The sequence below is a fragment of the Ihuprevotella massiliensis genome, from assembly GCA_900095835.1.
Classification (GTDB): domain Bacteria; phylum Bacteroidota; class Bacteroidia; order Bacteroidales; family Bacteroidaceae; genus Alloprevotella; species Alloprevotella massiliensis.
The window spans coordinates 230,686-288,356 of sequence record LT608321.1 but is presented as its reverse complement, the minus strand read 5'-3'; the positions used below and the strand labels follow the sequence as shown (position 1 = coordinate 288,356).

The window sequence follows — 57,671 nt, the reverse complement described above, 5'->3', positions numbered from 1 at the left end:
CGTCATCATACCATTGTGGAAGAAATCGCTCTGATCAAGCAGAGGTATCTTATGACCTAGAATGGATGCCGAACCAAGAACTTCGCGAACAAATCCTACCACAACAAGGATCCATGCGTAGCCCAAGCCGTTACCAATACCATCGAGGAAAGAAGGCCAGGGACTATTCATCATAGCAAAGGCTTCGAGACGTCCCATCAAGATGCAGTTGGTAATGATCAAACCGACATACACGGAGAGTTGCACACTTACATCATAGGCGAAAGCCTTGAGCACTTGGCTCACAATAGTAACAAGCGCAGCAACTACTACGAGTTGCACGATGATACGAATGCGTGATGGAATAGTATTACGGATCAGTGAGATAATCACATTGGAGAAAGCCGTAATAACAGTCACCGACAAACCCATAACAATGGCTGGTTCTAGCTGAGAAGTCACAGCCAACGCGGAACAAATACCCAGTACTTGCGACACGATTGGGTTGTCGAGATTAAGAGGAGCTTTGAGAACCTCTTGATTGCGCTTTGAAAAAAGACTCATAATGGTTTGTCCTCTAAATTATTTGTGATTAGCACTAAAAAACTTCTGATAGGGGAGTAGACTTGTTTGGAACATTTCGCTAACTCCATTACTTGTCAAAGTAGCTCCAGTGATTGCATCAACCTCATGTTCGGGATTTTCAATCTTTTTGCTGAGAACCAAAGCTACCTTTTGGAAGGTACTATCAGAGAAAGCCTTTTTGCCAACAAACTTCTCTTGGAATTCTTCTTCTACAATACGAGCTCCGAGACCTGCAGTCTCACTTTCGTGAGTGAAGTATGAGCCAAACACTGTATCAAAGTCTTTCTTAAGAGCAAGATAACCTGAAATACCGCCCCAAAGTCCACGGCCATAGAGTGGAACAACGTAGATGGTGTCGTTGTTAACCTTGGCTACATAGAGAGGAAGCTTTTTATCAGCAGGATTCTTAGCGGTGATATCTTTGCTTTCTACATCAAAACCGCCATCTTCTTTGATCACTTGACCGTTTGCGTCCAAGATAAGATCATGAAGAATCACTTTGTTATATTCGCCAGTCACATCATCTACATTACGGATGTTGAGCGACGAGAGAATTTGTCCGCGTTTGTCATTGGCAACATTTGCTTCTTGTGGAGCTTTGAGCACAGAGGCAACAAAAGCCAACAAGAAAGCTGCAATGATTACCATAACTGACGCATAGACAATCGTATAGACGTTGCTATTGGTATTGAATTTCATAATCGTGATGTCGAGAGATTACTTTTTCACGCGTGCAAGGCGCTTATTAATATTGCGTTGTACCACGAAGTAGTCAATGAGAGGAGCAAACATATTCATGAAAAGAATTGCAAGCATCATACCTTCGGGATAACCAGGATTCAAGACACGGATGGTAATCGCCAAAGCACCGATGATGAAACCATAGATATATTTACCAGTCTCTGTGCGAGCACTAGTCACAGGGTCCGTTGCCATGAAAACAGCACCGAAAGCGAAACCACCCAAGCACAAGTGTTGAGCCACACCCAAATGAGCAACTGCATTGTCTGCTGCACCAAATGCATTGAACAATGCTGCTACAAGGGCTCCACCAACAAAGACGCTAAGTATAATGCGCCAAGAAGCGATACGAGTCCAAAGCAGAATTGCAGCACCAATCATGATAGCGATGAAAGAAGTCTCACCAATAGAACCTGGCATCATGCCAGTGAGCATATCACTGAAGGTAGAAGTAATCTGATGTCCAGCTCCAGCTTGTCCAAGTGGAGTAGCAGCTGTGAAACCATCTGCGAGTTTATTACCTAGACCTAGCACTTGTTCGGTGCTAACCCAGACAGCATCACCACTCATCTTTGTGGGCCATGCAAAAAAGAGGAATGCACGAGCTACAAGTGCGGGGTTAAAGATGTTCATACCGGTGCCTCCGAAGATCTCTTTTGCAAAGATAACGGAGAATGCAACGGCTACTGCAAGCATCCAGAGTGGAGTTCCCACAGGCACAACAAGAGGAATGAGCATACCAGAAACCAGATAACCTTCTTGAATTTCCTCGTTCTTCCATTGAGCAACAACGAACTCGATACCAAGGCCCACAGCATAGCTCACTACAATTTTGGGAAGCATCACAGCAAGTCCATAGAGGAACATCGTAAAGCAAGAAGCCTCTACGCCAGCATGAGTGTAGTTCTGGTAACCAATATTGAACATACCCACTAAAAGTGCGGGAATCAGCGCGATTACCACGAAACTCATGATGCGCTTTGAGTCAATGGAGTCGTGAACACTCACACCGCTCTTTGAAGTTGCGTTAGGGACCAACGCAAACGTTTCCATTCCGTCGTAAACACTACGAAGTGCCTGGAGTTTACCTCCTGGTTCGAAGAGTGGACGAATGGTGTCGAAAAACTTTTTAATCATAAAAGTAATACTATATACTAAGCATTTTCTTTGCGAAGTATCTCGAGACCTTCGCGAACGATGCGTTGGAGTTCTTGTTTAGAGGAGCAAACAAACTCTGCTGGTGCAAAGTCCTCAGGTGCAACCTCGTAGATACCAAGTGCTTCTTGTTGGTCAATGTCACCGGTAATGATAGCTTTCACCAAATAGGAAGGATAAATATCCATAGGGAACACACTTTCATATTCTCCCGACATGATCATGTGTCGATGACCTCCTTTAATACGGCTATCAAGGTTGTATTCCTTCTTACCCAGCAACCAAGAGAAGTAGCTACGATTAACAGAGAACTGATTAAAACGTGGGCAAATCCAGCCCAAAACTTCGTTGATGTCGTCCCCTTCAGGGATTGCAGTAACTTCTGTCACGTGAGCTCCCAAGAAGTCCTCAAGTGAAGTTTTTTCGCCTACAAGAGGATTACCATTGATAATGCGTATATTGTGATTGGAAGGCTTGAGATTATCTGCTAAAACATCAGAGAGCTTGGCGCCTATTTTCACTTTCACATATTGTGGAGTAGCCACTTCGCTACCTGCAACTGCAATAGTGCGGGTAAAATCAACCTGTCCCGTACGCAATAAACGACCAATTACAATTACAAGTTCAGGAGATAGGGTCCAAACAACCTCACCTTTGTTTACAGGGGCTATTTTGTTGATTTGAACACCGACATTACCTGCTGGATTCAAGCCTTTGAAGCATGCTACATCTACGTTATTTGCCTCAATAGGGAGGAGCTTCGTGTTAAGCTGTTCAGGATTTACACCTACATGTACTTTGGCAATATGAGCTAATGCCGCGATACCTGCTTTGAAATCTTCTTCTTGACCAGCAGCAACAAAGGAAAAGTCGGCAGCCAAGGGCATTGACGAAAATGCACTTACAAAGATGTCGCGGGGAGCAACATCTGGTGAAGGCACAACGTCATAGGGACGTTGACGAAGGTATGCGAAAAGTCCACTCTCCAACAAGAGAGCTGTTATATTTTCAGCATTTCGTTGGTTAGAAGCTGGGATTTCAAAAGTTTTTGCAGCTTGTACACTATCGGGTTGTATGCGAATGCTGAGCAACTTGCGACGATCACCGCGCTCCACATTCGTCACTATACCACTGACGGGTGCAACAAACTTAACTTTCTCCGTTGCTTTGTCCACAAATAAGGGAGTTCCAGCGAGCACTGCAACTCCTTCTTTCACAAGAACTTTAGGAGTCACTCCTAAAAAGTCAAGTGGACGCAACGCATACTCCGACGAGGGCTTAGCCTCTACTACTGAATGCTGGGCTTCGCCAGTCAGCCGGAGGTCGAGTCCTCTTTTAATCTTATAAATATCCATAGATGCGATTGAAATTTTAGCGCAAAATTAAGTAGAAACCCAGAAACTACCAAGCATTTCAATGCATTTCTGTGCTTTTAGAAGTCATTTATTGTCATTGTAGAGTCAACCAACAAGTGCAAAATTACAATATTCTTTTGTAGAACTCTTTTTCAGGTGTTTCAAAATTAAGTTTCTGGCTGGGTCTGGAATTGATTTTCTTCTGTATCATTGCAATCTTTTTGTCGGTGTAGTCATCAAAGTTTGCCTGCTTAGATATATATTGTCTAACGAGTTCGGTCGTATTCTCAATAGCCCCTTTTTGCCATGAAGAATAGGGATCGGCAAAATAGACCACTGCATCTAGGTACTTTGTGATGAGTTTATGTGCTGCAAATTCAGGTCCATTGTCGGTGGTTATGGTTTTTATATGTTCTTTGTAGGGTAGGAGCAATCTTCGCACCTGCATTGCAAGGGGCTCCGACTTCTTACCATGTGGTAACTTTATCATAAACAGCATGTTCGTGGAACGTTCCACGATGGTGAGGATGGCATGCCCAAATCGGTCCACGATTAAGTCCTTCTCGTAACCGCCAAATCTCTTTCCATCAGCTTATGCTGGACGTTGGTGTATGCTGATTCTATCGGCTATAGGGAAATGTTTGTGCTTAGGTCTACGTCTGTATTTTAGCTTATGACGCGTATGTTGTGCCAAGGTTCCAGTAGCATCAGCATATATGATGTTGTAGATACTTTGGTGCGACACACTGATTCCTTCTTTCTTCAAAACGCCTGATATTTGTCGTGGAGACCATTGTTCTTCTATGATGAGTTGTTTGATTCTCCACACCAATTCGGGTGCAAGAGTAGCATTGTGAACCGAACGCTTGCGACGTTCCATTGCCTTTGCATGCGCCTTGCACCAAATGTATTTGCCCGACTGAGTGCTGTTGCGTTTCAATTCACGAGAAAGTGTGGATTGACTAGTTCCCACGATACGTGCAATCTCTTTTCTTGGACATTTTCTTTGCAGTAAGGCAAATATTTGCGATCTTTGCTCTGAGGTTAGTTGTTTATACATATGCAATACAAAGATAATTAATCTCCCAGAGTCCTCAAAAGAGGACTCTTTTTTTGTATTGCTGGTATCGCTCTTCGAGGCTACGCCCCCGACCGCGAGGCAAACCCGCGGTGTTTTTCATAGATTAGAACCTATAAAAAAACGAATGCATTGTTGCACTTCGTTTTTGAAAGTACGTCCCGAATTGGGGTAATTATCAATTATACGAGCAAAGAATAGGAAGTATAAAGTACTTGGGTATTATGTCTCTCGTCATTTTGCAGAAAAAGTTCGTCAAAAGGCTCTGAAAATCATTTTTCATTGAGTTTGTACACGACATTTTACAGAGTTTATAGACGCTCTTCGGGCGAAAAGTGCTAACTTCGCAAGATAAAATCAAGAAATCAAGCTTACCTATGGTAGAAAATGTAGATATTCGCGCCCTAAACTCGCGCATTGAAGCGCAATCGGGCTTCATCACTTTGCTCAAAGATGGCATGTCTAAGGTTATCGTTGGGCAATCACATCTCACTGAAGCCCTATTGATTGGCCTGTTGTCTGATGGGCACATTCTTCTTGAAGGTGTTCCCGGCTTGGCTAAGACATTAGCCATTCGAACTTTATCCTCCCTTATTGATGCGTCGTTTGGACGCATTCAATTCACTCCCGACCTTTTACCAGCGGACGTTATTGGCACACTTATTTATAGTCGAAAAGATGATGAGTTCTCAGTACGCCGAGGTCCAGTCTTTGCAAATTTTGTACTTGCAGACGAAATTAACCGCGCTCCTGCAAAGGTGCAAAGTGCTTTGCTCCAAGCCATGCAGGAACGCTTAGTTACTATTGGTGATGATACCATGAATTTGCCAGATCCTTTTTTGGTGATGGCAACTCAAAACCCCATAGAACAAGAAGGAACATACACTCTTCCTGAAGCGCAAGTGGATCGTTTTATGCTCAAAGTGGTTGTAGATTATCCTAGCATTGAAGAAGAAAAGCGTATTGTACGCGCATCCATGCGCGGCAATCTAGCGGACGAAAAGATTGTTCCAATTGTGGATTTGGGAACTATCCGAAAAGCGCGTCAACTAGTCAAAGAGGTTTACATTGACGAGCGTATTGAGCAGTATGTTGCTGACTTAGTCTTTGCTACGCGATTCCCTGAAACATACAAGCTGGAGCATCTTCGCCCCTATATCTCCTATGGTGGTTCTCCACGCGCAACTATTAGTTTAGCACTTGCCGCAAGAAGTTTGGCTTTTATCCGTCAACGTGGATATGTGGTTCCGGATGATGTGCGCAGTGTAGCTTATGATGTACTACGCCATCGCATTGGCTTGACATACGAGGCCGAAGCAGCTGATGTAACCACAGAAAAAATAATTGGAGAAATTCTAGCAAAGGTCGAAGTACCTTGATAAAGTAGCCTATGAATGAGAATGTTCTGCAATTAATGCAGCGTGTTCGACGTATAGAAATAAAAACACGAGCGCTTTCCAATAACATTTTTGCTGGCGAGTATCACTCAGCCTTCAAAGGACGCGGTATGTCATTTGCTGAAGTGCGAGAATACCAGCCCGGAGACGATGTTCGTGACATCGACTGGAATGTTTCTGCCCGTTTTGACCGCACTTATGTCAAGGTCTATGAAGAAGAGCGCGAACTTACGGTGATGCTTCTCATCGACATTTCTGCTTCGCTTGAGTTCGGTTCAAGCGAATTGTCTCAGCGAGAGCAGCTGACTGAGATAGCTGCGACACTTGCCTTTTCGGCAATGCGGAACAATGACAAAATCGGTGCGCTGTTTTTCTCTGATAATGTAGAGCTGTATATTCCACCTGCTAAAGGAAAAGGACATATCCTTCGCATTATTCGTGAGTTACTAACTATTTCCCCAAAAGGTAGAGGTACCAATATCGGTGCCGGTCTCGAATATTTTCTACGGGTGATGCGTAAGAAAAGCGTAGCCTTTTTAATGTCCGATTTCTTGGATCAGGAAGACTATACGACTTTACTCAAACGCGCAAACCAAAAACATGACTTGGTAGCAGTACAAGTCTATGATGAGCGAATGACCCATTTGCCCAACGTTGGGTGGATGAAGCTGGAAGATGCCGAAACAGGACATCAACAGTACGTCAACACCTCCTCAAAACATGTGAGACTGTCGTTTCAAAATTGGTGGGGCAAGTACGAAGAGCAGTTGCGTAGTCGTTTTAGTCAAGCGCGCGTTGACTATACTTCCATCGCCACTGGTACTGATTTCGTCAAAGGTCTGAAACAATTGTTTGCCAAACGGCAATAATTGCCCCTTTCATCCATTTGCATATTGTCTATGATTTCCTTTTTCCAGCGGATTTCATCCATTTTCTTCTTGTTTTGTGGTCTGCTACCTCTTGCAGCTCAGCACGTGACTGTAGAGTCTTCTTTAGATTCTACAGCCATCCGCGTAGGCGAGCAAGTGCAACTACATATTTCTGTAAATTGCAAAGCGAATAGTCGCGTGCAGTTCCCTGCATACGCTTCTGGCTACGTAACACCAGGTGTAGAAGTCCTCGAAGCATTGCCCATTGATACGATATCTTTAGAGGATGGGCGCAAGTGGCAGCTAAAGCGTTCGTATACACTAACATCATTTGACAGTGCTGTGTATAAGATTCCTCAGCAAGAGATATACGTAAATGGAGCAATCTACAAGAGTCGCCATGAAATTGCGTTGAAAGTCAATACTATTGACGTAGATCTCAAGCATCCCGACGATATCAAACCAGCCAAAGCCCCTATTGAAGGAGTGTTCACTTGGGTGTTTCTAATTTTAGCATGTTGCGTCCTTCTTTGGTTGCTAACAATAGGATGGGTAATTATACTTCGCCAAAGTTTTATCCCACAACCTACACAAAAAACAGTAAAAGTCAAAGCTCCGTTTCCACCTCACCGAACAGCAATGGATGCAATGGAGCAATTACGCCAGCACAATGACCATGGAGGAGAAGCTCAGAAGGCTTATTTTGTGCAATTGACTGATATTTTGCGTACATATCTCTATGAACGATTTGGCTTTAATGCCAAAGAAATGACAAGTCAAGAGATTATAGATAAACTTGCACAAATCAATGACGCAACAGCTTTACGTGAGTTAAGAGAGATACTTCAGACAGCCGACCTCATTAAGTTCGCTCGTTATCAAGTTTCCATGGCTGAAAGTGACCGTGCTCTCCTACAAGCCGTAGATTACGTGAAAACCACACAGAGTCAAGAGGTATATCCTGAATATGAAGAGAGAGTAGTAGCCATAGAAGAACGTACTATTTTGAGAAAAAGACGTTTGTATGTTAGTTCTCTCCTTACACTTCTTATTCTAGCATTAGGACTATTCGCTTATATCTGCTATCTCATCTGGTGTATTCTTCCCTAATTTTGTAGTTATCGCTCAATATGACATTCCTATACCCAGCTTTTTTCTTCCTCTTACTGCTTTGCATCCCACTGATATTGTGGTACATGCTTAGCCGTAGACGCGACGAATCTGCTCTGCGCGTGGCTACAATCGACGCATTACGCGGCTCATCATCGAATGTTGGTGCAATGTTGGTGCATATTCCCTTTTTGCTTCGCCTTTTTGTCTTCGTACTTGTCGTGATTGTGCTAGCTCGTCCGCAAACGAAGACCCCTCTAAGTGAACGCGAAGTGGAAGGCATTGACATCATGATTACGTTGGATATCTCGCAAAGTATGCTCACAGAAGACCTATCCCCCAACAGAATTGAGGCAGCTAAACAAGTGGCATACGAGTTTATTCAAGGACGTCCGAACGACAACATCGGTTTGACCCTTTTTGGTGGTGAAGCATTTACACAATGTCCCATGACAACGGATCACACAGCTTTACTCTCTACTTTTCGTGGGGTTAGTTGTGAGTTACAAACGAATGGCATCATAGCCCCAGGGACAGCGATTGGAATGGGATTGACAAATGCGGTTAGCCGTCTTGCCAACAGTAAAGCTCCCTCAAAAGTAGTTATTCTACTCACTGATGGCGCCAATAATGCAGGGGACATCTCTCCGCTAACAGCAGCAGAAATAGCCCAAAAAAAGAAAGTTCGTGTCTATACAATTGCAGTAGGACGACAAGGTATGGTTCGCCAACCTGTAGGTCTCTTACCTGACGGCAGTTATTACTATGCTAACGTTAAGAGTGACATGGATCCTAACACACTTCGCGATATAGCGAAAGCCACTGGTGGCTTATATTATGCTGCAGCTTCAAAAAGTGAACTCAGAAATATCTATCGTGATATCGATAAACTTGAGCGCACAAAGCTAAAACAGCACCATTATAACAAGTATTACGAGGCCTTTACTCCGTTTGCTTGGGCTGCGTTGGCACTTTTACTGTTAGAAGTTGTACTTCGTCTTACTTGGCTTCGCCGCATCCCATAATATTATGTTTCAATTTGCACATCCTGATTATCTATATGCGCTGTTGCTCCTTCCCCTATTAGGAGTTCTCTTTGCATTCTCCCAATGGCGCAAAAATAAGCGACAAGCGCAGTGGGGGAATCGCACTATGTTTTTGAGGCTTGTACAAGGACAATCTACGTTTCGCGTAGTTATTAAGTTTGTGCTTCAATTATCTGCACTAGCCCTCCTTATTGTTTTGCTTGCCCAGCCGCAATATGGACTAACTTCAGGGAAACCTATTAAGAAACAAGGTATTGAAGTTATCTTCGCATTAGATGTTTCACAGTCTATGTTAGCACGCGACGTTCAACCCTCAAGGTTGGATCGAAGCAAACTCTTGATTTCGACACTAACAGAAAGGATGCAAAACGATAAGGTAGGTCTTAACATCTTTGCAGGTGAGGCTTATCCTATTTTGCCTCTTACCAATGACTTAGTAAGTGCCAACCTCTTCTTAGACCAAGTCTCTACAGATATGGTTTCTCTCCAAGGAACAAATATAGGGGCTGCCATAGAACTAGCAGACAAAGGTTTTAGCAACAACAAGAAGGTTGGTAAAGCCATAGTAGTAATCACTGATGGTGAAAACCATGAAGGAGGAGCTATTGAGGCAGCCAAGGCTAGCGCTAGTACGGGCAAGCATGTGTACGTTCTGGGTGTTGGTAGCACTTCCGGAGCAGAAATCCCTACTACGAATGGACCACTCACAGATAATAGTGGCAATGTTGTGAAAACTGCACTCAACGAACAGGCTTGCATCGAACTAGCCCAAGCAGGAAAAGGACAATTTATCCACGTTGATGGCACTAATTCTGCACAAGAACAATTGCAACAGGCACTTTCTCAGTTACAACAAGATGAGTCCTCATTTGTGAATGACAGCACTCCCAATGAACTTTTCCCTTGGATAGCTTGTTTACTCGTACTTGCATTATTAACTGAACTACTATTTGCAGAACGCCAACAGGATTGGTGGCGTAAACTATCATTTCTGCAAAGATAAATCAGACTTTTCCACTTTACCTATCATAGGAGGTTTTACGATGTATAAATATATCCTTCTTTTCTTCCTTATGCTCATGCCCTTTAGAGTCCCTGCACAAACTGCAGAGTGGCGACATTTGCACCAAGGAAATCGCGCTTTCATGAAGGGAGACTACAAGACAGCTGAATTAGAGTATCGATCTGCGCAGAGAATCAACCCACGAAGTGCACGCGCAGCCTTTAATCTCGGTGATGTCTATCTCGCACAAAAGAATCCACAAGCGGCATTAGAACAATATCAGGTCGCAGCCAAAGGGGAAACAAACAAATATCTTAAAGCTTTATCCTATCATAATGTGGGAGTTGTCTATCATTTAAACAAGCAATACGACAAGGCCATTGACTTTTATAAGGAAGCCCTCAGAAATAACCCACATGATGAAGACACACGATACAACTTAGTATTGTGCCAAAAGCAGAAAAAGGATAGCCAAGAGCAGCAACAGCAGCAGAATAAAAAGGAAGAGAAACAAGAACAAAACAATCAAAAGAAACAGAAGAATCAACAACAAAAGTCGCAACAGGAGGAGAAAAAAGGCGGAATGAGTAAGGAAAGTGCAGAACGCCTACTTAATCTATCGCAACAAGCCGAACAACAGACTCGTGATAAACTGCATCGCGCCGAACAACCTCGACAAAAACAACTAATAAAGAATTGGTAAACGGAAGACTGTTCTGGAACTCTCTAACATAACGATGATCGCATGATGCATAGATTTATAAGTATCCTCTTTTGTTTCTATATTGCATTATATGGAATTGCCCAAATAACCTTTAATGTAAAAGCCCCGAGTAAGGCTGATATTAACGGACAAATCCGCTTGCAATTCGAGTTGAACGGTGCGCAAGGGGGTAATTTTCAGCCACCATCGCTCAAAGACTTTGATATATTGGCAGGTCCTAACGTATCAAGCTCTAACAGTGTGACCGTTATTAATGGTCGCTCTCAATCTTTTTCCTCTACGACCTACACTTATATTCTTGCTCCTAAGCATAACGGTGCTCTTCAGATAGGAGGAGCATCAGTAAACGTACAAGGTAAGACTTACCATACGCGCCCTGTAACGATTCAAGTTTCAGGTAAGTCTAATCCTAACGCGGCAGCATCCTCTTCAGCTTCTCAAGCATCGGTCAACATACAACCAGCAGGTAGCCATATTGGAGCCAATGATATCTACTTTACCGCAGAGGTTTCTAAACAACAAATCTACGAGCAAGAGCCAATCATGCTCACTTACCGCTACCACATTCGCGAGGGGGTAGCAGTCGTCAACATTATGCCTACTGGAAAGCCCGAGATGAAAGGATTCTGGACCCAAGAAGTAGAACTTCCCCGCAATCTAAGTCCAGAAGCGGCTCGCATAGGTGGCAAGCTATACCGCGTGGGTAAGAATCTCCAATATTTGATCTTTCCTCAGCAGTCAGGTAAACTAAACATTCCTGCCTTATCATTCCGCACTGATGTTGTGCAACGCTACTCCGGCATCGATGAAATCGATGCATTCTTCAATGGAGGCAATAACACCCACCTAACCATTGAGCGCTCAGCTCCTAGTGTAGCAGTCGAAGTACTCCCATTACCTCAACCTCAACCGACTAATTTCTCGGGTGGAGTAGGGCAACTATCCATAAAGGCGTCCTTAGTAACTCCGATGCCTAAGACTAATGATGTCGCAACTTTGCGCATTGTTGTCACTGGTACAGGGAATCTCAAACTTGTAAAAGCTCCTATTGTCAACTTCCCCAAGGGATTCGACACTTACTCACCAAAGACTAATGATAAGGTTAGGATTACTCCTTCTGGAATCGAAGGAACAATGGAATTTGACTACACGTTTGTACCGCGCAACATCGGAAAATTCACTATTCCACCAGTAACTTTAGTTTATTTTGACCCACAGCGCAAATCATACGTCACAACGTCAACTCAAGCCATACAGCTCAACATTGCCAAGGGCACAAAGGCCTATACACCTATCGGTGCAGGAAGTGCAGAGGATATCAAGGATATTGACCAAAAGCTTGATAGTCATTTCACCCCAAGTGGTGCATTGTGGATTGGCAGTTGGAGCTACTGGGGATTATTAGCTGTAATCCTTGCATTATGTGTGCTTGGCAACCATTTTGTTCAAAGAATATGGGAACAACACTCAGACAAACAAGGAAGAATCACCAAAAAAGCTGGCAAGAGAGCCCATAAACGTCTTCTGCAAGCTCAACAGCTTATAAATGCTGATCAATCTTCATCTTTTTATGATGCACTCTCCGCAGCAATAACAAGTTATTTTGCAGAGAAGTTCAAACTTGATAAAGCAGCACTAACTCAACAGAAGATACAGGAACAATTGGAGGCTCACGATGCTCCTTCTGAACTGATAGGCGCTACAAAGTCTATTCTTTCTGACATTGATTTCGGACGATTTGCACCTTCTTCAGAAAATACTCGACAAGAATTGTATCAACGTGCCAGCAACCTCCTTACTTCACTCAATGATTCACTTAGATAATTAGTTCATGAATATGAAGTATATCTTTTGTACCTCAACTATTTGGTGCATCTTTAGCCTATTTTCATTGGCATCGTCACCGGGGCATGAAGGGGCGAAAGCCTATAACCACCAAAACTACGTTGAATCTGTAGAATTCTTCTCAAAAGCGATAAAGGAAAGCCCTTCGGCCGAGAATTATTACAACCTTGGCAACGCCAATTATCGTCTAAAACAGTACCCTCAGGCAGTAATATCGTATCTGCGTGCCCTCCACATCAATCCCTCTTACGAGCAAGCACAATACAACCTACGTCTTACTCAACAAAAAATTGCACCTGGCACTCCAACTATCGAGACAATGCCATGGGAAACCCCACTTACGTTGTTACTTAATTGGGGAAGCGTAAAAAATTGGACGACACTTTCCTTTATTTGTTTGATTTTAGCCTTTGTTGGATGGACTTTATTTCGAATATTTTCTCGCAACACCTTGCAAAAAGTCTCACTGTTTTTTACACTTGTCTTTTCATTAGGATTTTGCTTCAGTAGTATTTGCGCAGTTGTCCAACGTTATCGTTACAATCACAATAAGTTAGCTGTAGTGATGTCCGAGCAAGCGCAGGGTTATACCTCTCCAACGCCCAGTGCAAAGAAGGAGAAAATCCTCTCTTCAGGAAGCATTGTGTATATTCAAGATGCAGGAACCAAAGGCTGGGCACGAGTTCAAACTGCCGATGGCTCTGAAACTTGGATTCAAACGACATTCATTGAGCCTATTGCAGAAAAAGATTGAATGACAATGCCATTTTTTTAATGAAAAGTACCTCATATTTTCGGAACATGGCGTATCTTTGCCTTAGAAATGAAATCTTTTCAACTCAATCAATAGTTCTTTTTCTATGGATTCTCTGTATTTAGTAGTACTCGGCTTCCTCTTAATCTTGGCAATCTTTGACTTAAGTGTTGGAGTTGCTAACGATGCCGTGAACTTTCTAGCCCCCGCAGCTGGAGCTCGTGCGGCAAAGTTTAAGGTTATATTGGCCGTAGCTGCTGTCGGCATCTTTATTGGTGCTTCCACTTCTAGTGGAATGATGGACATTGCTCGACATGGAATTTTGCAACCTCAGCACTATTCCTTCGCCGATGTCATGTGTGTCTTTTTAGCAGTCAGTGCTACGGACGTAATTCTATTAGATATTTTCAATACGTTAGGACTCCCCACTTCGACAACCGTATCATTGGTGTTCGGACTTTTGGGAGGTTCCACCGCACTCGCGTTGAAATATATCATCAATGATGGATATTCTTATTCAGAGTTGATTAACACAGACAAGGCGCTCACTGTTATCTTTGGTATTTTCCTATCAGTTGCCATAGCATTTGTGGTAGGTCTGATTGTGATGTGGTTTACGCGCCTTATTTTCACATTCAACTACAAGAAACATCAACGCTGGAGTATCGCACTCTATGGAGGTTTTTCTATAACACTGATATTCTACTTCCTCGTTGCTGTAAGCCTCAAAAACGCACCTATTGTACAAAACAGCCCATTTGGAGCATTTGTGCGTGAACAACCTGATATGCTTGTGCTCTATAGCCTTGCTATCTCCACAGTCCTCGTTCAGATACTTCATTGGCTAGGAGTGAACATATTCCGCATCATTGTGTTGCTTGGAACATTCTCTTTGGCTATGGCTTTTGCAGGGAATGACTTGGTAAACTTCATTGGTGTTCCTTTGGCAGGTCTTGAAAGTTACCTTGATTTTAGCCACGCAGGCGCAGGAGTAACGGCAAGCACACACAAAATGAACGTCCTTTTGGGTGACTCAAGTTTGCCTTACGTACAGTTGTTCTTGATTGGTGCTGGTGTAATCATGACTGTAGCCATTTGGACCTCTAAAAAAGCACAGCAAGTAGTACAACGTACCATTGACCTTTCTAGTCAAAGCGAAAATGAAGAGGTCTTCTCTTCTTCTAAAGTCGCAAGAAGAACAGTACGAAATGTACTCACCTTCAATTCTTATGTGGCTAAACACGTTCCTGTTTCAGTAGCAAACTGGGTCAACGAACGCTTTAGCAAGGAAGAAGTTACAGAAGAAAATGCTGCATTTGATCTCGTTCGAGCCAGTGTAAACCTCGTGTTAGCAGGTTTGCTCGTTATTATAGGTACAACATTCAAGCTTCCGCTGTCTACCACCTATGTTGCTTTCATGATTGCCATGGGGTCTTCACTTGCTGACCGAGCTTGGGGCCGTGAAACAGCAGTTTATCGCATCACAGGTGTGATGACTGTAATTGGTGGTTGGTTTATTACCGCTGGAGCTGCCTTTATGATGGCATTCCTTATCGCAACACTCAATAACGTCGGTGGCTTCTTTGCTATGGTTGGTGTGATTGGGCTGATTATTTTCACCATGATTACCAACAACCGTCGTTTCAAGAAGAAGCAAGAACAAGCAGAAAATGTTGACACCTTGTTCCGCCAGATGATGAGTACACGCGACAAACAAGAAACGTGGTCACTCCTGCTTCAACATTGCCAATTAACCGAGGTTCATTTAATAAAGTCCTCTCGCGAAATCTTTGAAGGAGCAGCCCAAGGCTTAATGAACGACAATATCCGCACGCTTCGCTCTGCAGAATCTCTCCTTAAAGACGAGCGTGAGATGTGGAAACGTTATCGCCGTAAAGAGATTATCGGCATGCGCAAGATAGATCGTCTACAAGCTATCGAGAAAGATACTTGGTTCTATCTTGGCATCAACAGCATTTCCCAGATTCTTTATGGGCTAAAGCGTATGCTCGAACCTATCCTCGAGCACGTTGATAACAATTTCAGTCCATTGCCTGATGACTTCATCAACGAATATGCACCAGTAGTAGAACGCACCTCTAAATTCCTGGTAGATATTCAAACGGCAATCGAGAATAACGACTTTTCTACTAGTGACGAAGTATTAGTAAATGGTAGTATTCTGAAAAATGAAGTTTCTGCTATTCGCCATTCTCTCCAAGATCGCATCCAACGAGACGAAAGCAATCTCACAGTAGCTTTGCTTTATCTCAGCACACTACAAGAGACACAAGAAATTATCTCTAATGCTCGCCACCTACTGCGTGCGGCAAAACGCTTTAGTAGCTAATTCTTTGTCTATTCTTAAGCACTTATAATAAAGAAACCACCTTTGCTTAGAGCTTAGGTGGTTTCTTTGCTATTCTAGCTACTGATTTTTACTGTAAGCAGAGCGAAAATAAATAGTCGCCTTGTATAGACCATAGATTATTCTTACCTTTGCAGCTAGGAAAAAATTAGACATTACATCTCCACAATGAACACAAAAAGATTTCTTATTTGGGTTATATTTTTCGGTCTACTAGGATCAGGAAACATGTTAGCTCAAACAGTAACAAAAAACGTAGAATTTTCTATTGTTGAAACATCTGACGTACATGGCAATTACTTCCCTTACGACTTCATCAATGCCAAACCAGGTGAAGGAAGTCTCAGCCGCATTTCCACTTTTGTCAAGCAGTTGAGACAAAAGAAAGGTAACCACCGTGTTCTTTTAGTAGACAATGGGGATATCCTTCAAGGACAGCCCTCCGCCTACTATTATAACTATGTTGACACCACAGGGTCACACCTCTGTGCACGTATGCTGAACGACATGGGCTATCTTTGTGCTACACTAGGTAACCACGATGTTGAAACCGGTCATGCAGTCTATGACAAATGGATGGACGAATGCGGTTTCGCTGTGCTAGGTGCAAACGTATATAAACGCTCAGAGCAAAGACCATATCTAACTTCTTATATACAGGAAGAGGTTGATGGGGTACGTATCGCAGTACTAGGACTTATTACGCCGACTATCCCACAATGGCTCCCAGAGTATCTTTGGGCAAACTTGGACTTCAAAGATGCAACAGAAACAGCCAAACGGATTGTCCCTATAATGCGTAGAGCAGCAAAAGCAGACGTAGTAGTCGTACTTATTCATAGTGGGGTAGGTCCCGAGCACAGCCAATCTCGCATGCTCGATCACTGTGCTTATCAGATAGCAGAACAAGTTCCAGATGTTGATGTCGTATTTTGTGGTCACGATCACAGAGTTGCCAATCGTGAAATTCTTAACGATAGCACACAACAAAAGGTTCTCGTTCTCAATCCTGGGGCTAATGCCATGAGAGTGGCGCAAGCTGACTTTACACTTGGATTAGATGCAAAGGGAAAAGTCGTAAAAAAACAGATTAAGGGTAAAGTTGTAGACATCAAAGAACAGACTCCTGATCAAGAGTTTCTCAATAAATTCCAGAAAGACTTTGAAGCCGTGAAACAATACACTTCTCAAGTCATCGGTTATAACAAAACAAACCTAGACACTCGCGAGTCTTTCTTCGGACCCTCTCCTTTTGTAGATTATATCCATAGTATTCAGCTAGCAGCTACTGGGGCTGATATTAGCTTTGCAGCCCCACTTTCGTTCGATGCTGCCATACCTGCTGGCCCCATCAAGATGGCAGACTTGTTTAATCTCTACAAATATGAGAACCAGCTTCTTGTATTGCAACTTTCAGGTCAAGAGATAAAGCGCTATCTTGAGGAGAGTTATAGCCTTTGGACCAATCAGATGCAAAGTCCAGCAGACCATATTCTTCTTTTCCGTCCCGATTTCGAAAAAGCGCTTGAACCTTGGCAACGTTTGCAACATTCTTCCTATAATTTTGATTCTGCCGCTGGTCTCAATTACACTGTTGATGTTCGTAAACCCAAGGGAGAAAAGGTGACCATCCTCGGCATGGCTGACGGTACTGCCTTCGATTTACAAAAACAATATCGTGTGGCTGTCAATTCCTATCGTGCGAACGGTGGTGGTGGGCTGCTAACCAAAGGCGCTGGAATTCCACTAGAGAAATTAAAATCCAGAGTATTGTGGACCAGCGATTGTGAAATGCGTGAGTACTTACGCCGCGATATCGCTCGTCAGTCCGAGATCAACCCCCATTCTATCAATAACTGGAAATTTATTCCTGAAGATTGGGTGCAACAAGCTGCTACCCGAGACGCAAATATACTGTTCCAATAATATTAAAACGACTTTCTAAGTGTTTTTATCGCACTTAGAGAGTCGTTTTTTTGCTATGCTATCTAACAATCTTCGCGATAATCCTCAGATTTCTCCACTTTTTCCACTTATATCTTGTGCGATTCAAAAAGAAATGCTAACTTTGCCATCGACAAGACAAGTAATTAGTCTTAGAATATCCAACATAACAAACTTAAATATTACTACGATTATGTCACTTACTCATATTGCCCTCAGTCTTTATGCAGCAGGAGCATTGGCTCAAACTCAACCAGTTGATGGTAAGTTTCAACTTATTGCGCTTCCATACGCTACATCTGCTCTTGAACCAGTGATTGGTACGCAAACTGTTGAGATTCATCATGGCAAGCACCTCAACACTTATGTTACCAACCTCAACAATCTCCTCCCTGGAAGTGGTTTTGAAGGAAAGACATTAGAAGAAATTGTAGAAAAGGCTGAAGGTGGCATTTTCAACAATGCAGGACAACTCCTCAACCACAATCTTTATTTCACTCAGTTTGCAGCACCACAAGCAGACCGCAAACCAGTAGGTTCTCTTGCTGAAGCTATTGATACTCAATTTGGTTCTTTCGATGCTTTCAAACAAGAATTCCAACAAAAGGGTGCAACTCTCTTTGGTTCTGGTTGGGTATGGCTTTCTACCGACAAAGAAGGTAAGTTGGTCATCTCTCAAGAAGTCAATGGTGCTAATCCTGTTTGCCATGGTTTGAAACCTCTCATGGGTATCGACGTTTGGGAGCACGCTTACTACCTTGATTATCAAAACAGACGTCCCGATCACTTGGCTGCAATCTGGCAGATTATCGACTGGAATGTTGTAGAAACTCGCTATACTTCAAAGTAAGTTGTTGCAATGACACACTCCATATCTACTTAAAGATTTGGCGTATAGCATAGAGAGCTAGCTCATTTCTAGCCAAGGCAAAAATATGAGGCCGCATTAAACCTTTAGTTTGATGTGGTCTTTTTGCTACGAGTTCGTCATGCTCCCTCTAAATCACGTAGTCGTGCTTCTCGATATTATAAAGATTGCGTCCTGTCATCTTTCATTTTCTTGTTGGCACCTTATTTGTCGTTCGTTCTCCACGCAGCTCGCTATGTCACCAAACCCAACGGCAAACTAAATACCCAACAAATTAATTAGAACTCTTCAGAATTTAATGACCAATTGGGGGCGTAACGCAAGCGCAAAGAAACAAAGAAAACTATACACTTTTACGGACTGTTTTTAACACAAAAATAGAGCAGTCAAACTTAGTCTCAGCAGCTAGAGCAATCTTCATAGCTTAAATTGCGCAGTTTGTAGGAGATAATTTCGAAAAAGTCCATCGTTTTTGGAAAAACGTCGGACATTTTCAAAAGAACAAACCGAGTCCTCGTAAATTTTCAGACGTTTTATCTAGATTATCAGAAAAAACAGACACTTTTAAAGAGTAAAATCTACATTTTACCCAAAGTATCTGCTTATATGACAAAAGCTCATGGGCAAAAGACACATAATTGCCACATCACATTTCCTAGAATGAAGAAAACTCTACGTTATTGAGGCTATTGAAATTAACATATAAAAGAGCACACTTTCCACTTCAACTCCGTCCAAGTACTTGCAAGTCCTACGAACGGGAATCTTCTTGCTCTATTTGTTTATGGTAAAAGCTGAAAAAAACTTGGTCCTCTCAGCTTTTCTCAGTAATTTTGCTCTGATTATATCGTTTCTCCTTCTGACTACTCATTATTCATGCGCATACTCTCCATTGATTACGGAAAAAAGCGAACTGGCATAGCTGTGACAGACCCATTGCAACTCATTGCCAACGGGCTGACCACTGTGGATACAAAGGAACTACTTAAATTCCTTCAGGAATACGTATCACGAGAACCTGTGGAGCGCATTGTTATTGGACTTCCTGTACAGCCCAACGGTCAGCCCTCAGAAAATCAAGCACGTGTAAGGAGTTTTACCGGTACATTAGCAAAGGCTTTACCAGAAATTCCAATAGAATTCTACGACGAGCGATTTACTTCCGTATTAGCTCAACGTGCGATACTAGACAGCGGCATCGGAAAAATGAAACGTCGCGACAAGGGATTAGTAGACGAAATCTCTGCCACCATTATTTTACAAAACTATATGGAGCAACGACGTAATGGGTTCTAATATTCTTTGCGAAGTACTCCTAATATACTCAATACAACTATGACATTACCTATTTATCTTTACGGTCAACCCGTATTGCGCGAGGTAGCGCAAGATATTACTCCAGAATATCCTAACCTCTCAGAACTCATTGACAACATGTTTGAAACAATGGAAGAGAGTGATGGGGTGGGACTGGCTGCACCTCAGATTGGTCTCCCCATTCGTCTTCTTGTTGTAGGACTTGATAGTTTAGCAGAAGACTTCCCTGAGTATAAAGATTACAACCGCGCTTTTATCAATGCTCATATTGTAGAAGCAGACGAAGAAAACCTTGGAAGCTACGAAGAAGGTTGTCTTTCAATTCCTGGCATTCATGAATCTGTAAAACGCCCAAAGCGTGTACGTGTTAAGTGGATGGATGCAGAGTTTAATGAGCACGATGAATGGGTAGATGGCTTCTTGGCACGCGTCCTACAACATGAGATTGATCATTTGGATGGAAAGCTCTTCATTGACTACATTTCTCCTATGCGTAAACAACTTATCAAAAAGAAGCTCAATAATCTACTTCAAGGTAAAGTTCGTTGCCACTACAAAACTAAGGCAAAGTAAGCTCTCCCTTTTGAAATAAGGGAAACATTTGCTGCAATGACCAAGGGATTTTCCCTAAAATGCAATTCTGTATTCTCAAAGCTAATGAGGTATTTGCGAAGCATGGTTTCTTTATATACTAGACTCGTAGTAAAAACAAGTCTAGTATTGATTTGCGCTCTGTTTGCATTGGCAAGCAGAGCGCAAACTGATGTAGAAAATGTGCTGACAATGGGTCGGGTAGCCCTTACTTATGACGACTATATCACTGCCATACACTATTTCAATCGAGTCATAGAAGCGCGTCCTTCCATGGCAGATGCTTATTTCTGCCGAGCGGATGCCAAAGCGCGGTTAGAAGACTATGTAAGCGCCATCAAAGATCTAGACAGAGCGATTGAATTGAATCCTTTTCGTTTGGAGTTTTACGAACTTCGTGGGATTTGTTATGGTCAGAGTCGAAAGTTTCAAGAAGCAATCGCAGACTATGACCATGTATTAAAACAAAATCCGTGGCAGCAGAACGTGCGCTTCAACAAAATCGTCAGTCAATTACAGCTAAAGGACTACAACAACGCAGCATCAGAAACAGACTCTTTCATAACACATTGGCCTAACTACAACAAAATCTACTTAGCAAAAGTAGAAATCGCATTAGCGCAAAAAGACACACTTCAAGCTCTCTCTTGGGCAGACACCTTGTTACGTCTCTCTCCTAGGGATGCCAATATGTGGAACTTCAAAGGACAATATGCACTACGACATAAACAACACGTAGCTGCAGATAGTTTTCTTACAAAAGCCATATCGTTCGCACCTAACGATGCAGATTCTTATTTGATGCGAGCTGCTGTGCGTCATGCTCTTCGCAGGTATGACGATGCACTTCGAGACTACGATGAGGTTATACGTCTAGTACCTCAGCACTTTGTAGCCCATTACAACAGAGCACTATTGCGCTCTTTTGTAGGAGACGATAATCGAGCCATAAAAGACTTTGATTTTGTTTTAGACAAAGACCCGAACAACACACTTGCCGCTTATAATCGCGCACTTCTCAGCGAAAGAGTAGGGAATTTCTCACAAGCTATCAAGGATTATACCCGTTTAATTCGCGTTTATCCCCGTTTCTGGGCAGGGTATGCAGCTCGAGCCCAAAACTATCGAAAGATAGGAAATACTAAAGCTGCCCTTGCAGACGAAACTCGTGTGCAACGCGCACAACTTGACTTTTTCTTCTCTCAACAAAAGCGTTCTCCTATCAAAAAAGTCAAAACTCGATCAGAGCATGAGTTAGAACAATATCAACAGTTAGTGGAAGAACCAGAAGACAGTTTGAGAGTTCGTCTGACAGCTACCGCAGGACGTATTCAAAATAAGAAAGTTGAGCGTGTTTTTCTGCCAATGTTTCGTGTCACTTCTGCCCCACAATCTTCTGTAGGCTACTATAGCATCCTCTTTCTCCCTGTTTCTTCTACACTCAAATTATACAATGCAGTGATAAGTGCGGAAGACTCTACCACCATTGTCCCCTTAGCACAATTAAATGAATGGCTTTCTTCACAAAATCCTGAACACATGGCCATTCTTCTGGCTCAGGAGGCTTCCACATTAGTCGAGACAAATCCTGAACTAGCGCTAGCGTTACTACATCGTACTGAGACTTTGCAGCCTCAATCTGCAATGACCTACTACAACATCGGATGCGTCTTTGCTGCACAAGGCAAACTTTCAGACGCAGAGTCTGCTTTTTCACAAGCCATTTCTCTAGATGATCGTATGGGAGAGGCATATTTTAATAGAGCTGTAGCAGCACTTCTTCAAAACAACAACATAAAAGCTATAGCCGATCTTAGCAAAGCTGGGGAACTAGGCTTATACCGCGCCTACAACCTCATCAAACAAGCACAGAAACAACAAACTAAATGAGAACTATCGAACTATTGTGCCCCGCTAAAAATGCAGATATTGGCATAGAAGCCATACGACATGGAGCAGATGCCGTTTATATTGGCGGACCTTCTTTTGGCGCGCGCGCGGCGGCTGGCAACTCGATCGAAGACATACAACGTTTATGCGACTATGCCCATATATTTGGAGCTCGCGTCTATGTTACACTCAATGTCATTCTCTATGATGATGAGTTGGAAGAAGTAGAAAAGATGGTTCATGCCCTGTATGCTGCAGGAGTTGACGCCTTAATTACACAAGATTTAGCCTTGCTTAAGATGAACATTCCTCCCATTGCTTTGCATGCCTCAACACAAATGGACACCATCACAGCGGACAAAGCAAAATTCTTGGAGCAATGTGGCTATTCTCAGATTGTTGTGGGAAGAGAACTCTCGATAGACCAACTAAACGCCATAACACAAGCTGTAAAAGTTCCTATTGAAGCCTTTGTTCATGGAGCGTTGTGTGTTAGTTACAGTGGACGTTGCTATGTGTCACAACACATTTGTGGTCGCTCAGCCAATAGAGGAGCTTGTTCTCAGTTTTGTCGCCTCAAATTTGATTTGATAGATGCTGACGGTCACGTAATTTCTACACAGCATCACCTTTCACTGCGAGACATGAACCGAACAAACAGTATCGAGCAAATGCTTGACGCTGGTGTAAGTAGCTTTAAAGTTGAAGGACGTTTGAAAGACGTTGGCTACGTCCGAAATATTTCAGCTCACTACCGCGAAAAGATAGACGCTGTACTATCGCGTCATCCCGAACTTCAACGTGCTTCTTTCGGTAAGTCTCGCTATGCCTTCAAACCTCAAGTAGAAAAGTCTTTCAATCGTGGTTTTACGGAATTTTTCCTTCATGGCCGCCGTCCTGATGTTTGGTCAAAACACACACCTAAAGCCATAGGTGCCCCCGTAGGAGTTGTAAAAAGGGTAGGGCGACGCTCATTTGTAGTAGACACATCTGTGATCTTTGCTAATGGGGATGGACTTTGCTATTTCGACGAGAAAGGAAACCTCCAAGGGTTCCGTATCAATCGTGCAGAAGGAACCGAGTTGTTTCCTCTCAAGGTGCCAGAATCATTGAAACCTGGCACTGAACTCTATCGCAATGAGGACAGGGCTTTTGAGAAGACAATGGAAAAATCGTCTTCAGAACGCGTACTTTCAATCAGAATTGCCCTGAGTCAGAAAGACGGTAGTACTGAAGGGTTCACGCTTTCCGCAAAAACCGAACATGATGTCTGCGTAAGTTTAGATTTTCCAATGGAATTGCAAGAAGCACGCTCTCCACAGCATGAGAATATAGTGCGTCAACTCTCTAAACTTGGAGGTACCCCCTTCATTGCTGACGAAATAGAGGTAAATACAAAGGGCGATTATTTCATTCCAGCAGGACAACTCAACGAATGGCGACGTACCTTGGTAGAAGAACTCATTAAAGCATGCCAAAACGCACATAAGCGAGATCTTAGACTTCCAGTGTCTGAGACCATTACTCTCAAAGGTGTGCCTCTTGACTACACGAGTAATATATCTAACAGACTTGCTGAGCTGTTTCTTAAAGAACATGGTGCTCAAAAAGTCCAACCAGCCTTCGAAATTTCTCCTGTACCCGATGCAACGCTGATGACTTGTAAGCATTGTATTCGCTATGCCAATGGTCAATGCCCACGAGAAACTAAACGTCCACCCACCTGGAAAGAACCACTTGCTCTACGAATGTCTGATGGACGTACATTTCCCCTCACGTTCGATTGCGCTAAATGTGAGATGAGTGTCCACACCGACCAATAAAAATGAAGAATCTTTTGTCTGACAGTGCAAGGTGATTTGATGTGCTTGACATAGCTTTCTCAATAAGGCTCAAAAATAAGTAGAGTAGAATAACTCAATCGAATCACTCACTGTCCGCATGTAAGGTGGTATCTACCAGCCACATCCTCCTATTACGCATCATCTCTAATTGTTTTTAGCAATGGAAGTCTCTATTTCTCCCACCTTTAGAAGATTTTTACTCTTCTTTTGCCTTAGCCTTCCTCTTTTTGTGGCATGTAAGCATGACCGCCCTCAAGTATTAAACCCTTGGGTGGGAGAGAGCATTGACTCTGTAGCCTTTAAACAGAAATATCACTACTGGCACAACTATAACTTTATCGCGACAGATACCATCCGATTGGCTTATACTCCAACAAACGCTTTTGGACTATCTGAAGACACAAACGAACTAAGGCTTCATCAGTGGGATGCTGTGGTTGTAACCAATATAACTTCAGTTCCCTCTGATACAATAGACAGTATGTGGGTTATGCTAGCCCGTGATCCGCAAACAATGGGCTGGGTTAGGGCAAAAGATCTACACGACAAAGTTGTACCAGACAATTTTATTTCGCGATTTATCTACTTGTTTTCTAGCTGGAAAATGCTCTTGGTTCTCTCTTTCCTTGCACTTGGCATCGTCTTCTTTGGCATTCAAAACTTGCGACACGCACGATTCCAAATGGTGCATATCAATGATATCAAGAGTTTCTATCCCACCTTACTATGCTTAGTAGTAAGTAGTTCTGCTGTTTTGTATGGAGCAATTCAGCAGTTTGCACCCAGTATATGGGAGGGATTCTATTATAACCCAACGCTAAATCCCCTCACCTCCAACGCCCTTCCCATTCGCCTCTTTCTACTGAGCCTTTGGACGATGCTAATTGTGCTCATAGCTGTTATAGACGATGTGTTTAAGCAACCTGCAGTCGTAGACGCAGTTGCCTATCTAGCCTCACTCTTTGGAGTTTGCATGGTACTCTATCTTTTTTTCACACAGAGTGTCCATATTTATCTTGGATATCCAGTTTTGGCAGCCTATTGGTATTTCGCGCTTCATCGACATTTCCAGCATAACCGTTCGCCCTATCGCTGTGGACAATGCGGTTCAGGCCTGGAGACGAAAGGAAAATGCCACAAATGCGGAGCCATAAACGAATAGATTGTTCAAGCTCTTTACAACGGACATTGGCACATTCAATTTAGATATGGAAGTTTCTCAGCAAATCTTTGGTAGTTATACAAATTATTAGTAGCTTTGGAGTTGAATTCTCAACACAACAATCCAAACGCTTCTATGTCAAACAACAGCAGCTTGGTAAGTATCGCAGACCTTTCTCGCGATAAAATCCTTTATCTCATGGAGATGGCTCAAGAATTTGAGCAGCATCCCAACAGAAAACTTCTGGATGGCCGCATTGTTGCCACTTTGTTTTTTGAACCTTCCACACGTACACGACTTTCTTTTGAGACTGCAGCACATCGCCTTGGTGCAAGTGTCATCGGATTTACCGACCCAAAAGTAACTTCTTCTACAAAAGGTGAAACACTCAAGGATACCATTATGATGGTTGCTAATTATAGCGATATCATTGTAATGCGCCACTTCCTTGAAGGTGCGGCTCTTTATGCCAGCGAATTGACTCAAACACCTGTAGTAAACGCAGGAGATGGTGCGCATCAGCACCCCTCTCAAACTTTGCTCGATTTATATACCATGCTTCAAACGCAAGGTAAGCTCGAAAATTTGAATATCCATCTCGTAGGTGACTTGAAATATGGTCGTACAGTGCATTCTTTGATTATGGCTATGCGTCATTTTAATCCTACGTTCCATTTTATTGCCCCTAAAGAACTAGCCATGCCTGAAGAGTACAAACAGTACTGCAACAAGCATGGCATTAAATTTGTTGAACACGAAGACTTCAACGAAGATACTATTGCAGAAGCAGATATCATCTATATGACGCGTGTACAACGGGAACGCTTTTCAGACCTAATGGAGTATGAGCGCGTCAAAGATGTCTACATCCTCCGTGGTGACATGCTAGGAAAAGCAAAAGATAATATGCGAATCCTTCATCCTCTACCACGCGTGAATGAAATCACACAAGATGTAGACGACACTCCTCACGCCTACTATTTCCAACAAGCTTTGAATGGTCTTTATGCTCGTGAAGCCATCCTCTGTAATGCATTAGGTATCACTTTAGAGGATATCAAAAATGACACCACCATTATTCAATGATTCACCAGAGATAATCCGACAATGAAAAGAGAACAACTCATGGTTGCCGCCATTGAGAATGGAACGGTGATCGACCACATCCCATCAGATAAGCTATTTGAAGTAATCCGACTCCTAGGAATCGAAGAACTTGACCACGATACGGTGTTTATTGGTTACAATCTTCAGAGTAGCGCAATGAAACGTAAGAGCATTATTAAGATTGCTAATAGATTCTTCTCAGAAGTTGAGCTCAACCAACTATCGGTCGTTGCTCCCAACGTAACTTTAAGCATCATCAAAGACTATTCTGTCGTAGAAAAGCGCGCAGTAGTCCTTCCTACTGAACTAAACAACATCGTTCGCTGCAATAACCCCAAATGCATCTGCAACAACGAACCAATGCCCACTAGATTTGTGGTGAGCCAAGATACCTTGACTTGCCATTATTGTGATATGGAGCAGTCCTTGAATCAAGTTAAACTCGTATAGTGATACGTTATTCTCAACCATTTATAATACACAACTAGTATGGATCAACAAATATTCGACCTCATAAATGCCGAGAAGAATCGACAAATCCATGGTATAGAACTAATTGCTAGCGAGAATTTCGTAAGCGACGACGTGATGCGTGCTATGGGTAGTGTATTAACCAACAAGTATGCAGAAGGTTATCCTGGGCATCGCTACTATGGTGGTTGTCAGGTTGTCGACAAAGTAGAAAAAATCGCTATCGATCGCCTTTGTCAACTCTTCGATGCGGAGTTTGCTAATGTTCAGCCTCACTCAGGTGCGCAAGCTAATCAAGCTGTTTTCTTGGCAGTAATGAAACCAGGAGACAAGTTCTTAGGACTTAGTCTTGAGCATGGCGGACACCTCTCACATGGTTCTGCTGTGAACACCTCAGGCATTCTATATCACCCAATTCCTTATCACCTTGTTCGGGAGACAGGCTTGGTAGACTACGATGAAATGGAAGCACTTGCACTTGAGCATAAGCCTAAACTCATAGTCGGAGGTGGTTCCGCTTATAGTCGTGAGTGGGACTATAAGCGCATGCGTGCTATTGCTGATAAAGTAGGTGCCTTATTAATGGTGGACATGGCGCATCCTGCAGGTCTAATCGCAGCAGGTGTATTAGACAATCCCGTGAAATATGCCCACATTGTCACCTCAACAACTCACAAAACCTTGAGAGGTCCTCGCGGAGGTGTTATTTTGTTAGGTAAAGACTTTGAGAACCCTTGGGGGCTCACAACTCCTAAGGGAGAGGTGAAAAAGATGTCACAGCTCATCAATAGCGCTGTATTTCCTGGCATCCAAGGAGGACCATTGGAGCACGTTATCGCAGCTAAAGCTGTTGCCTTTGGCGAAGCCCTTCGCCCAGAATTTAAGATTTGGGCACAACAAGTGAAGAAGAATGCAGCAGTATTAGCAGAGGAGCTTTCTAAGCGCGGCTTTGATGTTGTTTCTGGTGGTACAGACAATCACTCTATGCTCATTGACTTGCGCCGCAAATATCCAGAGCTAACAGGTAAACAAGCAGAAAATGCCCTTGTTGCTGCAGATATCACAGTAAACAAGAATATGGTTCCCTTCGACAGTCGTAGCGCATTCCAGACTTCAGGCATACGCCTTGGTACTGCTGCTATTACCACTCGTGGCGCTAAGGAAGATCTTGTGGCAAAAATCGCAGAACTAATTGAACGTGTCCTTGACAATTTCGGTTGCGAAGGCGTAATAACAGAAGTTCGATCCCAAGTGAATGAACTAATGAAAGACTATCCTCTATTTGTGTGGTAAGGTAGCTCTACCTCTTTTCATAAATTGAATTCTCAAAATAACAACACCCAAGATAAGCGTTTCTGTTTTTTCTTTGGTGTTGTTTTTGATTGTTCGAGATTACATTAGCTCGTTTTCGTTAGATACTATGAGCGCACTTACTTCTCCTCATAAAAAAAGAAGAGAGCAGCGATTCATCATCTGATATCATTGAAAGATAGGCTAGCATTGTATTGATTTCACAAACAATAAATTGACTTCGAAGCGGCAAATATCCATTTCAAACAAGGATTTTCGCAAAATAATTAGTATATTTGCTCTCGGTAAGCGCGATTTTTCTCGCATAACAAGAGACTTTCGTGCTAGATATTGTAAACAAACTCTTTATAGATTCAAATAGCAATAAAATGAAAGCATACGTTTTCCCCGGACAGGGTGCACAATTTGTAGGTATGGGTAAGGATCTCTACGAGAACCATCCTGTAGCTAAGGAATACTTTGATAAAGCGAATGAGATTTTGGGCTTTAAGATCACAGACATCATGTTTGCTGGTACAGACGAAGAGCTCAAACAAACCAAAGTGACACAACCTGCAGTCTTCTTGCATAGCGTGATTTCAGCTCTTTGCTTGGGTGACGAATTCCGTCCCGATATGGTTGCAGGCCACTCTTTGGGTGAACTATCGGCTCTTACCGCCGCTGGTGCATTGTCTTTTGAAGATGGTCTCCGCCTTGTTTCTAAACGCGCCTTGGCAATGCAAGCAGCTTGTGAAGCACGCCCTGGCACAATGGCTGCAGTTATCGGTTTGGAAGATCATACTATCGAAGAAATCTGCGCAGCAGTTAGCCAAGAAAGTGGACAAGTCGTTGTTCCTGCAAACTATAACTGCCCTGGACAATTGGTAATTTCTGGGGAACGAGAAGCCATTGAATTGGCTTGCACTAAGCTAAAAGAAGCTGGTGCAAAGCGTGCTCTTGTATTGCCTGTTGGTGGTGCATTCCACTCTCCCATCATGCAAGCGGCAAAAGACGAACTGGAACAAGCTATTGCAGCTACTTCTTTTGCAGAGCCCAAGTGTCCTGTTTATCAAAATGTGGATGGAGCGGCTCACACTTCACCTGAAGAAATCAAGACCAACCTTATCGCTCAGCTTACCTCCTCTGTGCTTTGGACAAAGGAAGTAAACAATATGGTAGCTGCAGGTGCAACAGTTTTCACTGAATGTGGACCAGGTAAGGCTTTACAAGGCATGATTTCTAAAATCTGCAAAGGAAATGCAGACGTATTGGTGCAAGGTGCTAGCCTCTAATTCCTAGGATATAAAAGCAGAAGCTGCAGTCGCGCAAAAAGATTGTAGCCTCTGCTTTTTGTTTTTTGATAAGTTTCCGATGTGTGCTATAAACATCGGAGTGGACATTGTAATGCGTCTTTCATAAGCAAAGAACCTATGAAAGCAAACGCTGCAAACTCTTTAGATCTCCATGAATATATATCAGGTATTTACGCGACTATATGGTGCTTGCAAACCAGCAAAGAATCTACCCAACGGAACTATTGCAGATAACGGTGTAGCGAAGTTTAATGAATTCACGGCAGATACATTGCAACGCATCAAGGATTATGGATTTACTCACGTGTGGTTCACGGGAGTCTTGGAACATGCTACAAAAACCGACTATACGCGTTATGGCATTCACCTAGACCACCCATGGATTGTCAAAGGTAGAGCAGGTTCTCCTTATGCTATTAAAGACTACTTTGACGTTGATCCGGATCTTGCAGAAGATGTGCCTAATCGTATGGCAGAGTTTGAAGCATTACTAGAACGAACCCATAAAACAGGCTTGAAGTTTGTAATTGACTTCGTGCCCAATCATGTAGCGCGTTCCTATCATTCTGATGTAGCCCCCAAAGGGTTTGAAGATTTGGGAGTTGGAGATGACGAAGAACTAGCTTTTACTCCACGAAACAACTTCTATTATTGCTGGGGTGAACCACTACATACGGAAAACTTTGTTGAAGCAGAGAAGGGTGGTATTCCTTATCTTGAACATCCTGCCAAAGCAACTGGTAACGATGTTTTTCACGCTTGGCCCAATCGTAATGATTGGTACGAAACAGTAAAACTAAATTACGGAGTAGATTATAATGGAGGTGGTGCACAACACTTTGCCCCCATTCCTTCTACTTGGCAGAAGATGACTGATATTTTGCTGTTTTGGGCAAGTAAAGGTGTTGATGCTTTCCGCTGCGATATGGCAGAAATGGTGCCAGTTGCGTTTTGGCATTATGCCATTGCTCAGGTTAAGGCAAAATATGACGTCCAATTCATTGCAGAAGTCTACAATCCCAATGAGTATCGTAATTATATTCATCATGGCGGTTTCGACTATCTCTATGACAAAGTGGGACTTTATGACACCCTACGTGCTGTGATTTGTCAACAAACTAGCGCTGCAGCTATCACGAATGCTTGGCAAAATACTGATGATATAAAGAAGCACATGCTCTATTTCTTAGAGAATCATGACGAACAACGCATAGCTTCTGACTTCTTCTGCGGAGATGCGCAAAAAGCCATTCCTGGTTTAGTCGTTGCAGCATGTATGGGTAACAATCCGCTCATGATTTATGCAGGACAAGAAATAGGAGAAAAGGGTATGGACGCTGAAGGTTTTTCAGGAAAAGACGGACGCACGACTATTTTTGACTATTGGAGTGTACCAAGTCTCCATAAATTGTCTTCTATATCTCCTAGCCTCAAGAGCACAAAGTCCCCAAACCAAGTGCTCACGGGCGAGGAATTAGCATTATATCAAGACTACCAACGTATTCTTCGCTTAAGAAATGAGAACAAATCCTTGAGTGAGGGGCTATTCTACGACTTGATGTATGTCAATTACGATGGAGCCGAAGGTTTTGATTGTCATAGACAATATGCGTTCTTGCGCAAAACAGAAGGCGAACTTCTCTTTTGCGTTGCCAACTTCTCCGATACATACATAGAATGCGGTATTCGCATTCCTGCTCATGCTTTTGATTTCTTGTCAATACCAAGTGGAGAATACTCTGCTGTTGACTTAATCTCTGGGGAGGAGTCCAATATATCTCTTGCTCCAGACGCATGCACACAGATAAAAGTTAGAGCAAACAATGCGATTCTCTTGTCTGTAAAATTCTAATTCCGTGAAACTTCTAAAATAAGATTGGACTATGGTCGTATTTCCTTGCGCCAAAATAAATCTCGGTCTAAACATTGTGGCACGCCGTACAGATGGTTACCACGATATAGAGACCGTTTTCTATCCAATTCCATTACATGATAACTTAGAGGTGGTGTCTGCTCCCAACGCCACTCAGCCATGTTTATTGCATGAGACGGGGCTTCAATTAGATGGCACGCCTGAGAACAACCTTGTAGTCAAAGTTTACCATCAGCTCCGCGAAGACTATCCGCAAATCCCCCCTATAGAAGTGTGGCTTCATAAGCGAATACCTTCAGGGGCTGGCTTAGGAGGAGGTAGCAGTGACGCAGCGTTTATGATGCGCTTACTCAATGAACAGTATGAACTAGGCATGGACGATGAAGATGTAGAGTACCGCCTCAGTAGAATTGGAGCAGATTGTCCTTTCTTCTACCACGCACGTCCAGCTTATGCCACTGGAATTGGCGACGAGCTCACCCAAATAGACTTCGATCTCGCAGGATTGAATCTTGTACTGGTGAAACCTCGTATCCATGTATCCACACGCGAGGCATACGCTTTGGTAACTCCTCGAGCTTCTAGTGAGAACTTATTACTCTCCTTAGCACGTCCGGTTGAAACCTGGAAAGAAACGATAAATAACGACTTCGAAGTAAGTGTTTTCCAAAGATATCCAGAGATTGCAGCAATAAAACAAACTCTCTATGACATGGGAGCTGTTTATGCATCCATGTCAGGAAGTGGTTCAAGTGTCTTTGGATTATTCCGCAATCGTCAGCCAGAAGCTGAAGAAATCTTTCGAGATTGCTTTGTCTCTGAAATGCGATTACGTGCATTTTCTTGATAAATATCCTTGCTATGACCGAAGATGAAATACTGCAAAACCGCAAGATTTTTCTTGATGTTAGTAGAAACTACATCAAGCGTGAAGGACTACTCGGACTTCTCGAGTATTTAAATTGTAAAACCGACTTTTTTTCTGCACCAGCCTCCGCAGCTCATCACCTAGATGAGCCTGGGGGCCTGTGTCTGCATTCGCTAAATGTGTTTGAAACGCTGTTACGCATCTACAAATCAACGCTACAGCCGCACGTTTTTCATGATGATGACGCCTGCTACGCCCCAATATCAGAAGAGAGTTTGGCCATAGTTGCGCTATTTCATGACATTTGGAAGTGCAATCGGTATAAACCATGCGAAAAGAGAAGGAGAAATGCTTATGGACACTGGGAAACGTATCCTGGATATGACGAAGAAGATGATTTCCCATACGGACATGGTGAGAAGTCAAATCTAATAGTTTCACATTATCTCAAATTACAGCGCGATGAACAATTAGCAATTCGTTGGCATCGCGGTGCTTTTGAAGCAGGAGAAGCTGGTTCTCAAATGCGAAAAGCTTATTATGAGGCCTGTCGCCAACATGCACTTGTACCATTGTTGCAAAGTGCTGATATGCTTGCTACCCTTTGTATCGACCCCAAAGACTATTATTAGTCAAATATAGACATAAATCTCTCTATTGAAACGCACTCAAATAGTATAGGACGCGAGATTGTTACGAGAAAACACGACTTAAGACGTTCTATTTTGTAAACTCTAGTATAGCAAAATAAGCACTAGAAGCTTCACTATCAACCAAAACATACTGCTATGAGTTGGTCATTTTGCACAAAAGTACTATTTTTGCGCAGTATAAATTATAACTTTGACTCCCATAATAGGGAGTTCATTATTTACAAATAGAACATGAGTCATAATCTCCTCAAAGGAAAGCGCGGTATTATCTTCGGCGCACTCAATGAACACTCCATAGCTTGGAAAGTTGCTGTAAAAGCAGTAGAAGAAGGTGCAAGCATCACCCTTACCAACACACCTGTAGCCTTGCGCATGGGCGAACTAAACGGACTTTCAGAGCAACTCAATGCTCCTATCATCCCTGCTGATGCCACAAGTGTCGAAGACTTGGAAAAAGTCTTCTCTGAAAGCCAACGTTTGCTCGGAGGTAAGATTGATTTCGTGCTCCATTCTATCGGAATGAGCCTTAATGTCCGCAAGCAACGCACTTACGACGACTTGGACTATAACTATCTCAATAAAACGCTTGACATTTCGGCGCTCTCTTTCCACAAAATGCTGCAAGTAGCAAAGAAGCAAGACGCGCTCAATGAATACGCATCAGTAGTAGCTTTGTCATATGTAGCAGCTCAACGCACTTTCTTTGGTTATAATGATATGGCTGATGCTAAGAGCTTGCTCGAAAGCATTGCACGCTCCTTTGGTTATATCTATGGCCGTGAGAAACATGTACGCGTAAATACCATTTCTCAAAGCCCTACTCCCACTACTGCAGGTAGCGGTGTAAAGGGTATGAGCGATTTGATGGACTTTGCTGACAAAATGTCTCCATTGGGCAATGCTACTGCAGAGGAATGCGCTGATTATACTATCGTGATGTTCTCTGATCTTACTCGCAAAGTAACGATGCAAAACCTTTATCATGATGGAGGTTTCTCTAGCATGGGTATGAGTATGCGAGCTATGAACCAATACTCCAAGGACACAACAGCCTTTGAAGATGAGAATGGTAACATTATCTACGGATAATTAGAAGTCCCTCTCTCACAATATCCGATAAGAAGTGCGGTACTTTTGTGCTGCACTTCTTTGTTTTATGCTGATAATTGCGTAATTTTGCCGTATATGACTAACTTTCCCACGAGTTCAATGAAGATATCCCTCATAGGAGCAGGAAATCTTGCTACACATCTAGCTATGGCACTAACTAAAGCTGGCCATCAAATAGTAGGTATCTGTAGTAAGTCGGGGTCAACAGCTCAAAATTTGGTGGAGAAACTAGGGCAGGGGAGCCAAGCAACTACACAAGTATCAGATTTGCCAAAGGCTGAAATCTACATTTTAGCGACTAAAGACGATGCCATTGCCCAAATCATTGAGAAATGGCCTTCTCATCATCGTGAGGGGATTATAGTCCATACTTCAGGAAGTGTAGACATGGACGTTCTGTCTTCTGCTCAAATGCCTCATGGCGTGTTGTATCCCTTACAAACATTTTCAAAAGATCGTGCTCTAGATTTCAGAAAAGTCCCCTGTTTTGTGGAAGGAGAAAATGCAGAGGTAACAGCAAGACTGACCACATTTGCAAAAAGCATATCTCACAATGTCCACACATTATCGTCAGAACAGCGTAAGAAGCTTCACCTATCAGCGGTATTTGCCTGCAATTTTGTCAATCACCTTTATGATATTGCGGGACAACAACTAGAACAACAAGGACTTCCTGCTGAATGGCTCCAACCTCTGATTGAAGAAACTGCAGAGAAAATCAAGACGCTTCCAGCAAGAGACGCACAAACAGGCCCTGCAATTAGAGGTGACGAACGCGTTTTGAATACGCAATGTGAACTCTTGGCAGAGCATCCCCTACACTTACAGCTCTATAATCTCTTGAGCAAGAGCATTTATCAGACTTTCAACAATGATTAACTACGACTTATCAAAAATCCGTGCATTGATATTCGATGTCGATGGAGTTCTCAGCGAAAGTAATGTATTGCTTCTTGGAGGGCAACCAGTACGCACTGCCAATACAAAAGATGGATACGTCCTCCAACACGCAGTGAAGATGGGGCTTCACCTAGCAATTATTACGGGTGGTAAGAACGAGACAATTAAAGAACGCTACATGGGTTTGGGTATCACAGATATATTCATGGGAGTGTCTATAAAAATCAACGTATTCGATGACTATCTTCTAGCTAATGAATTAAAACCTGAAGAAGTACTTTATATGGGAGATGACATCCCAGATTACGAAGTGATGCAGCGTTGTGGTTGCCCCTGCTGCCCTCAGGATGCTGCTCCAGAGATTAAGGCAATTTCGACCTATATATCAGAATACTCCGGAGGCAACGGATGCGTGCGTGACGTAGTAGAACAAGTGTTACGCGCTCAAAACCTATGGATGCACAACGTCGAAGCTTTTGGCTGGTAATCAACTGTTATGCTTTTTCTGTAATAATTGAACATTCATGCTAGAACACCTCAAAAAATATCAAATACTCCTGGCGAGCAATTCACCACGTCGCCAACAGCTCTTAAGTCAACTGGGGATTTCGTTCAAGGTTTCTGTTATTCCAGGCATTGATGAGAGTTTTCCGGAGGATTTAGCCGATGATAAAGTTGCAGCTTTTATTACACGAAAAAAAGCGCAAGCCTATTTGTCTAATCTTACTGCAAATCAAATGCTTATAGTTGCAGATACCGTAGTAAGAATTAATGGCCAAATACTAGGAAAGCCCAAGAGTAGGGTAGAAGCAGTCGAAATGCTGGAATTGCTTAGTGGGAAAGAACATATCGTTACCACTGCATTCGGAGTTTTCACTACAGAAAAATCTGTTGTCAAATCTGTTCATACTCAAGTAGAATTTGCAAAGCTCACCCGTGAAATGATAGAGTTTTACGTAGATACATATAAGCCCTATGATAAAGCTGGTAGTTATGGTATTCAAGAATGGATTGGCTCCGTTGGAATTATTGGTATACACGGGGCTTATGTCAATGTGATGGGGTTGCCTGTACAAAGTTTGTACGAGACTCTTTGTTCTTTCTGAATCTTTTACCTCAAATATCATCCTCAAAACAAACAAGAACTTTATGTTTAATCAAAAGTACTTAGCTTTTCTTTCTGCTTCGCTGCTAGCAACCACGCTTTCTTGCTCCGAGGACAAGGAAGAGTATACCGCAACGTTTCCTGAATTTGTAGGTCTACAGGCTAAAAACTTAGATACTAGTAGTGGTGCTGTTCTTAAAGCAGGAGAACCCTTCGTGATTTCGGCTATTGAATCAAAACAAGGAAAGCATCTTTACCAGGCTCATTACTATTGGACAATTTATCCAGCAGACAACTATACTCAGCGATACACCAGTTCGCAAGTCTATGACGCTAAAGCTATGCAAGTAAACGACACAATAACTGTTCAAAATGGAGGTAGCTACAGAGTCACCTTAGTGGCCAGTTACGATGTCGCAGGAATAGGTAAGGCACAAATACCATCTTCCCAACGTCTTCCCAATAATGGAGGAGACATTTCCTACAAAGCATCTACACTAAAATACGTAGTTACATTGTCCAAGGTTTTTCAGGTTCAAGACTAACTCCAGGTAGACATAATTTCTCCTATTGTTTGAGAGATAACTGCAGAGGAACATATTATGTTTATCATTGATTCTTGGCTAATTCTGTACGCGAATTCTAGAGCTTAAGTCTTCATCTATTATTGTTAGGTAGAAAAAGAACAATTGAGAGTCATTTCATATTGAGAATACGTGAGATTTGTTCTTTCTTTCCAAAAAGAAACTTGACAACTTCGACAAACCTTCAAAAAATCGACAACCAAAATTGAATGGTCATTATGTTTAATAAACACATTTTGATGTAATGGACGCCCCCCTCATACCTGATGCAGCCCCTCTTGGAGTTCAATGGATAACTTGCCCTCAGTTTCGAGACGAACGCGGAGTTTTAAATGTTGCAGAACATAATAAATTGCCATTCGTCCCACAGCGTACCTTTTGGATTACCAGTGTTCCTCCAGAGGCACAACGAGGAGGACATGCTCATCGTACAACCCACGAATTACTTGGAGCATTACATGGAAGCTGCAAGTTAGAACTGCAAAGTCCCTCACAAAAGATTGTAGTAACCTTGGACTCCTGTTCGCAATTCATTCACATTCCTGCAATGGTCTGGGCGCGTCTTTATGATTTCTCTCCTGAATTTGTAGGTCTGTGCTTCACCTCTGAATCGTATAAGGCAGATGGCTACCTTCACACTTTTGACGAATACCTTAAAGCCTACAGGGTTATTAAACATAACTCTATTTGAGCCCTATTTTTAGCTCTACTCTGTGGACACTGCTATTAAGTTGTTGTATTAGAGTTTAAACAGATACAATCCAAGGATTCCATCTAATAAGCTGATTTGTAGCTATTGATTACTCATGTATTATATTCATCTCTATAGACTCTCTGACTCACAGATTTGGGATGCCTTTGTGCGTTCTTCTAGAAATGCTACATTTCTCTTTGAAAGAGCGTATATGGATTATCACGCTGATAGATTCTGTGATGTATCTTTGTTGGTTTACGATGAGAAGCAACATTTATGTGCCTTATTCCCTGCTACTTGGCATCAGGAAGAAATGGAGATTCGTAGCCACGGTGGACTAACCTACGGTGGTCTTTTGCTTAATAAAAGTGTGGGAGTCCTAGAATCTTGTGACATACTCTTGGAGATTGTAAAATTCTATCGTGATAATTTCCAAGCACAGCGTATGCTCGTAAACCCTGTCCCAAGTATCTACCATGAAACGGCAGCAGAAGACCAGCTTTTCGCCCTTCACTATATAGAAGCACAGTTGTTTAGACGTTACATTTCGACTAGCGTAGCTCTGGACCGCCAAACAGAACTATCAACAAACCGGAAACGACAAATAAAGAAGGCTTTACAACATGGTTTCTCTGTCAAACAGAACTCGGACAATCTCATTCTCTTCTGGAATCTCCTTGCAGATACATTATTAGAGCGCCATGATGCACGACCAGTACACACTTATCAAGAGCTTGAACTATTGACAACGAGATTTCCTAGAAATATAAGTTTGCACACTGTTGAAGACTCTCAAGGTAATTTAGTTGGTGGTACCCTACTCTTTCATACCCCTCGAGTAGTTCACGCACAATATATAGCTGCATCACCGATTGGACGTAAATATGGAGCACTCGACTTGTTGTTTTCTACTTTATTTGAGGAACTACAAGGCATTCCATCTTCCGTACGACCACGATTCTTTGATTTTGGAACATCAATGGAGGGCGAAGGTACAGTGATCAACGAAGGACTTGTGGCTCAGAAAGAAAGTTTTGGAGGTCATACCATCTGTTACGATAAATATATAGTTCAACTGTCATGAAGGACTGGGTTAAATTCTTAGATGTAGCAGCTATAAACGAGCGTTTTTTAGAGGCATTCCACAATGATATTACGGAAGTAGTTCAAAGTGGCCGAGCTTTACTTGGACTACAGACCCAGAAATTCGAAGAGGAGTTTGCAGAATACTGCCACACAACTCACTGCGTAGGAGTTGCCAACGGTTTAGACGCTCTTTGGCTGACACTTATGGCAAAGAAAATATTAGAAGGATGGACTGAGAACGACGAGGTTATAGTACCTGAGCATACTTTTATCGCCACTGTACAAGCGGTTGTCAGAGCTGGATTGAAACCCATACTAGCCCCTGTATCAAATGACGATTATCTGCTTGATGTCAGCCAATTAACACCTATATTATCTTCTAAAACGAGAGCAATACTCCCGGTTCACCTTTATGGTAAAATGGCAGACATGAACTCCATTGCAACCTTTGCGGCTCAACACAATTTGTTTATTCTTGAAGATGCGGCTCAAGCACATGGGGCTCAATACGCAGGACATCCTGCAGGAGATCGATTTTGGCAAGGTGCTGCAGCCTATAGTTTTTACCCAGGAAAAAATCTAGGTGCTCTTGGCGATGGAGGTGCGATGGTAACGAATGACGAATCTCTTGCAAATTGCGTACGTCAATTAGCTAATTATGGCTCCTCCACGAAATATCACCATGAATATATGGGCACCAATAGCCGTTTAGACGAACTACAAGCCGCATTTCTTCGGCATAAACTCCGAAGCTTGCAAGAAGACAACAAAAAGCGTCGAAAAATCGCTCGACGATATCTTACAGAAATTAAGAATCCACTCATTTCACTTCCCTACCCTACACTAGACTTGTCTCAAAAACTGGAGAGTGTCTTTCATATCTTCCCTATATTCTCCCAACATCGCACAAGGCTCCAAGAGCATTTACAAGAGGGCTATATAGAGACACTTATCCACTACCCTATTCCAATACATAAACAACAGTGTATTCGTCATTTCTGGAGAGATGAAAATGATTTTCTTACTGCAGAACAGCTTGCTAACGAAGAACTGAGTCTGCCCATCAGTCCGGTATTATCAGACGAACACGTAACACGCGTAATTCGAGCACTAAATACTTTTGAACTATGACTTTAGACATTCTGATTTGCTCCTTGAATAAAGGAATTGTTCGCATTGACGATTTGCTTCTTCCCCAGCGCAAGGATGTGCGCTACATAGTTTCTTATCAATACACAGACGAGCGCTATTTGGAACTTATTCCCTCTTCTCTTGCATCGCGTATTGACGTGGTTGTTAGTACCCACAAAGGGCAAGGCCTATCCTCTAATCGAAATCACGCACTTGAGTTGGCCAAGGCAGACCTAGTTATGTTTGCCGATGACGATGCTCGTCTAACCAACGATGCTGTAGATACTATATTCAGTACCTTTAACCAACATCCCAACGTTGAAGTTGCTTTGTTTCGCGCCAGCACTTACACGGGGAAATTACTAAAAAAATATCCAGAAGCAGAACGGGACATCACCTACCTTCCCAAAGACTACACCATTTCTACTATTGAAATGGTGTGCCGTCGTAAGTGTGTGCAAGGGAAAGTACGGTTTGACGAAAGATTCGGACTAGGCACGCGATTTCTGACTTGTGGCGAAGAAGAAGTATGGCTTATAGACGCACTACGCGCAGGTTTATCAATTCGTTACTACCCTTATAAAGTAGTGGAAACAAGTACAATGCTAAAACGTTCAATGATTTATGTAGACGCTGGTGTACAACGTTCTAAGGGAGCTTTAACCTATTATAAATATGGATCTTCTGCTTGGATACGCTGTTTCTGGTTTGCGGTTGACTGCACACGCAAAGGCCTTTGCCATTTCATCCCCATGCTACGCCATCTCTATCAAGGGATACTTTATCTTCGTCACAATGGCTAAATGCCTTCTCTATGATTTACCCATTTAAAGAAACAGGGAAATAAAAAGCCCCTAGAATCATTTGATTCTAGGGGCTTTTTCAGGTAGTCCTATACAATCCAACAAATACAGACAGGTTAAGGTTGCTTCCTAAGTACTTGCCATTTCTTGTTATAAACCCGTACTAAATGCGTAGTATCTCTAGCATAAAAGGTTCGTGTAACTCGAATTGTAGAATCTGCTAAGAGCTCCATTTTCCATATGGATGCTGGAGTATACCGTAAAGTAATGCACTTTTCTTCGAGGCTCTCTAATGTCGTTTCTCCACCAATACTATTAACAACAGCTGCAGACTGTTGCTCTTTGTAGAAGTCGATTAAATCCATACGAGCAGTAGTATTAAGCAAAGGTAAAAGGGAGAGCGGCACTGCGTAAAAGATGGATTCGAGATAGCTCATTGTAGATGAAATCAGCATAGGGTTTATGTATTACTTTCTTTAATCCTACGGAAGAGATCAGAAGCAAAAATAAAGCTATTCAAGCGCTCATTATCAGCTGTCATTACTTCATCTTTAGTACCCTCCCACTCACGGTGTCCTTCATAAATGTATAGGATATGCTCTCCAATCCCCATTACCGAATTCATATCATGGGTATTTATGATAGTAGTTGTTCCGTATTCTTGCGTAATCGAATGAATCAGTTCATCAATTACCAATGACGTCTTAGGGTCTAAGCCTGAATTCGGCTCATCGCAAAAGAGATATTTGGGCTTTAAAGCTATAGCGCGCGCTATAGCTACTCGTTTTTGCATACCACCAGAAATTTCTCCAGGATATTTGTGTCCTGCATCTGATAGATTAACGCGATCTAAGCAAAATCTGGCTCGGCGCACACGTTCTTTATAGCTTTCATTAGAGAACATATCAAGCGGAAACATAACATTCTCTTCAACGGTAAGGCTATCGAACAAAGCTGCACTTTGAAATATCATTCCCATTTCTCGGCGTAGCATCACGCGTTCTTTTTTGGACATCGTTACAATATCTCGACCATCGTAAAGAATTTGTCCTGACGTTGGTGAAAACAACCCAACAATACATTTCATCAACACTGTTTTACCCGAGCCAGACTGTCCAATTATCAAGTTTGTTTTGCCGGCTTCAAAGATCGTATCAATGCCTTTCAGAACTTTTTTGTCTTCAAAAGCCTTGCGAAGTTCTATAAGTTGGATCATGAGAGTATTTGTGTAAGGAAAAGATCGGAGAAAAGAATGAGCATCGATGAACTAACAACTGCATCTGTAGAAGCTTTTCCGACTTCTACCGAACCACCTTCCACACGATAACCATAATAGGCAGAAACACTAGAGATTATAAAGGCAAAGAAGAAGCTCTTTACTACTCCCATCCAGAAATACCATTGATTAAAATCATACTGTATTCCTTCTGTTAAGTGCGCTGGTGTCAATATATGGCCAATATATGCAGTTGCATAAGCTCCAATAATACCACTTGTTGTAGAAAACACCACCAATAAAGGAATCATTGTCAGCATACCCACTATTTTAGGTAAAATAAGATATGACGCTGAGTTGACACCCATAATTTCTAGCGCGTCAATCTGTTGTGTCACGCGCATTGTTCCTATTTCAGAAGCGATGTTAGAGCCGACTTTTCCAGCCAAAATCAAACACATAATGGAGGAAGAAAACTCCAAAAGCATGATTTCTCTAGTGACATAACCACTAACCCATTTGGGCATCCATGCACTTTCAATATTAAGTTTGATTTGGATGCAAATAACAGCTCCGATAAAGAATGAAATCAACAAGACTATTACAATGGAGTCAACCCCCAAAGATGCCATCTCCTTGACATATTGCTTCCAGAACATACGAAACCGCTCTGGGATTGCGAAAACTCTTCGCATAAGAACAAGGTATTGTCCAAATGCTTGGAGATATGAAGTGATCAGCATGAGCCTACTTGGTTAAAGCTGTTTCTATTTGATTTTGAATAAGGCTATTACCTGGATAACCACCTTGGGTAACATTCGAATATGCCACACTTCCGTCTTTATTAAGCAACATATATGCTGGAATTCCAGGCATATTGAGTTCACCACCTAATTCAGACCATTGTTTATCTGTAAGGCGATAGTGATCCCCACTAATGACTTGGAGGGCATTTTTCCACTCAGCTTCTGGAGAGGTTTCACCTGTAATATATACAAAGATAGCTCCCTTCTTCTGAAGGTCTGATTTGATTAAATCCACTTCCTTCATTGCAGCTCGACATGGAGGGCACCAGGTGGCCCAAAAATCGATAAGAACAACCTTTCCTGCATACTTTTTTTTGATATAGGCAAAAGCATCATGACCATTAAGTTCGGAGCTTACAGGAAAAACCGTTGCAGGAACAGCATCAGGATTGGAAGGATTTACAATAGTGGTAGGAGAATCTTGGTAATTGCTTGAGCTAGCTGTTGTAGGATTGCCGGCTTTCGACGCACAACCAGTGGCTGTAAGGAGCAAGCTTGAGAAGAGGAAGAATAATTTTCTGCGCATTGTTCTATGATTTATTAGCCCCCAGAAACATAAAGTGGGGGATGAATTAAGATGCAAATATAATCGATTTTACTGAGATAGCTTATTTTTTTCTTCATTAAGTATGCTATATCGTCTTAAAAACACTTATGGAGCAAGTTTTTATCCATAAACAGTGCTCGTTTGGTGGGAATTACTTATATTTGCAGTTGAAATGCTTACTGAACGACATCTTATATATCGTTGAGGCACTTAAAATCAAATTGAATCAAACAAAACATCAATAGAAGACTCTATGAAGAAAAATCTCATCCTAGCCCTATTGTTTGCATCATTCTCTTTTGGTGCCGCAAATGCGCAGAATCAGACAAATAACCCTGTCCCAATGGAAGCTAGTGTACAGGCCATGGCAGAAGAGGTTATCGCTAATCAAATGAGCGATCCTGAAGCTGCCAACAAGACTTTCGCAAAGTTGCTCTCCAAAGTAAAAAAGGATAAGGAGCAACTTACGGCTGTAGGACAGTTCTTCTTGGATCAAAAGATTTATCCTTGCGCTAACCAATGCGCAAAACAAGTATACCAGCTTGATCCTTCCTATGTTCCAGGATTGATGCTGAGCGGTCGTGTTTGCATCCTCCGTAAAGACTGGGGTGGCGCTGGCCAAAAGTTCGACGAAGTGTTGAACTATGAGCCCGATAATATTGAAGCACTCAAATTGTCTGCACGCGTTTATAAGAACGTAAACCCAATTGTAGCTCAAGAAACCCTCAAGAAAATCCTCGAAAAGGAACCTGAGAACATTGATGCTTATAAGGAACTTGGTGACATCGCTTACAACAACCAAGAATTCAAAGAAGCTGCTAAGGCTTATAAGAGCGTATTCGATAAGACGAAAGACCTCACTGTCGAGGATGTCCCTGCAGGTGTAAACTATCTCACAGCCATGATGCTTACTGGTGGAGATGCTTTTACAATCAAGGAATTGGCACAAAAGCTTCTCCCACTCGATCCAAAGAACTTTGCACTACGCAGTCTCCTCTTCTTCTCTGATATCGAAACAATGGACTATCAGAAAGCAAAGGATGACATTGCTTATATCGAGAAAAAGGAATATGAGGACAGTCTTTATCGCTATATCGACTACCAATATGCAGCTCGTTATGCAAACGAAGCTCTCAATGATAAAGACGCAGCTATAGCATACTATATTAAGGCTGCCGAAAAAGATTCCTTGCGTCCTGATAGCTACAAGGAGATTGCCTCTTTGATGCGTACAAATAAGCAAGCAGCTCAAGCTATCCCTTACATGGAGAAATATATCAAGCTCCGTGGTGATAAAGCTGACAGCAAAGACCTTTTTAGCCTTGGTCTCACCTACATTGCAGCAAAAGCCCAAGCAACAACAGATGAAGAACGTAACAAGTTCATCGAAGGAGGTGACAAAGTATTTGAACAATACATGAACGAACTGCCCAACAACTATGTTGGTCCCTTCTATCGTGCACAACTTTGGATCACCGATGGTAGTAAGCCAGAAGAGAAGCCACGTGAGTATTACAGCAAGGCTCTTGAATTGATTGGTGACAATGAAGACTACGTAGATCAAAAGAAAGGTGCTCTCACTTACTTGATGGTTTACTACCTCAAGAAGGAAGACGACGCTAAATGCAAGGTTTACGTGAATGAAATTCTTAAGATTGATCCCAACAATGCCTTGGCGAAGAAGGTTCAAACTGTACTGAAGTAGACAAAGTCTAATAGTCTAGACTCTTTAAACGATGGTGTGGTTCACTAAAAACCATACCATCGTTTTTCTTATTGCATTCCACAAATATAAGATTACAACAAGAGAAGTCATCAAAAAGCTTTGCTAGATTGGAAGAAAATCGTAACTTTGCAGCGCTGTCACGTGTTGACGGCACGAAGATATTTAATTATTCATCGGGGACGTGTCCCCATAAATCCATTTCTATCAATGGCAACTCGTATTCGTTTGCAACGCCATGGCCGTAAGAGCTATGCATTCTACAGCATCGTAATCGCTGACGTTCGCGCACCTCGTGATGGTAAGTTCACTGAAAAGATCGGTACTTACAACCCTAACACTAACCCTGCAACCGTAGACCTCAACTTTGAGCGTGCTCTTCACTGGGTTGAGTGTGGTGCACAACCCACAGACACCGTACGCAACATCCTTTCTGACGAAGGTGTACTCCTCATGAAGCACCTCCGTGGTGGTGTTAAGAAGGGTGCTTTTGACGAAGCTACTGCACAAAGCAAGTTCGAAGCTTGGAAGCAAGAGAAGGAAAACAAGTCTGCTGCTTTCGTTGGTAAGCTCGCTGAAGCTAAGAAGTCTGCACTTGCTGCACGTCTCGAAGCTGAAAAGGCTACTAATGCTAAGATTGCAGAAAAAGTAGCAGAGAAGAAGGCTGCAGCAGCTCAAGCTGAAGCTGAAGCTGCTGCAGAACAAGTAGAAGAAGCTCCTGCAGCTGAAGCTACAGAAGAGACTGCTGAGGCTTAATTCTACAAGAGTTAATACTCTAATCTCTGAAGCTTTCCTTATGAAAAGCTTCGTTCTAAGGTCTAAATCAATAAAAAGTCGTTTCCTTATGGAAACGACTTTTCTTTGTTTACAAGCTACAATATGGCAAGATTCGCATTCATACAGTCCTATAAGATAGCATAGACTAATCACTAAACAGGCTTCTTGCAAGTTAAATGTCTATTTGCTTTCCCAAAAACAAAAAGAGTTTTAGAACTGGACTAAAAGAAAAATCCATACTCCATCTGTAGAACGAAATATGGATTTAGATATAAACGCATAGACAAAACGCAAAAGTAGCGACTAAAAACAGTAAGCTAATATTGGCGCTCTCCAAAGATAGAACTTCCCACACGTATCATGGTACTACCTGTTTCTATCGCTAATAGATAATCTTCACTCATGCCCCAAGAGCATTCTTTAAAATCAGGACTATCAGAGAAATGTGTGGCTTTCGCCCATTCAAAAAGTGCTCTTGCTTCTTCAAACTCTTGTCTGACCTGCACCATATCTTCTGTAAAAGAAGCCATACACATTACCCCTACCACATGAGCATAGGAGAGTTCTTTCCATCTGCCATCGTTCAGAAAAGCACGAAACTCATTAGGATAGAATCCGAATTTTCCTTCCTCTTGAGCAACGTGAATCTGCAATAAACAGGGGATATTACGGTTATTTCTACGACCTTGCTTATCTATTTCCTCTAATAAACGCAGACTATCTACCGCATGAATTAAAGAAATGAAAGGTGCTATATATTTAACCTTGTTTACTTGAAGATGACCAATGAAATGCCAAGCAATGTCATGTGGAAGGGATTGTTGTTTCCCTACCAACTCCTGTACTCTACTCTCACCAAAAACACGTTGCCCTACGTCATAAGCTTCTAGAAGCGCGGACTTCGAATGAAACTTTGATACTGCAACTAGCTTTACACCTTCTGGGAGCTGCTCTTTAATTCTAAGTAGTCGTTCTTGTAATGGAGTCATGAATATCGTATGAAATATATAAATACTAAGAAGACAAGCAGTATAGAATCAAACTAATATCCCTTTTTCACGAGAAAATAATGGACAACAATACTCGTCTGTGAGAATTACATTGCTTTTTCAGGGACATCAGCCTTATAATGGTAGACTCCCATCAACATTGTTTCAGCCATCGACGAAATTACATAATCCATCATAGAACCCTTCATACCTTCATCAAGACGCTTCACCGCATCACGCAGATCAGAACATTGAACAAGTACATTATGAGAAGACTTCTTCTCTTTTCCGGTCTTCTCATCCAGGGTCACGAACGTGAGTTTCGCCTTGAACCAGCGATCAGCTGACTCGTCAATTGTTTCAAAAATTTCTGCATAACGAGCACGCTTAATATCACTCACCTGGAATTCTCCTGTCATAAAGGGAGCGATTTCTTCAATGATTCTGCGCTCAGCTTCTGTAAAATTAAGTGCGTCAACAAGATATGGCTCATTAAATTTCTTCATAACACCATTATCCATAGCACGTTCATACTTAATCTTGCATTCAAACCATTCTGCCATAATCGGAATTGTACTTTGTGTGGAAAAAGATAGAGAATTTCTTGTACGTCTATAGACGTCACGTACTGCTCACTAATCGTACAACAGCTGAGCAAAGTTACAAATTTCTAGGGATAATAAAAAGTACTTTGTTATAAAAGGAACAATTAAGCACCAAATAGTGGACATTATTGACTCCCCCTGGCATTTTCCGTACAAACATAGTTACATAAAATCTATAACTATGGTACCCTATACAAAGGAAAGTAGTCAACGCACTTATTGAGTGGAACTTACTTAATTTATCGCCTAAAAAATTGATAGAATCATAAAACTAAAGACTCGCTGCTATTTAGTAGATACCCCTCCATATAAAATAATTTCCCCTTCGCTATCGTTTTACAAAGGGGAAATTATAGAGTAAAGAATGATTGCTCTGACTATTATTTACTTTGGTAGCGTTTATTCATTCCATTAACAACTTCTCTGGTAATGTCTAGCTTTTCATTAGCATAGAGCACATTGTCACCCTGTTTAGAGATGATCATATCGAAATGCATATCTTTGTTGTAATCCTTAAGGAATGACTGTACACTATCGCGAAGCGTCTTGTTGAACTTCTCTTGGGCTTTAAGCATTTTCTGCTGCGCTTCCTGCTGGAGTTTCGCTCCTTCTTGTTGAAGACGCACTAAGCGTTGCTGAGCAGCTTCACCTTGAGCCTGAGAAGTAAAAGCTCCAGATTGTACTTTTTGCTGAAATTCAGCTGTCGCCTTTTGAAGCTGCACCATTTTTGCATTGATTTGAGCTTCATATTGTTTAGACTTAGCTTCAAGGCTTGCTTTTTCCTTGATGCAATACTCATATTGCGTAAGAAGTGAATCAACTTCTACGTAAGCTATACTATTGCCTGCAGGTTTTACTGCCGCTTCTTGATTAGCAACAACTACCGCTGTTCCTTTGGGAGCTTCTTTCTTGTCGCAACTAGATAAACATAAAGGAGTAACGACACCTAAAATGGCAAGAACTGAAAAGAGTTTCATAGAGAATACATTAGTGAGTTAGGGGTGATGCAAAATTACAGGGATTTATTTGTTTTCATGCTCAGCCACAGCATGTTTTTTTGCGATGCGGGCTTCTGTGTCTTGGGTTGTTGCACAAGATACTTTGTGGCGTTGCATTGCTTTGTTACCACTAATATGAGTATTGACAAATCTTCCTTTGATAATAATACCAACAGAAAGAAGGAAAAAGGCAATTGCTACAATAATTATCGTGGGTATGAGGATTTGAATCATATTAAATTGCTATATTTGCAAGTGCAAAAATACGACAACCCAACAAATACCACAAGGGTTGTCCACAATTTAACTCACAAAGATAAACAAGTTATGGTAGAGCTTACTCCAAAATCCGTATTTGACTGCTTCGCGCAAATCAACCAAGTACCTCGTCCATCAAAGCGTGAGGAGAAAATTACAGCCTTCCTTCGCAAATTTGGTGAAGATCTTGGCCTTGAAACCATCGTAGACCATGCTGGCAACGTATTGATCAAGAAACCAGCCACTCCAGGTTACGAAAACCGTAAGACTGTCATTCTCCAGAGCCACCAAGACATGGTGTGTGAAAAGAACAAAGATGTAGAATTCGACTTTGATAATGACGCAATCCAAACCTACATTGATGGCGAATGGTTAAAGGCAAAGGGAACAACTCTCGGTGCAGATGACGGTATTGGTATCGCTATGGAAATGGCCCTTCTCCAAGCAACAGATATTGAACACGGTCCTATTGAATGCGTATTTACCCGCGATGAAGAAACTGGTCTAACTGGTGCTTTCGAGATGAAATCTGACTTTATGTCAGGAGATTTACTTATTAATCTTGACTCTGAAGATGAAGGAGAGATTTTTGTAAGTTGTGCTGGCGGTGTCCGCACTGAAGCCAAATACAATCTCGACCTTGAGTCTGTACCCGCTGGATACAAAGCTATAGAAGTCACAGTAAAAGGACTTACAGGAGGACACTCTGGAGACGACATCAATAAAAAGCGCGGAAATGCGAACAAGCTTTTAGTTCGCTTCCTTCTTGAACAACTCGTAAAAGCTGATTTGCGCCTTTGCGACATCCAAGCAGGTGGTCTTCACAATGCAATTCCTCGTGAAGCTCATGCCATTGTGGTTGTTCCTACAGACCGCATTACAGCGTTAAGCAACGAACTTCAAGAGTTTGGAATACGCGTTAAAGAAGAATTCTCTTCAACAGAACCAGATGCAACGTTCATAGCCACCGAGGTTACGGTGCCTGCAGACTGTTTGACTAAATCTCAAACAGAACGTATCCTGAAAAGCCTGATTGTTGTTCACAATGGCATCTTTGCTATGAGTCAGGACATCGATGATTTGGTTGAAACTTCTAGCAACTTAGCAAATATCAAGCGTGAAGGTAGCCAAATCATAGTAAACACCTCTCAACGTTCTAGTGTAGCAAGCAATTTGACTTATATGGCAGAAGTCGTTCGCGCTGCTTTCGAACTTGGCGGTGCCCAATGTGTCACAAATGAAGGATATCCAGGATGGAAGGTTAACCCCAAGAGTGAAATCGTGAAAATTGCAGTTGAAAGCTACAAACGTCTTTTCAACAAGGAGCCTAAAGTGCGTGCTATTCATGCTGGTCTAGAGTGCGGACTCTTTTCAGAGAAGTACCCCAACCTCGATATGGTAAGCTTCGGTCCTACACTTCGCGGTGTACACTCTCCAGACGAGCGCCTTTTGATTCCCACTGTGCAAATGGTTTGGGATCATCTTCTCGATATTCTAAAGAACGTACCTAATCAGTAATTAGTGAAAGCATTAGCTTATATATTATCACTCATCAGTGCAATATCCCTTCTCGCTTCTTGTCTTAGCGAGGAGGGATTTGCCACTACACCCAGTGCAAAACTAACTTCTAGTATTGATACACTGTCTCTTGACACTGTTATAGCTGGAGTGCCTACTAATACGTACACTTTTCAAGTATATAACCCTACAGAAGAAAACTTACGAATTACACGTATCTCGCTACAAACAGGTCAGGGTTCACCTTTCAGAGTTAATATTGACGGAACATACTTACGAGAAGAAAAGAATAGCAATTGGGAAATATATGGAAAAGACAGCCTGCGGGTATTTGTTGAACTTACAGTCCCAGAAACCTCATTTGATACCCCTCAAGAGATTGAAGACAAACTGTCTTTTCAACTAGAGAACGGAAATACTCACACAGTCATACTAAAAGCATTTGGACAGCGAGTACTTCGAATTACAACCCCCATTCTAGAAAAGGACTCAGTTTTTCAAAGCGATGTGCCATACCTCATAAGAGATAGTTTGGTAGTACCCGAAGGAAGAACTCTAACCCTAACTGCTGGAACAAGACTCTATTTTCATCCATCCTCAAAGCTTATCGTCTACGGTCGCCTGGTAGCTCAAGGTACAGTTAAGAAAAACATTATTCTTAGAGGAGATAGAATGGGATACATGTTTTCGCAACAGCCATACGATCGTATCCCCGGTCAATGGGGAGGTATAGTATTCAAAAATAAAAGTATCGATAATATCCTAGACTTCTGCGATATACATAGCTCTGACTTTGGTATCAAATGTGATTCTTCTGACATTTCCGCAACAAAACTCACCCTATCAAACTCCATCATTCATAACATAAGCGGAGACGCTCTGATCCTAGACCAATGCAAAACAGAAATTGGCAATTCTCAAATTACAAATGCAGGAGGAAATTGCGTCAGTATCGTTGGCGGCGACAACACTTTCACACATTGTACCATTGGACAGTTTTATTCATTTGTAGGAGGGCGTGGAGTAGCACTAAAAATATCCAATGTCCATGGGGAAATATACTCACCCATTTCAAAAGCCATCTTTAGGAACTGTCTAATTACTGGCTACAACGCAGATGATATCCATATAGAAACTTCTAGAAGGTATACGGAAGAAGAATTAAACTACCAGTTTGATCATTGTCTACTCAATACTCCACAAGTTTCAGATAACCAACGATTTGTTGCATGCGTATTTGAGACTGAACTACCAAAAAAGGAGCGAAATGAAAATCATTTCTGGCCAGCCTTTGATTTCCAGAAGTTACTTTTCCCATTTACGTTGCGAGCCAATTCTCCACTAGAAGGTAAAGCAGATGTCAACTTATCTCGTCAAACTTTTCCCTACGATAGATTAGGCAGAGTCCGAATAATGGATAATTCAGCGGCACCAGGTTGTTACGCTTTTCCCCCTCCCTCAAAGCCCAATAATCAATAGCATCTTCATTTTACTTTCCAATTAACCCACTATATAAGATGAGTTCCCCAAAAACAAATTCACGCCACAAACCACAAGTTTCCAAGGTAGAGGATTCCCTTGGAAGAATACAACCTCAAGAACTAGAATTCGAGAAGTCTGTGCTTGGAGCGTTGCTTCTAGAAAAAGATGCTTATTCACTCATTAGCGATATCTTAACGCCAGAATCTTTCTATGACCCAAGAAACCAAAAGGTCTATAGCGCTATCAGCAAACTTCATGTCGCTCAACATCCTGTAGACATCCTTACAGTCGTTGAACAACTCCGTACTGATGGAACATTTGACGAAGTTGGAGGTGTTGCCTACTTAAGTTCACTGACTCAAAATATCGTTTCTTCTTCACACATCGAATATCACGCTAGAGTTATTGCACAGAAATCAACAGCGCGTGAACTCATCTCATATTCTGCTAACGTACAAGACAAAGCATTTGACCCTACCCAGGATATCGACGAACTCATGCAGGAAGCTGAAGGCTCACTCTTCAAGCTTTCTCAGAAGAAACTCAAAAAGGACTATCAACAAATAGATAGTGTTATTACCGAAGCATACGAGATGCTTCACAAAGCAGCCGAACGCACCGATGGTATGTCAGGTATTGCTTCTGGATTCCACGCACTCGATCGCATGACCTCTGGATGGCAAAACTCCGATTTGGTAATTCTTGCTGCACGTCCCGCTATGGGTAAGACAGCTTTTGCCCTTTCTATGGCCAAAAACATTGCAGTCGACCAGAATATACCTGTAGCATTGTTTTCACTTGAAATGTCTAATGTACAGTTAATCAATCGTGTGATTGTAAACACATGCGAAATCAAAGGTGAAAAAATCAAGAGTGGGCAATTAGAGGCTTATGAGTGGGCACAACTTGACAATAAGATTAAAGATCTTATCGGAAAACCAATGTATGTGGACGATACTCCTTCGTTGTCTGTATTCGAACTACGCACGAAAGCTCGCCGATTAGTTAAAGAGCATGGAGTAAAACTCATAATGATTGACTACTTACAGCTAATGAATGCATCCGGAATGAACTTTGGAAGCCGTCAAGAAGAAGTATCAACCATTAGCCGCTCATTAAAAGGACTAGCTAAAGAGTTGAACATCCCTATTCTAGCCCTTTCTCAGTTGAATCGTGGCGTAGAAAACCGTCCTGGCGGAGAAAACACACTTGACTCTAAACGTCCTCAACTCTCTGACCTTCGTGAATCAGGAGCTATCGAGCAGGACGCAGATATGGTTATCTTCATCCATCGCCCTGATTATTATCGTTTATTTAAAGACGAGAACGGAAACGACCTTCGAGGCAAAGCCGTAATCATCATCGCAAAACACCGTAATGGTGCTGTTGGAGATGTTCTTCTCACCTTTAAAGGACAATATGCTCGATTCGAAAATCCGGACGAGGAAGCTGCAGCACCTCTACCTGGTGAAGATTTTAATGGTACATCAACTGCTGACCCATCTCTGACTGTTGACAGCTATAGCCACAATAACCCATTTGACTCTGCCGCTCCTGAGCCTCCTCTAGCACCTAATGGTTCATTTGTTCCTTTTTGATTCCTAGGCCTAAATAAATTTTCAGATAATCTCAGGATAGAATTCTGAAAATGGGATATTTAAACTACAAATAATGAGAGTTTTGTACGAATTCACCATCATTTCTTCTCTTAAAATGGCGATAAAATACAAGGTTTAGTATAAGAAAAGAGCTAAAAAGTTTGGCTACTTCCTCAGAAGTCGCTATTTTTGTCGAGTAATTCAGCAACTGAAGTTGTCAAAATCGAGTATAATTGCAGTCACAAACCACATCAATACTGCGGTTTTATCGAGAGACAATGCTGGAGTTATCAATAATTCTCTCGAAACAACCAAACATTAATTCAAACCACTAATCTTTATCATCAATGGCAACTACAAATGCTACGGCACCTAAGAGTGCCCCCAAGAAATCTCAGGGTTTCACCGGCATCAAGTCCGGATTCGCAGTAATTATCGTCTGCTTCCTTATCGCTGAGTGTCTTTATGTATTCGGTGCAGGTCACTTGAGCAACTTCCACGCTGAAGGTGCAACAGGTGTTCCCTTCCACTTCTTCCAAGATCAGTCTTACGAACCTGCAGGTATCGTAGGTACTGTGTACAAGGGTGGGTTCATCGTACCTATCATTTGGACTCTCTTCATCACAGTTATTGCTTTGGCAATCGAACGTGCTTTCGCTATTGGCACGGCTAATGGTAAGGGTAACCTCGGTAAGTTCGCAGCAGCTGTTAAGTCTGCTCTTAAGCAAGGTGATCTCGCTAAGGCTGAAGAACTCTGCAACAAGCAACAAGGTTCTGTTGCTAACGTTGTTCTCGCAGCTCTCACTGAGTACAAGAAGCAACAAACTACTGACGTAGAACTTGAAAAGAAGGTGCTCGCTATTCAAAAGACAGTTGAAGAAGCTACAGCTCTGGAAATGCCTATGATGCAAGAAAACCTTCCTATCATCGGTACTATCGTAACTCTCGGTACTCTTATGGGTCTTCTCGGTACGGTAATGGGTATGATCAAGTCATTCTCTGCTATGGCAGGTGGTGAAGGTGGTGCTGACTCTTCTGCACTTTCTGTAGGTATCTCTGAAGCACTTGTAAACACCGCATCTGGTATCGCGACTGGTGCTGCTGCAGTTATCGCTTACAACTACTTCACCAATAAGATCGACCGTCTCACTTTCGCTATCGACGAACTTGGTTTCACTATCGTAGAAACTTTCAAGACCACTCAAAAGTAATCATAAAAAGGTAACAAGACAACATGGGACGTTTTCATGTAAAAAAACAAGACACATTCATCGACATGACACCGATGAGTGACGTCATGGTCCTGCTGCTTACCTTCTTTATGCTTACTGCAACTTTCACCAAGGAAGAACCTGTAAAGGTAAATGTTCCTGGCTCAGTTTCAGAAATTAAGATTCCAGAAAACAATCTTCTCACCATTTTCATCAATCCAGAAGGAAAGGTATTCATGAATATGGATAATCCTAATGGCCAAAAGGCGATGGCGGAGAAATTGATTGAACAGAAGAAATTGAGTCTCACAGATGCACAGCTCAAAGCTTTCTCTGAAGTTCCTACATTTGGTACTCCTTTCAATACCATCGCAGGATGGGTTGACACAGAAGCGTCCAAACGTAACTCACTTCTCCTAGAAAGCCCAGAAGCTGGTATTCCTTGTGATAGTTTGAACAATGAACTCAAAGACTGGGTAACGGCTGCCCGCGAAGCTAATGGCGAGAATATGCGTATCGCTATTAAGGCTGACAAGAGCACGCCTTACAGCACGATCAAGAATGTTATGAACTCCTTGCGCGAGATTCATGAGTCAAGATATAATCTTATCACGACTCTGAAAGGTGGCGAGGACAAATAATCTGATAGAACAAAGTTATGGCACAATTAGATACAGGCGGGAATAGCAATTCCAAGCAAAAGAAAATGAACGCCCGTGTCGACTTCACCCCTATGGTCGACATGATAATGTTGCTCGTGACTTTCTTCATGCTCTGTACTACCCTGCTCAAGCCCCAAACGATGGAAATCACCATGCCTTCGGACAAGGATGATATCAAAAAGGAGCAAAAGAGCCAAGTACAGACCGATGAAGCTATCACGATTATCATTGGCAAAGACAATAAACTCTATTATTTCGAGGGCAAGCCTTCTGAAGCTCAACTTCAAGAAACTACTTATGGCAAAGATGGTATTCGTGCAGTCCTTCTACACAAAAATCAGAAAGCCAAAGTTCAAGTAGATGCTCTAAGACGTAAACTGCAAGCACAATTTACAGGTAACGTTGAACAAGCCAAGAAGAACAAAGAGCAATTCAAAGAAGAGCTCCGCAAAATCAAAAATGCAGATGGTACTCCAACAGCGATTATCAAGCCTATGGACGAGTCCACCTACCTCAATTTGATTGACGTGCTCGACGAAATGCAAAACTGCTACATCGGAAAGTATGTGATCGACAAAGTAAATGATCAAGACAAGAAGATGGTAGAAGAGTTGAACAAAAAGTAAATTCATAAGTAACAGTAATCCCTATGTCAAAAGTCGATATTATTTCGCGCGAATGGTGCGACCTCGTCTTTGAAGGACGTAATAAGAGCTACGGTGCTTATGATTTGCGTTCTAAAGCTGGTAGACGTCACCTCTATGCGATTATTGATATCCTCGTGGGTATTGCAGTCATCGCTGGTTTGATTTTCACCTACGCAAAAGCGAAGGAAGCCATCCAAGCATCTTTGGCAGCAGATACAGAAGCTGTAACTGAATTGTCAGAATTGAAAAAAGATGAGCTGAAGAAAGAAGAACCTAAAGTACAAAAGCAAGAGGAGCAGCCCAAACAAGAGCAGCTTCAAAAAGTTGCAGTTCGTGCATCTGTAGGTTTCACAGTTCCTGACATCGTTGACAAAGTTGACGAGAGCAAAAAAGTGAAGAACCAAGATGAATTGAACCGAAGCAACCTCACCGTTGCATATGGTGACTACGCAGGTGATGCTAATGGTAAGGGTACCATCGACGACCTTCTTAAAGGTCAAGAAGCTGGTGGTGATGCACCACAACAAAAACAGAAGGAAGAAGAAGCTCCTATCCACACTGTAGTAGAACAACCAGCTCAATTCCCCGGTGGTGAAGCTGCTTTGCTTGCATACGTAGCAAAGAACATCAAATACCCAGCTATCGCAGTTGAACAAGAGATCCAAGGTACTGTACAACTTCGCTTTGTAGTAGAAGCAAATGGTTCTATTGGTGATGTTCAAGTTGTGAAATCTCTCGAATCACACTGCGATAAGGAAGCGGTTCGCGTGGTAAAATCATTACCTCGTTTCATTCCTGGTAAGCAACAAGGTCGCCCCGTACGTGTATGGTTCAACCTTCCCGTACGCTACTCTATCCAGAACTAAACATCAGTTGTAGTTATAGTTATCACAACTGTATTTCAACAACCTGCGTCTTAGGCCTCGGCCGTGAGGCGCAGGTTTGTTCTTTTTCTCAATATTTATTAGGGTATGTGCTATCTTTGTATTTCTTACTTCTTCTGAAAAGTTCGCACAACCTTTCCCTTTACTGACGTTTTCCCAAAGCTATGTAAATATAAGTCGAACAATCTATAACAGACTCCTAATACAATGGTATTATACAAGCTTTGTATCTGGAAGTTCTTCGCCAGTAAGTAACGTATTTTTTAATTCACATATAAAACCCTCATAGTATGCGAAAACTTCTCTTTCCACTGCTAGCACTAGCCTTATTGGTTAGTTGTGGCACTAATCCAAAGAAAGCCAATGCCTACCTACACGAAGATGATGTAAGGTTCGCAGCAGATGTTAGTTTTCAACCCATCCTCGAAGAACTATCCGAATTATACGGACTCCGTAAACCAGAAGCTGTGATGCAGCCTGTATATTGTAGCGAAGATTCTGCCATTCGTTTATTGCTTGCTGATAGTGTGCGTATGGCTGTGACAACTCGACCATTAAATGAAAAGGAGAAAACCATCGTCCAACAACACAATCTTCCTCTGCTTCAATCAAAACTTGCATATGATGCCTTTGCTCTCATTGTCAACAAACAAAATTCAGATACGGTAATCAATGTCAATGAACTACGTCAAATTATTCAAGGCAAAATCACTCGATGGGAACAACTCGAGATGGGAACCAAAAAGGGAGAACTAAATCTCGTCTTTGATGCCTCAGGTTCAAGTACTGTTCGATACATGAAAGATAGCCTCAACGGAGGAAAAGATCTTCAAGGGAACGTATTCGCTCAAGGAAGCAATATGAAGGTTATCCAAACAGTAAAAGAGAATCCTAATACAATCGGTGTCGTTTCAACAGACTGGTTGAGAGTTTACCAGGGCGATACCACAGCATTACAAACCTTCTATGGTCTCGATGTACGCGTTATGTTAGTTGGTAAAGTTGGTAAAGCAAAAGCAGACTGGCAACGTCCTTATCAGTATTACATCGCTACTGGAGAATATCCCTTGGTTCGTACAGTCTGGGAAATTGTAACCGATCCACGCACACGAAGCACGATGCGTTCTTTTTACTTTT

General features: G+C 42.2%; 53 protein-coding genes and 1 pseudogene (2 of these 54 only partly in view). 42 read left to right on the top strand and 12 right to left on the bottom strand.

The window, feature by feature from the left end; all coding sequences use genetic code 11:
- The 5 genes and pseudogenes from BQ2633_RS01335 to BQ2633_RS01315 form a co-directional block, all read right to left on the bottom strand.
- On the bottom strand, positions 1-543 hold the 5' portion of the coding sequence (locus BQ2633_RS01335; protein ID WP_009437798.1) for an NADH:ubiquinone reductase (Na(+)-transporting) subunit D. It extends 81 nt beyond the left edge of the window; the window shows 543 of its 624 coding nt (coding positions 1-543); the start codon lies at positions 541-543; the stop codon falls past the left edge of the window.
- Positions 544-561: 18 nt separating this feature from the next.
- On the bottom strand, positions 562-1,263 hold the full coding sequence (nqrC, locus tag BQ2633_RS01330) for an NADH:ubiquinone reductase (Na(+)-transporting) subunit C (protein WP_075564671.1): 702 nt from the start codon (positions 1,261-1,263) through the stop codon (positions 562-564).
- A gap of 18 nt (positions 1,264-1,281) precedes the next feature.
- Entirely contained in the window at positions 1,282-2,442 is a 1,161-nt protein-coding gene (locus BQ2633_RS01325; RefSeq protein WP_075564670.1) for an NADH:ubiquinone reductase (Na(+)-transporting) subunit B, read from the bottom strand.
- Positions 2,443-2,459: 17 nt separating this feature from the next.
- Entirely contained in the window at positions 2,460-3,815 is a 1,356-nt protein-coding gene (locus tag BQ2633_RS01320) for a Na(+)-translocating NADH-quinone reductase subunit A (RefSeq protein ID WP_075564669.1), read from the bottom strand.
- A gap of 124 nt (positions 3,816-3,939) precedes the next feature.
- Positions 3,940-4,875: pseudogene (locus BQ2633_RS01315) on the bottom strand (IS30 family transposase).
- A gap of 395 nt (positions 4,876-5,270) precedes the next feature.
- Between BQ2633_RS01315 and BQ2633_RS01310 the strand changes: the two are divergent.
- The 32 genes from BQ2633_RS01310 to BQ2633_RS01155 all read left to right on the top strand — a co-directional run bounded on the left by BQ2633_RS01310 (position 5,271) and on the right by BQ2633_RS01155 (position 40,613).
- Positions 5,271-6,272, top strand: coding sequence for an AAA family ATPase (locus tag BQ2633_RS01310; protein WP_075564668.1), 1,002 nt, complete (start codon positions 5,271-5,273; stop codon positions 6,270-6,272).
- 11 nt (positions 6,273-6,283) lie between these two features.
- Positions 6,284-7,159 (top strand): DUF58 domain-containing protein, encoded by an 876-nt coding sequence (locus BQ2633_RS01305; RefSeq protein ID WP_075564667.1) that lies wholly within the window; start codon positions 6,284-6,286, stop codon positions 7,157-7,159.
- A gap of 30 nt (positions 7,160-7,189) precedes the next feature.
- Positions 7,190-8,269, top strand: coding sequence for a BatD family protein (locus BQ2633_RS01300; protein ID WP_075564666.1), 1,080 nt, complete (start codon positions 7,190-7,192; stop codon positions 8,267-8,269).
- 20 nt (positions 8,270-8,289) lie between these two features.
- Positions 8,290-9,294: a vWA domain-containing protein gene (locus BQ2633_RS01295; RefSeq protein ID WP_075564665.1), complete on the top strand. Its 1,005-nt coding sequence runs from the start codon at positions 8,290-8,292 to the stop codon at positions 9,292-9,294.
- A complete protein-coding gene (locus BQ2633_RS01290) occupies positions 9,257-10,318 on the top strand; it encodes a VWA domain-containing protein (protein WP_346047927.1) in 1,062 nt (353 codons plus the stop codon). Before BQ2633_RS01295 ends, BQ2633_RS01290 begins: the two co-directional genes overlap by 38 nt.
- A 40-nt stretch (positions 10,319-10,358) precedes the next feature.
- Entirely contained in the window at positions 10,359-11,021 is a 663-nt protein-coding gene (locus BQ2633_RS01285; RefSeq protein ID WP_075564663.1) for a tetratricopeptide repeat protein, read from the top strand.
- Positions 11,022-11,063: 42 nt separating this feature from the next.
- Complete coding sequence (locus BQ2633_RS01280) at positions 11,064-12,866, top strand: BatD family protein (protein ID WP_075564662.1); 1,803 nt, start codon at positions 11,064-11,066, stop codon at positions 12,864-12,866.
- A 13-nt stretch (positions 12,867-12,879) separates the two neighbouring features.
- Positions 12,880-13,641 (top strand): tetratricopeptide repeat protein, encoded by a 762-nt coding sequence (locus BQ2633_RS01275; protein ID WP_176720073.1) that lies wholly within the window; start codon positions 12,880-12,882, stop codon positions 13,639-13,641.
- A 106-nt stretch (positions 13,642-13,747) separates the two neighbouring features.
- Positions 13,748-15,991 (top strand): inorganic phosphate transporter, encoded by a 2,244-nt coding sequence (locus BQ2633_RS01270; RefSeq protein WP_075564660.1) that lies wholly within the window; start codon positions 13,748-13,750, stop codon positions 15,989-15,991.
- 246 nt (positions 15,992-16,237) lie between these two features.
- Entirely contained in the window at positions 16,238-17,935 is a 1,698-nt protein-coding gene (locus tag BQ2633_RS01265) for a 5'-nucleotidase C-terminal domain-containing protein (RefSeq protein ID WP_075564659.1), read from the top strand.
- 211 nt (positions 17,936-18,146) lie between these two features.
- Positions 18,147-18,803, top strand: a complete 657-nt coding sequence (locus BQ2633_RS01260) for a superoxide dismutase (protein WP_083233889.1) — start codon at positions 18,147-18,149, stop codon at positions 18,801-18,803.
- Positions 18,804-19,697: 894 nt separating this feature from the next.
- The gene (gene ruvX / locus BQ2633_RS01255) at positions 19,698-20,117 is read left to right on the top strand and encodes a Holliday junction resolvase RuvX (RefSeq protein WP_075564657.1); all 420 of its coding nucleotides are present in this window, start codon (positions 19,698-19,700) and stop codon (positions 20,115-20,117) included.
- Between the two features lie 39 nt (positions 20,118-20,156).
- Complete coding sequence (gene def, locus BQ2633_RS01250; protein ID WP_075564656.1) at positions 20,157-20,711, top strand: peptide deformylase; 555 nt, start codon at positions 20,157-20,159, stop codon at positions 20,709-20,711.
- Positions 20,712-20,921: 210 nt separating this feature from the next.
- The gene (locus BQ2633_RS01245) at positions 20,922-22,619 is read left to right on the top strand and encodes a tetratricopeptide repeat protein (protein WP_075564655.1); all 1,698 of its coding nucleotides are present in this window, start codon (positions 20,922-20,924) and stop codon (positions 22,617-22,619) included.
- Positions 22,616-24,442: a peptidase U32 family protein gene (locus BQ2633_RS01240; protein WP_075564654.1), complete on the top strand. Its 1,827-nt coding sequence runs from the start codon at positions 22,616-22,618 to the stop codon at positions 24,440-24,442. Before BQ2633_RS01245 ends, BQ2633_RS01240 begins: the two co-directional genes overlap by 4 nt.
- Positions 24,443-25,067: 625 nt before the next feature.
- Positions 25,068-25,625: a hypothetical protein gene (locus BQ2633_RS11240; protein WP_141700099.1), complete on the top strand. Its 558-nt coding sequence runs from the start codon at positions 25,068-25,070 to the stop codon at positions 25,623-25,625.
- Between the two features lie 135 nt (positions 25,626-25,760).
- Positions 25,761-26,711, top strand: a complete 951-nt coding sequence (pyrB, locus tag BQ2633_RS01230; protein WP_075564652.1) for an aspartate carbamoyltransferase — start codon at positions 25,761-25,763, stop codon at positions 26,709-26,711.
- A gap of 21 nt (positions 26,712-26,732) precedes the next feature.
- Complete coding sequence (locus BQ2633_RS01225; RefSeq protein WP_075564651.1) at positions 26,733-27,182, top strand: aspartate carbamoyltransferase regulatory subunit; 450 nt, start codon at positions 26,733-26,735, stop codon at positions 27,180-27,182.
- 39 nt (positions 27,183-27,221) lie between these two features.
- Positions 27,222-28,496, top strand: coding sequence for a serine hydroxymethyltransferase (glyA, locus tag BQ2633_RS01220; protein WP_075564650.1), 1,275 nt, complete (start codon positions 27,222-27,224; stop codon positions 28,494-28,496).
- A 386-nt stretch (positions 28,497-28,882) separates the two neighbouring features.
- Complete coding sequence (fabD, locus tag BQ2633_RS01215) at positions 28,883-29,785, top strand: ACP S-malonyltransferase (protein WP_075564649.1); 903 nt, start codon at positions 28,883-28,885, stop codon at positions 29,783-29,785.
- A 172-nt stretch (positions 29,786-29,957) separates the two neighbouring features.
- Positions 29,958-31,658 (top strand): alpha-amylase family glycosyl hydrolase, encoded by a 1,701-nt coding sequence (locus tag BQ2633_RS01210; protein ID WP_075564648.1) that lies wholly within the window; start codon positions 29,958-29,960, stop codon positions 31,656-31,658.
- Positions 31,659-31,689: 31 nt separating this feature from the next.
- Entirely contained in the window at positions 31,690-32,526 is an 837-nt protein-coding gene (gene ispE, locus BQ2633_RS01205; RefSeq protein ID WP_075564647.1) for a 4-(cytidine 5'-diphospho)-2-C-methyl-D-erythritol kinase, read from the top strand.
- A 14-nt stretch (positions 32,527-32,540) separates the two neighbouring features.
- Positions 32,541-33,179, top strand: coding sequence for a hypothetical protein (locus BQ2633_RS01200; RefSeq protein WP_075567120.1), 639 nt, complete (start codon positions 32,541-32,543; stop codon positions 33,177-33,179).
- A gap of 252 nt (positions 33,180-33,431) precedes the next feature.
- Positions 33,432-34,289 carry an enoyl-ACP reductase FabI gene (locus BQ2633_RS01195; protein ID WP_075564646.1) on the top strand — a complete coding sequence of 286 codons (858 nt, stop codon included), beginning with the start codon at positions 33,432-33,434 and terminating at the stop codon, positions 34,287-34,289.
- A 120-nt stretch (positions 34,290-34,409) separates the two neighbouring features.
- Positions 34,410-35,189, top strand: coding sequence for a DUF2520 domain-containing protein (locus BQ2633_RS01190; protein ID WP_075564645.1), 780 nt, complete (start codon positions 34,410-34,412; stop codon positions 35,187-35,189).
- Positions 35,182-35,697 carry a KdsC family phosphatase gene (locus BQ2633_RS01185; protein WP_075564644.1) on the top strand — a complete coding sequence of 172 codons (516 nt, stop codon included), beginning with the start codon at positions 35,182-35,184 and terminating at the stop codon, positions 35,695-35,697. The genes BQ2633_RS01190 and BQ2633_RS01185 overlap by 8 nt, the downstream gene beginning before the upstream one ends.
- A 37-nt stretch (positions 35,698-35,734) precedes the next feature.
- Positions 35,735-36,316 carry a Maf family nucleotide pyrophosphatase gene (locus BQ2633_RS01180; protein ID WP_075564643.1) on the top strand — a complete coding sequence of 194 codons (582 nt, stop codon included), beginning with the start codon at positions 35,735-35,737 and terminating at the stop codon, positions 36,314-36,316.
- Between the two features lie 43 nt (positions 36,317-36,359).
- A complete protein-coding gene (locus BQ2633_RS01175) occupies positions 36,360-36,860 on the top strand; it encodes a hypothetical protein (RefSeq protein WP_075564642.1) in 501 nt (166 codons plus the stop codon).
- A gap of 283 nt (positions 36,861-37,143) precedes the next feature.
- Positions 37,144-37,590, top strand: coding sequence for a sugar 3,4-ketoisomerase (locus BQ2633_RS11650; protein WP_075564641.1), 447 nt, complete (start codon positions 37,144-37,146; stop codon positions 37,588-37,590).
- A gap of 115 nt (positions 37,591-37,705) precedes the next feature.
- Complete coding sequence (locus BQ2633_RS01165; protein ID WP_075564640.1) at positions 37,706-38,677, top strand: GNAT family N-acetyltransferase; 972 nt, start codon at positions 37,706-37,708, stop codon at positions 38,675-38,677.
- On the top strand, positions 38,674-39,810 hold the full coding sequence (locus BQ2633_RS01160) for a DegT/DnrJ/EryC1/StrS family aminotransferase (RefSeq protein ID WP_075564639.1): 1,137 nt from the start codon (positions 38,674-38,676) through the stop codon (positions 39,808-39,810). Before BQ2633_RS01165 ends, BQ2633_RS01160 begins: the two co-directional genes overlap by 4 nt.
- A complete protein-coding gene (locus BQ2633_RS01155) occupies positions 39,807-40,613 on the top strand; it encodes a glycosyltransferase family 2 protein (protein ID WP_075564638.1) in 807 nt (268 codons plus the stop codon). The genes BQ2633_RS01160 and BQ2633_RS01155 overlap by 4 nt, the downstream gene beginning before the upstream one ends.
- A 116-nt stretch (positions 40,614-40,729) precedes the next feature.
- Here the strand turns inward: BQ2633_RS01155 and BQ2633_RS11645 are convergent, their stop codons facing one another.
- Genes BQ2633_RS11645 through BQ2633_RS01135 form a run of 4 tightly spaced genes read right to left on the bottom strand, consistent with a single transcriptional unit; the run spans position 40,730 to position 43,161 of the window.
- Positions 40,730-41,050: a DUF3256 family protein gene (locus BQ2633_RS11645; protein WP_075564637.1), complete on the bottom strand. Its 321-nt coding sequence runs from the start codon at positions 41,048-41,050 to the stop codon at positions 40,730-40,732.
- A gap of 23 nt (positions 41,051-41,073) precedes the next feature.
- Positions 41,074-41,829, bottom strand: coding sequence for an ABC transporter ATP-binding protein (locus BQ2633_RS01145; RefSeq protein WP_075564636.1), 756 nt, complete (start codon positions 41,827-41,829; stop codon positions 41,074-41,076).
- Entirely contained in the window at positions 41,826-42,572 is a 747-nt protein-coding gene (locus BQ2633_RS01140) for an MlaE family ABC transporter permease (RefSeq protein ID WP_075564635.1), read from the bottom strand. The genes BQ2633_RS01145 and BQ2633_RS01140 overlap by 4 nt, the downstream gene beginning before the upstream one ends.
- 4 nt (positions 42,573-42,576) lie before the next feature.
- A complete protein-coding gene (locus tag BQ2633_RS01135) occupies positions 42,577-43,161 on the bottom strand; it encodes a TlpA family protein disulfide reductase (protein WP_075564634.1) in 585 nt (194 codons plus the stop codon).
- A gap of 274 nt (positions 43,162-43,435) precedes the next feature.
- On the opposite strand from BQ2633_RS01135, the gene BQ2633_RS01130 reads away from it, so the two are divergent.
- Positions 43,436-44,887 (top strand): tetratricopeptide repeat protein, encoded by a 1,452-nt coding sequence (locus BQ2633_RS01130; protein ID WP_083233884.1) that lies wholly within the window; start codon positions 43,436-43,438, stop codon positions 44,885-44,887.
- Between the two features lie 228 nt (positions 44,888-45,115).
- Positions 45,116-45,661: a 30S ribosomal protein S16 gene (locus BQ2633_RS01125; RefSeq protein WP_075564632.1), complete on the top strand. Its 546-nt coding sequence runs from the start codon at positions 45,116-45,118 to the stop codon at positions 45,659-45,661.
- 338 nt (positions 45,662-45,999) lie between these two features.
- On the opposite strand, the gene BQ2633_RS01120 is transcribed toward BQ2633_RS01125, so the two are convergent.
- From BQ2633_RS01120 to BQ2633_RS01110, 3 genes are all read right to left on the bottom strand, one after another.
- Complete coding sequence (locus BQ2633_RS01120; RefSeq protein ID WP_075564631.1) at positions 46,000-46,671, bottom strand: YggS family pyridoxal phosphate-dependent enzyme; 672 nt, start codon at positions 46,669-46,671, stop codon at positions 46,000-46,002.
- A gap of 107 nt (positions 46,672-46,778) precedes the next feature.
- A complete protein-coding gene (locus tag BQ2633_RS01115; RefSeq protein ID WP_176720072.1) occupies positions 46,779-47,234 on the bottom strand; it encodes a DUF4494 family protein in 456 nt (151 codons plus the stop codon).
- 422 nt (positions 47,235-47,656) lie between these two features.
- Positions 47,657-48,253, bottom strand: coding sequence for an OmpH/Skp family outer membrane protein (locus BQ2633_RS01110; RefSeq protein WP_075564629.1), 597 nt, complete (start codon positions 48,251-48,253; stop codon positions 47,657-47,659).
- Positions 48,254-48,601: 348 nt separating this feature from the next.
- Between BQ2633_RS01110 and BQ2633_RS01100 the strand changes: the two genes are divergently transcribed.
- The 8 genes from BQ2633_RS01100 to BQ2633_RS01065 form a co-directional block, all read left to right on the top strand.
- The gene (locus BQ2633_RS01100; RefSeq protein ID WP_075564627.1) at positions 48,602-50,050 is read left to right on the top strand and encodes an aminoacyl-histidine dipeptidase; all 1,449 of its coding nucleotides are present in this window, start codon (positions 48,602-48,604) and stop codon (positions 50,048-50,050) included.
- Between the two features lie 3 nt (positions 50,051-50,053).
- Positions 50,054-51,529: a right-handed parallel beta-helix repeat-containing protein gene (locus BQ2633_RS01095; protein ID WP_075564626.1), complete on the top strand. Its 1,476-nt coding sequence runs from the start codon at positions 50,054-50,056 to the stop codon at positions 51,527-51,529.
- A 38-nt stretch (positions 51,530-51,567) separates the two neighbouring features.
- Positions 51,568-53,130, top strand: coding sequence for a replicative DNA helicase (dnaB, locus tag BQ2633_RS01090; RefSeq protein WP_075564625.1), 1,563 nt, complete (start codon positions 51,568-51,570; stop codon positions 53,128-53,130).
- Positions 53,131-53,477: 347 nt separating this feature from the next.
- Positions 53,478-54,341, top strand: coding sequence for a MotA/TolQ/ExbB proton channel family protein (locus tag BQ2633_RS01085; RefSeq protein ID WP_075564624.1), 864 nt, complete (start codon positions 53,478-53,480; stop codon positions 54,339-54,341).
- Positions 54,342-54,364: 23 nt separating this feature from the next.
- Positions 54,365-54,982: an ExbD/TolR family protein gene (locus BQ2633_RS01080; RefSeq protein WP_075564623.1), complete on the top strand. Its 618-nt coding sequence runs from the start codon at positions 54,365-54,367 to the stop codon at positions 54,980-54,982.
- A 17-nt stretch (positions 54,983-54,999) separates the two neighbouring features.
- Positions 55,000-55,629: an ExbD/TolR family protein gene (locus tag BQ2633_RS01075; protein WP_075564622.1), complete on the top strand. Its 630-nt coding sequence runs from the start codon at positions 55,000-55,002 to the stop codon at positions 55,627-55,629.
- Between the two features lie 23 nt (positions 55,630-55,652).
- Complete coding sequence (locus tag BQ2633_RS01070) at positions 55,653-56,516, top strand: energy transducer TonB (protein WP_075564621.1); 864 nt, start codon at positions 55,653-55,655, stop codon at positions 56,514-56,516.
- A gap of 308 nt (positions 56,517-56,824) precedes the next feature.
- A protein-coding gene (locus BQ2633_RS01065; RefSeq protein ID WP_075564620.1) for a PstS family phosphate ABC transporter substrate-binding protein crosses the window boundary here: on the top strand, positions 56,825-57,671 show its 5' portion. The gene runs 98 nt beyond the window's last position; the window shows 847 of its 945 coding nt (coding positions 1-847); its start codon is at positions 56,825-56,827; its stop codon lies beyond the right edge, outside the window.

What these genes read in the sequence shown, in the direction of transcription:
- BQ2633_RS01325 (WP_075564670.1), bottom strand. Translation starts at nt 2,442, where the DNA reads ATGATTAAAAAGTTTTTCGACACCATTCGTCCACTCTTCGAACCAGGA.
- BQ2633_RS01120 (WP_075564631.1), bottom strand. Translation starts at nt 46,671, where the DNA reads ATGACTCCATTACAAGAACGACTACTTAGAATTAAAGAGCAGCTCCCA.
- pyrB (WP_075564652.1), top strand. Translation starts at nt 25,761, where the DNA reads ATGTCAAACAACAGCAGCTTGGTAAGTATCGCAGACCTTTCTCGCGAT.
- ruvX (WP_075564657.1), top strand. Translation starts at nt 19,698, where the DNA reads ATGCGCATACTCTCCATTGATTACGGAAAAAAGCGAACTGGCATAGCT.
- BQ2633_RS01140 (WP_075564635.1), bottom strand. Translation starts at nt 42,572, where the DNA reads ATGCTGATCACTTCATATCTCCAAGCATTTGGACAATACCTTGTTCTT.
- BQ2633_RS01070 (WP_075564621.1), top strand. Translation starts at nt 55,653, where the DNA reads ATGTCAAAAGTCGATATTATTTCGCGCGAATGGTGCGACCTCGTCTTT.
- BQ2633_RS01180 (WP_075564643.1), top strand. Translation starts at nt 35,735, where the DNA reads ATGCTAGAACACCTCAAAAAATATCAAATACTCCTGGCGAGCAATTCA.
- BQ2633_RS01195 (WP_075564646.1), top strand. Translation starts at nt 33,432, where the DNA reads ATGAGTCATAATCTCCTCAAAGGAAAGCGCGGTATTATCTTCGGCGCA.
- BQ2633_RS01125 (WP_075564632.1), top strand. Translation starts at nt 45,116, where the DNA reads ATGGCAACTCGTATTCGTTTGCAACGCCATGGCCGTAAGAGCTATGCA.
- BQ2633_RS01130 (WP_083233884.1), top strand. Translation starts at nt 43,436, where the DNA reads ATGAAGAAAAATCTCATCCTAGCCCTATTGTTTGCATCATTCTCTTTT.
- dnaB (WP_075564625.1), top strand. Translation starts at nt 51,568, where the DNA reads ATGAGTTCCCCAAAAACAAATTCACGCCACAAACCACAAGTTTCCAAG.
- BQ2633_RS11645 (WP_075564637.1), bottom strand. Translation starts at nt 41,050, where the DNA reads ATGAGCTATCTCGAATCCATCTTTTACGCAGTGCCGCTCTCCCTTTTA.
- BQ2633_RS01245 (WP_075564655.1), top strand. Translation starts at nt 20,922, where the DNA reads ATGGGTCGGGTAGCCCTTACTTATGACGACTATATCACTGCCATACAC.
- BQ2633_RS01320 (WP_075564669.1), bottom strand. Translation starts at nt 3,815, where the DNA reads ATGGATATTTATAAGATTAAAAGAGGACTCGACCTCCGGCTGACTGGC.
- BQ2633_RS11240 (WP_141700099.1), top strand. Translation starts at nt 25,068, where the DNA reads ATGCTCTTGGTTCTCTCTTTCCTTGCACTTGGCATCGTCTTCTTTGGC.
- BQ2633_RS01155 (WP_075564638.1), top strand. Translation starts at nt 39,807, where the DNA reads ATGACTTTAGACATTCTGATTTGCTCCTTGAATAAAGGAATTGTTCGC.
- BQ2633_RS01300 (WP_075564666.1), top strand. Translation starts at nt 7,190, where the DNA reads ATGATTTCCTTTTTCCAGCGGATTTCATCCATTTTCTTCTTGTTTTGT.
- BQ2633_RS01270 (WP_075564660.1), top strand. Translation starts at nt 13,748, where the DNA reads ATGGATTCTCTGTATTTAGTAGTACTCGGCTTCCTCTTAATCTTGGCA.
- BQ2633_RS01200 (WP_075567120.1), top strand. Translation starts at nt 32,541, where the DNA reads ATGACCGAAGATGAAATACTGCAAAACCGCAAGATTTTTCTTGATGTT.
- BQ2633_RS01100 (WP_075564627.1), top strand. Translation starts at nt 48,602, where the DNA reads ATGGTAGAGCTTACTCCAAAATCCGTATTTGACTGCTTCGCGCAAATC.
- BQ2633_RS01110 (WP_075564629.1), bottom strand. Translation starts at nt 48,253, where the DNA reads ATGAAACTCTTTTCAGTTCTTGCCATTTTAGGTGTCGTTACTCCTTTA.
- BQ2633_RS01275 (WP_176720073.1), top strand. Translation starts at nt 12,880, where the DNA reads ATGAAGTATATCTTTTGTACCTCAACTATTTGGTGCATCTTTAGCCTA.
- fabD (WP_075564649.1), top strand. Translation starts at nt 28,883, where the DNA reads ATGAAAGCATACGTTTTCCCCGGACAGGGTGCACAATTTGTAGGTATG.
- BQ2633_RS01280 (WP_075564662.1), top strand. Translation starts at nt 11,064, where the DNA reads ATGATGCATAGATTTATAAGTATCCTCTTTTGTTTCTATATTGCATTA.
- BQ2633_RS01210 (WP_075564648.1), top strand. Translation starts at nt 29,958, where the DNA reads ATGAATATATATCAGGTATTTACGCGACTATATGGTGCTTGCAAACCA.
- BQ2633_RS11650 (WP_075564641.1), top strand. Translation starts at nt 37,144, where the DNA reads ATGGACGCCCCCCTCATACCTGATGCAGCCCCTCTTGGAGTTCAATGG.
- BQ2633_RS01175 (WP_075564642.1), top strand. Translation starts at nt 36,360, where the DNA reads ATGTTTAATCAAAAGTACTTAGCTTTTCTTTCTGCTTCGCTGCTAGCA.
- BQ2633_RS01115 (WP_176720072.1), bottom strand. Translation starts at nt 47,234, where the DNA reads ATGGCAGAATGGTTTGAATGCAAGATTAAGTATGAACGTGCTATGGAT.
- BQ2633_RS01165 (WP_075564640.1), top strand. Translation starts at nt 37,706, where the DNA reads ATGTATTATATTCATCTCTATAGACTCTCTGACTCACAGATTTGGGAT.
- BQ2633_RS01260 (WP_083233889.1), top strand. Translation starts at nt 18,147, where the DNA reads ATGTCACTTACTCATATTGCCCTCAGTCTTTATGCAGCAGGAGCATTG.
- BQ2633_RS01190 (WP_075564645.1), top strand. Translation starts at nt 34,410, where the DNA reads ATGAAGATATCCCTCATAGGAGCAGGAAATCTTGCTACACATCTAGCT.
- BQ2633_RS01145 (WP_075564636.1), bottom strand. Translation starts at nt 41,829, where the DNA reads ATGATCCAACTTATAGAACTTCGCAAGGCTTTTGAAGACAAAAAAGTT.
- BQ2633_RS01225 (WP_075564651.1), top strand. Translation starts at nt 26,733, where the DNA reads ATGAAAAGAGAACAACTCATGGTTGCCGCCATTGAGAATGGAACGGTG.
- BQ2633_RS01285 (WP_075564663.1), top strand. Translation starts at nt 10,359, where the DNA reads ATGTATAAATATATCCTTCTTTTCTTCCTTATGCTCATGCCCTTTAGA.
- BQ2633_RS01080 (WP_075564623.1), top strand. Translation starts at nt 54,365, where the DNA reads ATGGGACGTTTTCATGTAAAAAAACAAGACACATTCATCGACATGACA.
- ispE (WP_075564647.1), top strand. Translation starts at nt 31,690, where the DNA reads ATGGTCGTATTTCCTTGCGCCAAAATAAATCTCGGTCTAAACATTGTG.
- BQ2633_RS01075 (WP_075564622.1), top strand. Translation starts at nt 55,000, where the DNA reads ATGGCACAATTAGATACAGGCGGGAATAGCAATTCCAAGCAAAAGAAA.
- BQ2633_RS01295 (WP_075564665.1), top strand. Translation starts at nt 8,290, where the DNA reads ATGACATTCCTATACCCAGCTTTTTTCTTCCTCTTACTGCTTTGCATC.
- BQ2633_RS01240 (WP_075564654.1), top strand. Translation starts at nt 22,616, where the DNA reads ATGAGAACTATCGAACTATTGTGCCCCGCTAAAAATGCAGATATTGGC.
- BQ2633_RS01135 (WP_075564634.1), bottom strand. Translation starts at nt 43,161, where the DNA reads ATGCGCAGAAAATTATTCTTCCTCTTCTCAAGCTTGCTCCTTACAGCC.
- BQ2633_RS01310 (WP_075564668.1), top strand. Translation starts at nt 5,271, where the DNA reads ATGGTAGAAAATGTAGATATTCGCGCCCTAAACTCGCGCATTGAAGCG.
- BQ2633_RS01305 (WP_075564667.1), top strand. Translation starts at nt 6,284, where the DNA reads ATGAATGAGAATGTTCTGCAATTAATGCAGCGTGTTCGACGTATAGAA.
- BQ2633_RS01160 (WP_075564639.1), top strand. Translation starts at nt 38,674, where the DNA reads ATGAAGGACTGGGTTAAATTCTTAGATGTAGCAGCTATAAACGAGCGT.
- BQ2633_RS01265 (WP_075564659.1), top strand. Translation starts at nt 16,238, where the DNA reads ATGTTAGCTCAAACAGTAACAAAAAACGTAGAATTTTCTATTGTTGAA.
- glyA (WP_075564650.1), top strand. Translation starts at nt 27,222, where the DNA reads ATGGATCAACAAATATTCGACCTCATAAATGCCGAGAAGAATCGACAA.
- def (WP_075564656.1), top strand. Translation starts at nt 20,157, where the DNA reads ATGACATTACCTATTTATCTTTACGGTCAACCCGTATTGCGCGAGGTA.
- BQ2633_RS01185 (WP_075564644.1), top strand. Translation starts at nt 35,182, where the DNA reads ATGATTAACTACGACTTATCAAAAATCCGTGCATTGATATTCGATGTC.
- nqrC (WP_075564671.1), bottom strand. Translation starts at nt 1,263, where the DNA reads ATGAAATTCAATACCAATAGCAACGTCTATACGATTGTCTATGCGTCA.
- BQ2633_RS01085 (WP_075564624.1), top strand. Translation starts at nt 53,478, where the DNA reads ATGGCAACTACAAATGCTACGGCACCTAAGAGTGCCCCCAAGAAATCT.